This is a genomic window from Olegusella sp. (genome assembly GCF_057238325.1).
The window spans coordinates 57,672-106,692 of sequence record NZ_DBHHGF010000008.1 but is presented as its reverse complement, the minus strand read 5'-3'; the positions used below and the strand labels follow the sequence as shown (position 1 = coordinate 106,692).

The 49,021-nt window shown below is 45.5% G+C and carries 32 protein-coding genes and 1 pseudogene (1 of these 33 running past the window's edge); 26 read left to right on the top strand and 7 right to left on the bottom strand.

The genetic code is table 11. From position 1 onward, the window contains the following. The first annotated feature begins 353 nt into the window (after positions 1–353). From ACO5JD_RS06980 to ACO5JD_RS06950, 7 genes are all read left to right on the top strand, one after another. A complete protein-coding gene (locus tag ACO5JD_RS06980) occupies positions 354–554 on the top strand; it encodes a type II toxin-antitoxin system RelB/DinJ family antitoxin (RefSeq protein WP_035438205.1) in 201 nt (66 codons plus the stop codon). A 400-nt stretch (positions 555–954) separates the two neighbouring features. Continuing rightward, positions 955–1,272 carry an Asp-tRNA(Asn)/Glu-tRNA(Gln) amidotransferase subunit GatC gene (gatC, locus tag ACO5JD_RS06975; protein WP_484988698.1) on the top strand — a complete coding sequence of 106 codons (318 nt, stop codon included), beginning with the start codon at positions 955–957 and terminating at the stop codon, positions 1,270–1,272. 70 nt (positions 1,273–1,342) lie between these two features. After that, on the top strand, positions 1,343–2,857 hold the full coding sequence (gene gatA / locus ACO5JD_RS06970) for an Asp-tRNA(Asn)/Glu-tRNA(Gln) amidotransferase subunit GatA (protein WP_484988696.1): 1,515 nt from the start codon (positions 1,343–1,345) through the stop codon (positions 2,855–2,857). Between the two features lie 71 nt (positions 2,858–2,928). Beyond that, positions 2,929–4,482 (top strand): Asp-tRNA(Asn)/Glu-tRNA(Gln) amidotransferase subunit GatB, encoded by a 1,554-nt coding sequence (gene gatB, locus ACO5JD_RS06965; RefSeq protein ID WP_484988694.1) that lies wholly within the window; start codon positions 2,929–2,931, stop codon positions 4,480–4,482. Between the two features lie 65 nt (positions 4,483–4,547). Then, entirely contained in the window at positions 4,548–5,015 is a 468-nt protein-coding gene (locus ACO5JD_RS06960; protein WP_484988692.1) for a hypothetical protein, read from the top strand. A gap of 174 nt (positions 5,016–5,189) precedes the next feature. Next, the gene (gene fucO, locus ACO5JD_RS06955) at positions 5,190–6,353 is read left to right on the top strand and encodes a lactaldehyde reductase (RefSeq protein WP_484988690.1); all 1,164 of its coding nucleotides are present in this window, start codon (positions 5,190–5,192) and stop codon (positions 6,351–6,353) included. Positions 6,354–6,892: 539 nt separating this feature from the next. Continuing rightward, positions 6,893–7,165 carry a hypothetical protein gene (locus ACO5JD_RS06950; protein WP_484988688.1) on the top strand — a complete coding sequence of 91 codons (273 nt, stop codon included), beginning with the start codon at positions 6,893–6,895 and terminating at the stop codon, positions 7,163–7,165. 180 nt (positions 7,166–7,345) lie between these two features. Here ACO5JD_RS06950 and ACO5JD_RS06945 read toward each other — a convergent pair whose 3' ends face one another. Then, positions 7,346–7,705 carry a phage holin family protein gene (locus ACO5JD_RS06945; RefSeq protein ID WP_484988686.1) on the bottom strand — a complete coding sequence of 120 codons (360 nt, stop codon included), beginning with the start codon at positions 7,703–7,705 and terminating at the stop codon, positions 7,346–7,348. 173 nt (positions 7,706–7,878) lie between these two features. On the opposite strand from ACO5JD_RS06945, the gene ACO5JD_RS06940 reads away from it, so the two are divergent. The 17 genes and pseudogenes from ACO5JD_RS06940 to ACO5JD_RS06860 all read left to right on the top strand — a co-directional run. Beyond that, positions 7,879–8,184: a YerC/YecD family TrpR-related protein gene (locus tag ACO5JD_RS06940; protein ID WP_484988684.1), complete on the top strand. Its 306-nt coding sequence runs from the start codon at positions 7,879–7,881 to the stop codon at positions 8,182–8,184. 120 nt (positions 8,185–8,304) lie between these two features. Further along, a complete protein-coding gene (locus ACO5JD_RS06935; RefSeq protein ID WP_484988682.1) occupies positions 8,305–11,532 on the top strand; it encodes a PD-(D/E)XK nuclease family protein in 3,228 nt (1,075 codons plus the stop codon). Further along, positions 11,532–15,140 carry a UvrD-helicase domain-containing protein gene (locus ACO5JD_RS06930; RefSeq protein WP_484988680.1) on the top strand — a complete coding sequence of 1,203 codons (3,609 nt, stop codon included), beginning with the start codon at positions 11,532–11,534 and terminating at the stop codon, positions 15,138–15,140. Before ACO5JD_RS06935 ends, ACO5JD_RS06930 begins: the two co-directional genes overlap by 1 nt. 168 nt (positions 15,141–15,308) lie before the next feature. Beyond that, positions 15,309–19,202, top strand: coding sequence for a DNA polymerase III subunit alpha (gene dnaE, locus ACO5JD_RS06925; RefSeq protein ID WP_484988678.1), 3,894 nt, complete (start codon positions 15,309–15,311; stop codon positions 19,200–19,202). Between the two features lie 194 nt (positions 19,203–19,396). Further along, the gene (locus ACO5JD_RS06920) at positions 19,397–19,789 is read left to right on the top strand and encodes a desulfoferrodoxin family protein (protein ID WP_035438202.1); all 393 of its coding nucleotides are present in this window, start codon (positions 19,397–19,399) and stop codon (positions 19,787–19,789) included. A gap of 19 nt (positions 19,790–19,808) precedes the next feature. Continuing rightward, on the top strand, positions 19,809–21,881 hold the full coding sequence (locus tag ACO5JD_RS06915) for a nitrilase-related carbon-nitrogen hydrolase (protein WP_484988676.1): 2,073 nt from the start codon (positions 19,809–19,811) through the stop codon (positions 21,879–21,881). 196 nt (positions 21,882–22,077) lie between these two features. Beyond that, entirely contained in the window at positions 22,078–22,752 is a 675-nt protein-coding gene (gene ruvC, locus ACO5JD_RS06910; protein ID WP_021625534.1) for a crossover junction endodeoxyribonuclease RuvC, read from the top strand. Next, positions 22,749–23,384, top strand: a complete 636-nt coding sequence (ruvA, locus tag ACO5JD_RS06905; RefSeq protein ID WP_021625533.1) for a Holliday junction branch migration protein RuvA — start codon at positions 22,749–22,751, stop codon at positions 23,382–23,384. The genes ruvC and ruvA overlap by 4 nt, the downstream gene beginning before the upstream one ends. A gap of 3 nt (positions 23,385–23,387) precedes the next feature. Further along, positions 23,388–24,476: a Holliday junction branch migration DNA helicase RuvB gene (gene ruvB / locus ACO5JD_RS06900; RefSeq protein ID WP_484988674.1), complete on the top strand. Its 1,089-nt coding sequence runs from the start codon at positions 23,388–23,390 to the stop codon at positions 24,474–24,476. Between the two features lie 78 nt (positions 24,477–24,554). Further along, positions 24,555–24,962 (top strand): hypothetical protein, encoded by a 408-nt coding sequence (locus ACO5JD_RS06895; protein WP_484988672.1) that lies wholly within the window; start codon positions 24,555–24,557, stop codon positions 24,960–24,962. Between the two features lie 89 nt (positions 24,963–25,051). Further along, on the top strand, positions 25,052–26,209 hold the full coding sequence (locus ACO5JD_RS06890) for an acyltransferase family protein (protein WP_484988670.1): 1,158 nt from the start codon (positions 25,052–25,054) through the stop codon (positions 26,207–26,209). A gap of 120 nt (positions 26,210–26,329) precedes the next feature. Next, on the top strand, positions 26,330–27,148 hold the full coding sequence (locus tag ACO5JD_RS06885; RefSeq protein ID WP_484988668.1) for an ABC transporter permease: 819 nt from the start codon (positions 26,330–26,332) through the stop codon (positions 27,146–27,148). Further along, complete coding sequence (locus ACO5JD_RS06880; RefSeq protein WP_021625528.1) at positions 27,138–27,992, top strand: ABC transporter ATP-binding protein; 855 nt, start codon at positions 27,138–27,140, stop codon at positions 27,990–27,992. The genes ACO5JD_RS06885 and ACO5JD_RS06880 overlap by 11 nt, the downstream gene beginning before the upstream one ends. Positions 27,993–28,164: 172 nt before the next feature. Beyond that, positions 28,165–28,605 carry a MarR family winged helix-turn-helix transcriptional regulator gene (locus tag ACO5JD_RS06875; protein WP_484988666.1) on the top strand — a complete coding sequence of 147 codons (441 nt, stop codon included), beginning with the start codon at positions 28,165–28,167 and terminating at the stop codon, positions 28,603–28,605. Between the two features lie 32 nt (positions 28,606–28,637). Beyond that, a complete protein-coding gene (locus ACO5JD_RS06870) occupies positions 28,638–29,483 on the top strand; it encodes a DegV family protein (protein WP_021625524.1) in 846 nt (281 codons plus the stop codon). A 392-nt stretch (positions 29,484–29,875) separates the two neighbouring features. Next, on the top strand, positions 29,876–30,253 hold the full coding sequence (locus ACO5JD_RS06865) for a hypothetical protein (protein ID WP_484988664.1): 378 nt from the start codon (positions 29,876–29,878) through the stop codon (positions 30,251–30,253). Positions 30,254–30,814: 561 nt separating this feature from the next. Next, a pseudogene (locus ACO5JD_RS06860) lies at positions 30,815–31,030 on the top strand (class II aldolase/adducin family protein); the annotation flags it as partial. A gap of 367 nt (positions 31,031–31,397) precedes the next feature. Here ACO5JD_RS06860 and ACO5JD_RS06855 read toward each other — a convergent pair. The 3 genes from ACO5JD_RS06855 to ACO5JD_RS06845 form a co-directional block, all read right to left on the bottom strand. Further along, a complete protein-coding gene (locus ACO5JD_RS06855; protein WP_484988662.1) occupies positions 31,398–33,053 on the bottom strand; it encodes a DUF6020 family protein in 1,656 nt (551 codons plus the stop codon). A 269-nt stretch (positions 33,054–33,322) separates the two neighbouring features. Next, positions 33,323–36,448 carry a glycosyltransferase family 2 protein gene (locus ACO5JD_RS06850; protein ID WP_484988660.1) on the bottom strand — a complete coding sequence of 1,042 codons (3,126 nt, stop codon included), beginning with the start codon at positions 36,446–36,448 and terminating at the stop codon, positions 33,323–33,325. Between the two features lie 45 nt (positions 36,449–36,493). Beyond that, positions 36,494–37,714: a nucleotide sugar dehydrogenase gene (locus ACO5JD_RS06845; RefSeq protein ID WP_484988658.1), complete on the bottom strand. Its 1,221-nt coding sequence runs from the start codon at positions 37,712–37,714 to the stop codon at positions 36,494–36,496. A 143-nt stretch (positions 37,715–37,857) separates the two neighbouring features. Here ACO5JD_RS06845 and ACO5JD_RS06840 point away from each other — a divergent pair, with 143 nt between their 5' ends. Beyond that, positions 37,858–39,711 carry a DUF6020 family protein gene (locus tag ACO5JD_RS06840; protein ID WP_484988656.1) on the top strand — a complete coding sequence of 618 codons (1,854 nt, stop codon included), beginning with the start codon at positions 37,858–37,860 and terminating at the stop codon, positions 39,709–39,711. A gap of 68 nt (positions 39,712–39,779) precedes the next feature. Here the strand turns inward: ACO5JD_RS06840 and ACO5JD_RS06835 are convergent, their stop codons facing one another. Together ACO5JD_RS06835 and ACO5JD_RS06830 are read right to left on the bottom strand one after the other, a co-directional pair. Then, the gene (locus ACO5JD_RS06835; RefSeq protein ID WP_484988654.1) at positions 39,780–40,961 is read right to left on the bottom strand and encodes an acyltransferase family protein; all 1,182 of its coding nucleotides are present in this window, start codon (positions 40,959–40,961) and stop codon (positions 39,780–39,782) included. Positions 40,962–41,027: 66 nt separating this feature from the next. Further along, on the bottom strand, positions 41,028–45,119 hold the full coding sequence (locus ACO5JD_RS06830; RefSeq protein ID WP_484988652.1) for a glycosyltransferase: 4,092 nt from the start codon (positions 45,117–45,119) through the stop codon (positions 41,028–41,030). Between the two features lie 304 nt (positions 45,120–45,423). Here ACO5JD_RS06830 and ACO5JD_RS06825 point away from each other — a divergent pair, with 304 nt between their 5' ends. Further along, positions 45,424–47,703, top strand: coding sequence for a glycosyltransferase (locus ACO5JD_RS06825; RefSeq protein WP_484988650.1), 2,280 nt, complete (start codon positions 45,424–45,426; stop codon positions 47,701–47,703). A 9-nt stretch (positions 47,704–47,712) separates the two neighbouring features. Here the strand turns inward: ACO5JD_RS06825 and ACO5JD_RS06820 are convergent, their stop codons facing one another. Next, positions 47,713–49,021, bottom strand: the 3' portion of a protein-coding gene (locus ACO5JD_RS06820) for a glycosyltransferase (protein WP_484988648.1). 842 nt of this gene lie beyond the right edge of the window; only the last 1,309 of its 2,151 coding nucleotides appear in the window; the start codon falls outside the window, past its right edge; it ends in the stop codon at positions 47,713–47,715.

Here is a 49,021-nt window from a genome sequence, read left to right as displayed (position 1 = left end):
CCCTAAGCTGGGACTTCAACAAAACAGGGTCTAGTTAAACTTCGGAATCATGGAGCCGTTTGGTACGCTTTTGAACCGCCTGCCATAAATGCCATGCATCGGGTTCAAGAAGCGCCCTTTACTCGTAGCAAGACCGCCAGCTTGAATATGCATGTTGCGCTGCTCGTTATTACGCTGCTTATAAAAGGCGCACGCGCCCGCATACCAGCCACGCCTGCAGACATGCCTCTCGGCGGCAAAGTTTGCTAAAGCAAAAAATTTTTACTTGCGCTAATTCATCTATCTGCTATTCTTTGTCTTGGGTAAAACAAAAACATACCAAGTCATACCATAAACGTAGCAAAGAGGCCCTCGTGAAAGAGAAGATGACACCTATCGTCGCCAAGGTTATGCCTGACGAGAAGGATCGCTTTTTCGAGGTCACGGAGAGTATCGGCACTACACCCTCTAATGCTATTCGGATGTTTATATCGGCTTTTAACCGCGCTGGGACTTTCCCGTTTGAAATCTTGGCAGCGGAGTCTCGAGATAGGGGAATGGGCAATGCGAGCTAGTGCGCGTTGGTGCCTACTCAGAGTTGCAATCACCCTTTCTAAACTGTTGCCCTGCCCACTGACTTCACGCATGCGTAGTATCCAAACGAGCTACTGCATGCATCATATGTGGAGCGAATTGCGTTAAATGCGAGTTGCAATAAGTGTGGACTGCGCTAGACATAAGTCGCGTCAAGTGTGAGTTGCGTTAAGTGCGGACCGTGCCAAGCATAGACCATGTCGAGCGTAAGTTTTCCAAATGTAAGTTGTGCTAAATATCGGCTTCTTAAAGATTTGCTTGTCAAAATTTTGACAAGCAGTGCCTGCGTTTTCGGAACTTTTCTGTGACTAAGATTAGCTGCAAAACAGTAGGATTAGAGACGCAATAAACCAGTACCATCGTAAAAGCCACAGGAGACTTATGCCACTCAGCCAAGAAGAGGTTGCTAGCCTCGCAACATATGCGCATATTGCCCTCAGCACGGATGAGCTTGAGGAAATGACGGATTATCTCAATGAAACGCTGGAGCTGCTTGAGCCTCTGCGTCAGATGGATTTGGACGGAGTAGAGCCAAGCTTTTATCCGTCAAATAGGGCGCCCAACGTATTACGCCAAGACGGGCAAGCAGATCCAGCAGATCGAGGACTCAGCCGTGAAGCAGCGGTGGTAAACGCGGGTGCTACGCGCGATGGGGCATTCCGCGTCCCTTCAATTTTGGGTTCGGAGGAAGACGTATGAGTAGCGCAAGCCCCTTAAGTTGGGGGAGGGCGTATGAGCTGCATAAACCCCTCAAACCAGAGGAGAGTGCATGAGTTGCACAACCCCTCTTCCTCTCAATATCGACCAGCTTAGTGCGACTGAGATTGCGCACGCGGTGCGCGCAAAGGAGCTTTCAGCGACAGAAGTAGCAAAGGCGAGCCTAGCTGCAATAGAGGCACACGATGGCAAGGTTCAAGCATTTCTTGAACTAAGTGCTGAGCTTGCTCTGGAGGCTGCGCATGAGACAGATAGGCGCATTGCTGCAGGTGAAGACCCCGGTTTGCTTGCCGGCGTACCGCTTGCGCTCAAGGACAATTTGCAACTGCTGGGAACACATACTACTTGTGCATCTCTTATGCTCAAGGACTATCAGTCGGTTTATACCGCAAGCTGTGTAGCACAACTTTTAGCAGAGGGTGCAACGCCTGTCGGCAAGACAAATATGGATGAGTTTGCCTTTGGTTCGTCAAGCGAGTCTTCGGCGTATCATCCCAGCTACAACCCTTGGGACTTACAGCGGGTGCCGGGTGGTAGTTCAGGTGGCAGTGCAGCAGCAGTTGCAGCTGGAGAGGTGCCGCTAGCGTTGGGTTCGGATACGGGCGGATCGATTCGCCAGCCTGCGAGTTTTTGTGGGGTAGTTGGCTTCAAGCCTTCTTATGGCAGCGTTAGTCGTTACGGCGTGGTTGCCTTTGGCAGTTCGCTCGAACAGGTGGGACCCCTTGCGCGTACAGTTGCTGATGTGGCGCTCACGATGGATGCCCTAGTGCATGCAGGTCGTGACCCATTTGATGCAACTAGCTGCACTGTCAAATCAAGTTTTTGTGCGGCACTTGACCAGCCTCTTGAAGGGCTGTGTATAGGTATTGTGCCAGAGTTGATGGAGCTCGAGGGCTTGAGCGCCGAGTGCCGACAGGCGGTTCTGCTTGCACAAAAACAGCTGGAAGATCAAGGTGCCCACATCGTGCCTGTAGACCTTCCGCATATCTCTGCTGCAATTGCTGCTTATTACGTTATCGGTCCTTGCGAAGCTTTTTCTAATCTCGCACGCTTTGACGGTGTGCGCTATGGCTATCAAGAAGCAGATCAAAAGCTGTTTGCCCGTCAGACGGCGCTTTCGCGGGCTCATGGTTTTGGTAAAGAAGCAAGGCGTCGCCAGCTTCTTGGCGCTTATCTCCTTACAAGTGGCGTTTACGATCAGTATTACTATCCTGCACAGCAGCTACGTACGCTTATTAGTCAGGATTACGAGCGGGCATTTGAGCGTTGTGATGCTTTGCTTTTGCCGACGGTGCCGCGCACGGCTTTCCGTTTGGGTGAGTTGGAAAAGCCTATCGAAATGTATGCAGCTGACCTCTTTACAGTTTCGAGCAATATCGTGGGCAACGGTAGTATTTCTGTTCCGATGGGGTTGGGGGCGGATTCGGATATGCCTGTGTCTGTTCAGTTTCAGGGGCCTGTTTTTGCAGACCAGCGCCTGATGAACCTTGCCCAAGCAATCGAGCGCAGTACCAATTGGGCGGGGACCGTCGCTCCACAATTTGCAGGCAAAGGCGGTGAGCTGTGATGAAAACGCTCGAAACGCTCGCGCAGTTTGCGTATGCCATCCGATGTCCAAGGTCAAGGTGGTGAGCTGTGATGAAAACGCTTACTGAGGTATTGCAGGATTGGGAGGCGGTTATTGGACTTGAGATCCATACCGAGCTCACGACACTTGAGACCAAGATGTTTTGTGATTGCAAGCTCTCGCATAGTGATGCGCCCAATACGCATGTTTGTCCTGTTTGTCTAGGTTTACCTGGAGCTTTACCAGTCCCCAATCAGCAGGCAATCGAGGCGATTGTGATGGCGGGACTTGCATGTAACTGTGACATTCAACGTCGCTCACAGTTTTATCGCAAGCATTACTTTTATCCCGATATGGCCAAGAATTACCAGATTACTCAGGGTTCTGTGGCCATTTGCATGCATGGTCACCTAGATTTGGAGATACCAACAGATGCAGCAGCTGAGCGGAGCCTAGATGCGCGCGCCTATGTGTTACCCGTCCACATCCAACGCATACACATGGAAGAAGATGCAGCAAAGATGATCCATGTGGGTGGGGAAGAAGGCCGCATTAGCTCGGCAAGCGAAAGCTTGATTGACTACAACCGCTGTGGCACACCACTGATTGAACTTGTAACAGAACCTGATCTTCGCACTCCTGCCGAAGCTCGTCTTTTTATGGAAAAGCTTCGTCAGATTTTTCTAACGCTAGGAATCTCTGACTGCTCGCTAGAGTCGGGCTCCATGCGTTGTGATGGCAACGTGTCCCTGCGTCGTCGTGGTAGTTCTGAGTTGGGTGTCAAATGTGAGATGAAAAATCTCAACTCATTCAAGGCTCTACACGATGCTCTTGCCTACGAGATTTGTCGGCAAGCAGAACAGCTTGAGCAGGGATTACCTGTGGTGCAGGAGACGCGTCATTGGGAGCCTAGTCAGCACTGCACTGTAACGATGCGCGTGAAGGAAACTAATGACGACTATTGCTTTTTCCCTGATCCAGACCTCGCGCCACTTGATTTGAGCGATGAGTTTATCGAGCATTGCCGCCTACGGATCCCCGAGTTGCCTGATACCAAAATCGCGCGTTATTGTGCTAGCTGGGGACTTCGCCACAGAGAAGCAAACATGTTGGCGGCAGACCCCATTTGGACACATTTCTTTGAGCAAGCCGCACAAGGGCAGTCGCCTCAGACGGTGCAGCAGCTTGCAAAAGTCCTGCTTAACGATGTGGCAGGCTGGTTTAAGGCAACAGGGCACAGTCTTGATGATGGGTCGCTTACTCCCGAGCAGCTGGTTGAACTTTGCCACCTGTTGGATAGCCACCAACTTGCAAGCAATCATATTTCAGCCCTGTTGGATTTGCTTGTTCAGCAGGATGGTCAATTGGAAGAGTTGCTTGATCAAGCAGGTCTTCGACAGATTTCTGATACTGCTGCACTTCAAAAAATCGTTGCGGCAGTACTTGCCCGTAGCAGCGATCAACAACGTCAATATCAGATGGGCAATACAAAGGTTCTTGGCTATCTTGTGGGTCAGTGTATGAAAGAAAGTCATGGCTCTGGCAACCCTAAGCTTTTTAAGGACCTTCTTGTTCGCGCGCTCGGAACGTTCGAAACGCCTGTGGGCGCCTCAAGTGCAGAGTGAGAACATTTCTTACGCAAATCTGAGTTAGGATAGAGAGGATTTGGTCAAGGAGCAGGAGAAGGCACATGGCAGGAGACGCATACGAGGGTCTCGGCGCGCGACTGTGGCGACTGAAACCGGTTTGGGCGGTATATGCCGTCTTGATTGGGTTGGTTATTCTTGGCTATGTGCTGCCAAAAGGCGGAATGCCGCATGCGTGGTGGTACATCTTTTTCTTGATTCCTTTTAGTACGTTGTATAGTGTGCCTTTTGGCTTGGGTGCGGGAATCGCAGCACAGACATTGGTGTGGTATACCGCTGATTACGGACATCGTTTAGTGGGATTTTGTACTGCAGTGGTAGCAGTTGCGATGGCGGCGTGTTGGGGCCCAAGCATCGTTAAAAATTTTGACATTATGTATCTTGCTGCCTTTATATGGCCAGTATTGTCATCGGCTCTTGCCATGCTGTTGGGCATGCATTTTGTGCGCGAACGCGAATACGAAGAGGCGGCGATGTATGATGACTATGATGAGAAAGAAGACGAAGAGTAGATATTTGCGCTGGTAGATATAGGTATTACTGCGCCGATATTCTGCTTAGATTTCTGCTTAGTTTCATTTTTCTATCTGAAGGACTCAGAAAGCCCGCATCGGTTGCATAGTTTGACTCGTCGTCGCAGCTGCGGCGTGGGGGATACGTAAAAACTTTTGTTGTGGGAGGAATGTATGGCAGTCAATCGTTTTGTTCTCAATACCATCTCGTATCATGGTGCAGGCGCCATCAAGGAAATTCCTGGTGAGCTGGCTCGTCGTGGTTACAAGAAGGTCTTTGTCTGTTCTGATGCCGACTTGGTGAAGTTTGGCGTAACCACCAAGGTGACAGACTTGCTCGATGAGGCAGGTATTGCTTGGAGCCTGTACTCCGATATCAAGCCTAACCCCACCATCAAAAATGTGCAGGATGGTGTTGCGGCGTTTAAGGCGGCAGAAGCCGACAGTATTGTGACCATTGGCGGAGGCTCTTCGATGGATACGGCCAAGGCCATTGGTATCATCATTGAGAATCCTGGGTTTGCCGATGTTGTTTCGCTGGAAGGCGTATCTCCTACCAACAAACATGCAGTCTTTACTATTGCGGTGCCCACTACTGCCGGTACCGCAGCTGAGGTCACCATTAACTATGTCATTACTGACCCCGATAAGGTGCGCAAGTTTGTCTGCGTTGACACCAATGATATTCCCGAGGTTGCTGTTGTTGACCCTGAGATGATGGCTTCTATGCCTGTTGGCTTGACTGCTGCTACAGGTATGGATGCGCTGACCCATGCTATTGAGGGTTATACTACCCGCGCTGCTTGGGAGCTCTCTGACATGTTCCACTACAAAGCAATCCAGCTGATTTCCGCCAATCTTCGCGATGCCGTAGCTGAGGCAAAGAGTGGTAAGCCTGCAAGTGGCCGTGAGGGCATGGCTCTGGCTCAGTATATTGCTGGCATGGGCTTTTCCAACGTTGGCCTTGGCATCGACCATGCTATGGCACATACCCTCTCTGCTCACTACGACACGCCGCATGGTGTTGCTTGCGCAATGCTGCTGCCGATTGCTATGGAGTTTAACAAGAGTGTTGTGACCAAGCGCTTAGCCGAGGTTGCCGTTGCTATGGGTGTTGATACGACAGGCATGAGTGATGAGGTGGCAGCCGACGCTGCTATTGCTGCAGTTAAACAGCTTTCTGCAGATGTACACATCGCTCCTACCTGCCAAGGTCTGGTTGAGGAGGATCTCGATCAGCTGGCAGACGATGCCCTGAAGGATGCTTGCTATCCTGGCAATCCTCGTGAGGCAACGCATGAGCAGGTAGTTGAACTCTTCCGCAAGATAATGGCGTAATAGTAACAAAGGCGTCTTAGAGTTCTGTATGTAACGGTTGCTTTTCTTTATGTGGCATATGGGAAATCCCATGTTTAACGGTTTCCTATATGCCGCTTTTTAGTGCCTCTTTTTAACGTTCTTTTTGTTGAAAAAATACTCTCTGGCACAGTCTTCCGTTTGACAGAATTTCTCTCGATTATTTTTTCGAGAAATAGCTAATCTCTAAAAAGTTAAAATTTTTAGCCCAGTGGAGCCAAATTTATTCGCATTCCGAACAAAAATGCGTCCACAGGGCTAAAAGATTTAACTAAGCAGAGCAGATCGCTGTATAGCAAGGCTGCCGTAGGACAGGACTACTGTCGGACAAAGCCACTGTAGGACTAGACGTAACGGAGTAAACCCTCTTATCGTTCAAAATAAGCCACTTACGTAATAATTTTGAAACAAAAACTTTGAGTAGGAGTATACCTATGTTCACATAGAGAGCAGTACAAAAATAAAAAGAGCAGTGCGTATATTTTCTTATGCCTCTTTGTATACATGTCGTAGGAGCAAGTATGAACAAGACGTTAGATACAAAAGATTGGCTTCTGATAGGTAAACGCCTTGTCTGGGTATGGATAGCGGCCAGTCTTGTCTTTGAGACACTTTGCTGGGCTCTAAAGCTGCCTTATACAATACTTTGTGCCGTTGGCGCTAGTATAAATGTGGTCTTTGCGGTCGCCGAAATATATGTTGAGAGTCATACGGGACGCCGTTGGGCCCTTGTGATGTGGATCCTACTTGCAGTGCTTCTTTTGGCTATAGCAGGCTATCAATTTTTATCATAGATGCGCGGTGGCGCAGTGGTTAACACACCAATCGGTTGCAACAATAGCGGTTATATACGTTGTCCTCCATATCTTAGATTTAAGGTATGGAGGACAAAAGAGTTATAGGACAACATCTATCTTGTAAGCAGTATTTATCGCTGCCAAAGCAAGCGCAGAAAACTGTAGGGGGATAGTACTTTATCCTGCGACGACGGCACCCAAGATAGATGACACAATTGAAATAATAATGGCGCCTATAAAAGCTGATCCAAAGCCGGAAATAGCAATTCCTGTACCAAAGACCTCACGAGCGAGATAAGCCGCCAACTCTAGCATCAACGCATTGATGACTAAGCTAAAAAGTCCCAGCGTCAACACCGTAATAGGCAAAGATAAAAACTGCATCACGGGCTTAACCAGAGCATTGACCAGCGCCAGTGCGAGCGCTGTCATAATAGCCGCGCCCCAGTTGCCGCCTACCGGATTGATACCTGGTACCAAATAAATTGCAGCCATTGTTGCGATGGTTGTCACAAACCAAGTTCCAATGAAACTCATGATGCTACCTTTCAAACTCGCGATATGCCTGCAGGCATAGCCCGTCGGGGCTGTTGCTACCGTTGCCCCAAACTGTTATGAGGATAGTATTCCCCATTTTGCGCACCAAACATACCAACAATGAGGTACTTTAGGATACTAAAGCCAACTACGACCCTTCGGAGGCGATACTGATGGCCGAACGTAGCGAGCAAAATATCCAGCTGTGGCAACACCAGCTTTATTCTGCGTTTTGTCAGCTGAGTTCGCCTGAAGAAACACAGGCATTTCTTTCGGATCTTTTGAGCCCACGCGAGATAGAAGAATTTGCACGTAGACTCGATGTGGCACGTATGCTGCGTGCAGGTTCGTCATACATTGAAGTTTCGCAGACAACTGGAGCAAGTTCTACCACTGTTAGCCGCGTATCAAAATGTCTTAATGGCAAGACAGGGGGATACCGTTTGGTGCTTGAACGACTTGATGAAGCAAAGCAGTAGTTTTGCTGTCCTGCAGGCGCGCTACCATAAACATGAGCAAATTTATATGAGTAGATTTTTCGCACCTAGTTTGGCCAATTAAGCCGCGGTGATATGTGTAGTACTGGTTTTGGAGGCAGCATGGCGTTGTGCATCGTTTCGACGGAAGAGCGGCAGTTGGTTGGTAGTGCGGCTCTTGATGTCTTGCGTCAGGGACTTGCGCATACGGGTAGGGTGGTGCTGCTGTGTCCTAGCTTTAATCAGGCGCTTCAGGCACAAAAAAACCTCTCCAAACGGGGTATTTGCTTGGGTGCTGACTGTACAACAGCGTCAGCATGGGTAGCAGAGCGCTGGGAAGTTTGGGGTGATGGACGTCATATTATTGACCCCATGAAGCGCAAGCTTTTTGCGCGTCGCGTGCTCCAGCATCATAGTGACGGTGAACCCTTGGCAGGCACGGTGAATTTACTTGCCGACTTTGCAGCAGCAAATATTGCGTGGCTACAACAAGGCCAGACAATATCTCAGCTTACCCAAGCAGAACATGACTTTGTTGCGCTGGTGGGGGAGTACCGCGAGCTTATTCATAGAGCCAACCTCATTGAAGAGAGTGAGGCTATGGCTGTGTTGCCCACCTTGCTTGCGCAGCACAAGGTGACCATGCCTGTGTTTGTCGTAACGGGAATGACGAGCATGACTCGTGCCCTGCGAAAGCTGCTCTGCGATGTGGCAACACTGACATCTGTGAATTGCATAATTTACCAAAGCAAAAGTCCTGCTTGTGATGTATTACGCCAGTTGATAGAGCAACTGCAACAAGAAGCACAGACAAGCAAAACACCCCTCAGTCTCATTGTTGCAGATACACCAGATAGTATTCATCCTCTTGGAAAAGGACGACCTGTTGAGGAGATCCGCGCCATTGAGCTCGATGTCCTTTCGCGTTCTATATTTGTTGCAGAAGCAAAGCAGTTGCAGCCGACGGGTGCGGTGGAATTGTTGCTTCCTGCAGGACCGCTGGCTGAGCCAGAAGCACTGGTTCGTTGTATCAAAAAGCTCGCGCAGGCGAGCTGCAAGGATATTGTTGTATGCACTTCGGATGTCAGCCGTGCAAGTCGAGAGCTTTCACAAAAGCTGCTGGCGCGTGGATTTACCCTGCGTACCGAGCAAAAAATCGCATTTGCAGATATGCAAGCAGGTCGGGCTTTCCTTGCATACTTTGCAAGCATTTTGCAGTTAAACGCTCTGGCACAAAACTGGCCTGCGTCTGAAAAAACAGCAGAGGGCACTCAAGTTGCGTTGGGGAATATGGATTGGTGGCCACCGCGCGGACTATCTGATTTTTTGATGTCAGGGCTTTCGCAAGTGCCTGCAGAATCCGCTCGTCGTCTTGATCGCAGCTGGCGGAGCAATCGATTGCTGACGCCAGCCCAGGTCTTGGCAGACCTTCAGTCAGAAAAGAAAAGCTCGCGTGCAATAGCGCTTGCAACTCGTGAATTGCTGGGAGGTCGTACCAAAGTCGCTGCAGCGCGCCTGTTGGAAGGTATCGAGACCACTATCAAAGCCACAACAACCTCCAACCGCGCTTTCAAAAAAAGCATGGTCGAGCAAAAAGCCGTTGTATCTGCATTGATGTCAGCTGCAACGTGCCTAGAAGAGCTGGGTATTGTAACGGCGCAAGCCAAGTCAGCCGCAATTTCTTTGGACGAGTATGGGAGTCTGCTTCAACAACTACTTTTGTCAAATCAAGTCATTTTACGTTGGGATGAGGAGGGCGTAACAGAGCAGGACATCGGTGCGCAAGACAAAAGCCCTTCCTCTCTCGTACGCATTTTATCTCCGACCTCGGCTGCTCGTCTTGCATCATCTTCTACCGATGCCTTGGTACTTTGCGGACTTACTTCTGCCGAAACAAGCATTTCGCGAGATTCTTCCCTTGCAGCTTCACTGGCAGAACGCTTGCATATAGAGGAAGCACCGGATCCCATTGCCCAAGTGCGTGCACAATTTGCTGCATTGTTAGAACTGCCACGCAAGCAGCTGGTGCTTGAACGATGCTTAAAAACAGCAGATGGCAAGGATGCATATTCTGCCGTTATGTTGGTAGAACTGCTTGCCTGTTATGGGGTTGAAGGGTCCGATAAGCCGGAGAAATTCCTCAAGTCTGCAAAGAAAGCCTTTGGTAATAAGCTCGTAGAAGAGCGTTCCGAGACTGAGATAGAGCAAAACTCCGCTTGGTCGGGCGAAAATCCCCATCAGATAGCAATTGATACGCCAGCTCCTGCGGGTAAGATTTCGCCCGAGCTCACACCCTTTGTAATTGTTCCAAATGAGGGACGAACGCTGAGTCCTAACGAGCTGCCGCTATTATCGGCATCGCAGATTGAAACCTACCTCGAGTGTCCTTATAAGTGGTTTAGCCTTCGAAGGTTACGTCTATCTGATGCGGATGCAGGTTTTGGACCTGCGGAAATGGGAACTTTTGCCCATCGAGTACTTGAGCTGACACACGGGCGGCTCTCTGAGGAAGGAGCCAGCGTCCATACGACAGCGGGTCTACAGCGTGCCCATGAATTGCTTGACGAAGTTTGTGTTGAACATTATCGCCATCAATACCTACTGCGTGGCGGTAATACGGTTGAGCAGCAGGCATTGATTCCACATGGACCGCGTGAACGCGCCCAACTTGATCGCCTGAGTGAGGACCTTCATTCGTTACTTGACTATGAATCAAGCTTGTTTTTGGGTTATGAGCCCAAGCAATTTGAGTGGAGCTTTGGACGCGGCGATGAGGTTATCGAGTATGCCGGGGCACGCTTGGTAGGTACCATTGATCGTGTGGATGTGGACGCGCATGGACTGGCAGTGGTTATTGACTATAAACACAAAGGGGTAAACGGTTTTACCAAAGAATATGATGCTTTTGGTAAAAAACCCCACGAGCTTGGGCATGCGCTCAAAGAGCTTAGGCGCGTGCAATCGCTGATATATGCGCAGGTAGTACGTCGTGCTCATCCTGAGCTGCGTGTGGTTGGGGCAGTATATCTCTGTACCCGCGATGACCATGCTTTGGCAGGCGCTGTGGACGCCAATCAAGCAGAACGCATCTATGGGCAAGACCTCTCAAAAGCCCGTGCAGATGCTGTGTGCGTGGATCCTGCCGACGACTTTGGTCGTAGCGAGCAGGCAAAAGTGGCAGGCACCAACTGGGATGGAGATGCGGGTCTTGACGGGCTGCTTGATGCCTGTGAGGAGGCCATTGCACCACGTATTGCAGAGCTTCGTGCAGGAGTAATTGATGCAAACCCACTTGATGAAATTTCGTGTCAATGGTGTCCCGTGCTGAATTGTGAAAAGAGGCGCTCATAATGGCTGAATTGGAGTTTCTTGCAGGGCTCAATGAGGGCCAACGCGCCATTGCTCAAACGCTTGACCGTCCGCTTTTTGTTGAGGCAGGAGCTGGCTCAGGCAAGACGTTTACGCTGACCCAGCGCATTGCTTGGGCACTCAGTCCTGGCTCTGGTGTGTGTGGCAAACCATATTTAGATAGTCTCGATCAGGTACTTGTAATTACTTTTACCGAGGCCGCTGCACGAGAAATTCGTGAGCGCGTGCGCAAAACTCTACGAGCTGCTGGAGCTACTGATCCACATATGCGTGAGGCAGCGCTTGCAGTTGATGGTGCCTGGATTTCGACCATTCATGGCATGTGTTCGCGTATTTTGCATCAGCATGCGCTGGATTTGGGAATTGATCCAAACTTTAGCCAATGCACGGAAAACCAGGCTGACGAACTCAAAGGCATCGCACTCGAAGAGGTTGTGGGAGGTGCATATCGCCAAGGCGCGTTTTCTGAGCTTTTCTCTTTTTATGGCTATGGGCGCATGTTTGACGGAGGCCGTGCAAGTGGGGTTCTCGATCTTGTGACCAGTATGATTGCCGCCGCTCGTCGTTGCCCCCATGGTTTTGATGATCTAGTGCTTGTGGGTGGAGATGGTGCCGAAACAATATACCGCTCAGTGGCACATCTGCTCATAGCTTTTGAAGAGTTGGGGTCTCGTAAGCTCACACCAAAGGCGGCAGAAACAGTTCAGACATCGCTTGGGGCCCTGCGGGGACTTGTACTAGATGGCCCCAAGCGTTCAACACTTGGCGAAATCGAAGCTGCGTTAGCGAGTGTTTCGGTGCCACGGTCAAGCAAAACAATTGCTGATATTCAGCCGGATGTTGTTTCTGCTTTGGCACTTGCTCGGGCAGAGTTTGCCTTTGTTCAGGTTGGCAGATTTGGCAGTGCAATTTTGCAGTTAGCGCGTCAGGTGGATGAGCGCTATGCAAAGCTCAAATACGAGCAGTCTCTGCTGGATAATGACGATCTTATTCATATGGCTTTGCAAGCAGTACGCAAGCGCCCCGAAGTGGCGGCTGACTATGCACAGCGTTTTCGTCTAGTCATGGTGGATGAGTTCCAGGATACCGATGAAGCTCAATTGGAGCTTATCGGCATGCTTGCTGGTAAAGATGCTGAACACCTGTGTACGGTAGGTGATGCTCAACAGTCGATTTATCGTTTTCGCGGGGCAGATGTTGAGGTATTTCGCAAACATGGGGCCGCACTCTCGACAGATGCGCATGTGCGACTGCAGACAAACTATCGCAGCCATGCAGATATTCTTGCTCTTGTAGAGCGTATTTGCGGAGGTGTGCCTACGATAGATGGCACGCTTGCAGGTGGTGTCCTGGGTGGCTATATGCACCTCGATGCTTGGGATGGGCGAGACGATGCGTATACGGCGCAATCTCTTCCGCGTGTAGCCATCGAAGCAGTTACAGGCCCTGGTCAATCAGGACGAACAACAAAATTTCAGGCAGCAACTCTTGCTGCTCAGATTGCAGATCGACTAGCACAGTATGCAGCGGCAGGTACAAATGCAGGAGATATGGCTCTGCTTTTGGGAACAACCTCTCATGCGGCAAACTATATCGACGCCCTGCGAGCTCGTGGACTTGAGTGTGTGGTGACTGGCGGATCTACCTTTAGCTCGACTTCCGAGGTTCAGGTTATGTGCGCACTGCTCTACACCTTGGCAAATCCTGGGGATACTCAGTCGGGCCTATTTCCACTGCTTTCCAGTGAAGTATTTGTCCTTGATGCAGATGATTTCTGCATGCTGGGCACACGCTCTCAAGAAAAACTAGATGCTCCTACAAAGCGGCAGATTGACCGTGGCCTTGAGGATATGAAGTTTTTCGGAGACGTAAAAGCTTCCGAACGTCTCAAGGCAGCTCATGCGGTGCTTAGCCAAGCGCTTGCGGATTTAGCGCACAAGCCAGTTGCTGATGTCTGTCTACAGGTGGTGCGTGATTCTGGCTGGCTTGCTCGTCTTTCTCACCAAGGCGCTGAAGGTATGGCGCGCGCTGCTAATGTTTTAGCTGCCGTACGATATATTCGCGATCTTACCGAGGAGTTGGGACTGGGACCTGCTCGGGCTGCAGCGGAATTTAATCGCTGGCTAAGTCTTGCAAAGATTCCTCCTGCGTCTTTTGCAGGGGGAGAGGCAGGTGCCATTCAAGTAATGACCATTCATGCATCCAAGGGTCTTGAGTTTCCTATTGTGGCAGTAGCCGAATGCTGGTCAAACCCTCGTGGCGATACGGGCATTCTTGCAGGTAGTTTGAGCGTTGCTGGTATGTCAGCAAATACTGTTTCTCAAAATGTACAAGCCTGCGTGATTTGTCCCAAAGATTGCTCAAGTTTAGTCGCAAAGGTGCGAATGGATGAGGGCAGCAGTTGGAAAGGCTCAGAAAGTGCGACGATTGCAGAGACCTATTTAGCACTCAAGCAGCTTGAAGACAAGCAGAGCAAAGAAGAAAAAGCGCGTTTGCTCTACGTTGCATTGACTCGTGCACAGGAAGCAGTTGTCCTAGGAATAAGTTGTGCTTCTAGCAAAGCAGGTATAAGTTCGACGCTTGCAGCTGGAAGTATGCAGGCGCTTGTTGGTGCTGACATGCCTGCTATAGGTGAGCAGAGCCTTGACTTTGGGGGGAGTGCTGATGCACTGCTTCGCGTAGTGGAGGTCTGCCAGCAAAAGGTTCCCAAGGGCGATCCTGTTGTGCTTGAACTGTCATCTGCAGGTAATCTAGCGGGTTTTGACACAGAGCTTACAGGTCCCGTCCCGGAGGATTTACTGGTGCTTGGAACGGACGGCATTGACGCAGACATGCAAGACAGTATCACGTCAGACAGTGATTTTGTGCTCTATCAACGCGAGACCGAAACCGCAGTGCAGCTGAGTACATGGCGTCCCCGTCAAGGAGTTTTTAGCTTTTCGTCAATGAAGGCTGCGCTAGATGATGAAGTTCTACAGCACAAAGATAAAGCTCCAAAAAAGCCCCAAGCGCCACAGCTCAGTGAGGAAGATGAGGCTGGAGAATATGCCGATGCCGATCGTGCGACCAATCTAGGTTCTGCTTTCCATGAGCTTGCTCAGACTATGATCGAAACAGGACACGTTCCTTCAGATGAGCAAATAGAGCATATGTCTATCTATTGGCATCTGTCGAGCCGCGCTGAATTGCGTCTGCAGACAGCATTACAGCGCTGGATTCACTCAGATATTCGTGTTGAGGCGTTGCAGTACAAAAATCTCCAAGCGGAGTTGCCCTTCTTTGCGCCAGCGCCCAAGGGTACCGAGCGTTTTGGTGACTACATTGAAGGTGCAATTGACTTGCTTTGTACCAACCCTGGTTCTACAGAAGCACTGCTTGTTGACTATAAAACAGGCGATAAAAACCTTACGCCTGCTGAGATTTATGAGTATCACAAAACCCAAGCACGCCTCTATGCTCGTGTGCTTCTAAATCAAGGTTTTACTGCGGTTACCTGTGCTTTTGTCTGTGTCGAACTTGATGCGGGCGAGCTTTTGGGAGACAACAAGATGGGTCAGCCATATGTTGTACGCTACGATTTTCATGTATAGAGAAGTGATTGTTAGCTCTCAGTGATGTCCATTTGCTGCGTTAGAATTGATAGCGGAAAACAAAGACAATAGGAAATGCGGATAGGATATGTGCCTCGTGGTATGCGTAGGCACAGGGAGTCTTTTTGGTAAGTCCCGCCCATCCCGCGCACAAGGGAGAGTACACGTATGGCCTTTGTACACTTGCATAGCCACTCTGACTTTTCGGTACTCGATGGAGCTACGCGCATACCCGATATGGTCAAACGTGCAGTTGACCTAGGGATGCCTGCCGTGTCTCTGACCGATCACGGTTATATGTTTGGTGTGCCCAACCTTGACCTTGAATGTCGCAAATACAACGACGCTGCTGCGGATATGAAGCAATGGAAACACGATGTTGAGTGTTTCAAAAAATCTTGGGAGCTCGTCGAACCCGAACCCGATGCACCAGATGCTGCACCTCATGATCGTGTGCATGCGCAATGGGAAAGCGATGTTGCTATCTGGGAGTCTACGGGTGGCGATCTTAGCGCGGTTGAAGCAAACCGTCCTACGCTTGTGGTCAAGCCCATCTTTGGTTGCGAGGCCTACTTCATTACGGATGATCAAATTGAGCACAAGCCCAATCAAAAGCGATATCACCTTATTTTGCTGGCAAAAAATGAGACGGGCTACGTCAATCTGATGAAGATGATGTCCCAAGCTGCCAATGAGATGATGTATTACAAGCCTCGTACCACCTTGGGTATGCTCGAAAAATATCACGAGGGCATCATCTGTCAGTCTGCCTGTGTACAAGGCATCATTCCTCAAAATATTATCGATGGAAATATTGATGAGGCAGAGCATTGGGCTCGCGAATATCAACGCATATTTGGTGATGACTTCTATATTGAGATTCAAGACCATGGCCTTAATTTCCGCGGTGGATGGACCGACCGCACGCTTGACGAGCGTCTCGTCGCACTGGCGCAAAAGCTGGGTATCAAGGCAGTTGCTACCAACGACTTCCACTACCTTACCCGCGAGGACGCGCCAACTCAGGACATTATTAGCTGCATTGGGACCGCTAGTCATATTGATGATCCTGGTCGTCTGCATATGGAGGGTAGCGAGTTTTACATGAAGAGCGAAGAAGAGATGCGCGCTCTCTTCTCGTGGATTCCTGAAGCCTGTGACAATACGCTTGAGATTGCAGAAAAGTGTCAGTTTGAACTTGACTGGTCAAGTATGTACTTGCCTAAGTTCCCTGGTTTGGCAGAGGGGGAGACCTCTGAGGAACGTTTCCACGCTGAATGTGAAAAAGGTCTTGAGCAACACTATGGGCCCGACTGGCGTACCCGTGAGATCAATGGCATTAATATCCAAGAGCGTTTTGAGTACGAGTACAAAATCATTTGCGATAAGGGCTTTGCTGACTACTTTCTTATTGTGCAGGAATATGTCATGTGGGCCAAAAACAATGGTATTGGCGTAGGTCCTGGTCGAGGTAGTGCAGCTGGCGCTATTGTTGCTTATGCAATGAACATCACCGCTTTTGACCCGCTAGAAAACGGCCTGATGTTCGAGAGATTTTTGTCACCTCAGCGCTCCGAAATGCCCGATATCGATATGGACTTCGACGATGAGCGGCGTCTGGAAGTCATCCAGCATGTTCGTGAACTTTATGGACCTGAGCGTGTTTGCCACGTTATTACCTACTCAACTATCAAAGCCAAGCAAGCAATCAACGATGCCGCTCGTGTGCTGGGATTTCCTGTGTGGCAAGGTCAGCGGCTGTCCAAGATGCTTTCCAACGACCCCAAGCTTGCCTTGCAAAATGCGCTTGAAAAAAATGAAAAGAAACCCGATCAATTTTCACCCGACTTTGCCGAGGCTTACGAGAAGGATGCCGATGCGCATCGCATTATTGATGCAGCTCTCTCTATTGAAGGCCTCACCCGAGGTGAAGGCGTGCATGCTTGCGCCGTTTTGATTGCACCGACGCCCGTTAACGATCATGTGCCTACCAAACTCGATACCAAGGGTGGCGTTGAGATTACCCAGTACGAGGGTCACTCGGTTGCCGACATGGGTCTGCTCAAGATGGACTTCTTGGGCCTGCGCACATTGACCGTTATTTCAAAAACTCTCGCCAATATTCGTGCGAGTTATCCCCATGCCTCTGATATCGAGCGTATGCCCAAACTTGTGCGTTCCTGCATCAAGCCTGGTGCTACCTGTGTGGATATCGATGTGGACAAGATTCCTTTTACCGACCCCAAGATTTATGAGCTACTGGGCTCGGGTGCTACGGCAGGAGTATTCCAAGTAGAGTCTGCGGGTATGACAGCCACCATCAAAAATATGCAGCCCAAAGAATACAAGCAAATCGTTGCATTGATTGCTCTATATCGTCCTGGTCCTCTAGGTGCTGGTATGGTTACCAGCTATATCAACCGTATGAATGGTCGCGAACCTATCGTCTTTTACGACGATCGTCTTTCGGAGATTTTGGACGAAACCTACGGCACAATCGTGTATCAAGAGCAGGTCATGCAGATTTCGGTCAAGATGTCGGGCTTCTCCGCTGGTGAGTCCGACTCTCGCATCCGCAAACCTGTGGCAAAAAAGAAAATTAAGCTGCTCACAAGTACCGAATTCCATTGGGACAACGGTAAAGATGAGACGACCTACGACCATTGGATGAATGGTGCTGTCGAAAACGGCTACGAACGTGCGACCGCTCAGCGTATTTGGGATGACGTTCTTGAGTTTGCTTCCTATGCCTTCAATAAATCCCATTCTGCAGGTTATGCCATTCTCGTTATGCAAACAGCCTGGCTCAAGGCGTATTTCCCGCGTGAGTTTATGGCATCGGTGCTCACCAGCTACATGGGCAAGACGGACAAGATTGTTCACTACGTTACTGCCTGTCGTCACGAGGGTATTCAGATTTTGCCACCCGATATTAATGAGTCGGGTCGTGACTTTACGGCAACTCCTGCAGGTGTTCGCTTTGGCTTTGCAGGCATCCGTGGTGTTGGTGAAGGCGTAGCCGAGCTCATCATGGCCGAGCGTGAGAAGGGCGGACCTTTCAAGCATCTCAACGATTTTGTTGATCGTGTTGATGGTTCATCGGCAAACCGTCGTGTTGTTGAAGCACTTATCAAGAGTGGTGCCTTTGATTCTACGGGTTATCCGCGTCGCCAGCTGATGATTATGGTTGACAAAAACAACCCTGAAAATATCCTTGATGCTGCTGCTCGTCGCCAAAAGGATAGAGCTGCTGGCCAGAGCAGTCTTTTTGATATGTTTGGCGATGTAGAAGGCTCTGGTTTCACCGATGAAGTGCCTAAGCCCGATGGGGTGGAGTGGGAGCGTAGCGACAAGCTTCACAACGAGCATGAGGTGCTGGGACTTTACGTCTCGGATCACCCTCTGCGCCCGTATGAGTATGCACTTTCCAAAGCGCGCGACTACACCATCGGCGAACTCAACGAGACCGAAGAAGTACCTGATCCCATGACAGGTGGCATGATTGAGCGCCACAAAGTTGCAGAGGACAAGCAAATTCGCCTTGCTGGTATGGTGACCTCTGTGCAAAAGAAGACCACCAAAAACGGTGATCCCATGGCGATTGTGACCTTGGAAGATATGGAAGGCGAAATTACGTTGGTTGTCTTCCCCAAGCTTTACAAGAAATCGGCTGCCATTCTTGCGGGTGAAGCTGATGCTGAGATAGGTGGCTCTGCGAACGATGTCTTTGTCAAAATCTCGGGTAAGCTTGAGCGCTCAGATCGTGGCGATCAAATTATCTGCAGCTCTATCGAAGGGCTAGAGCTAAGCGCGTCATCAAACCGCCCCAAGGTTATTGAGCTGCGCATGACGCCGAGCGTCCTGAGCTACGACCGTATGCAAAGATTGCATGACATTTTGTCTCGCTATGTGGGCCTTGATCGCGTGGAACTGCTTGTTCAAGAAAGTTCGGGCCACACATTGCGCATGGAGCTGCCTACTACGGTGGATGCACGCAGCATGATGCTGATGGCAGAACTTAAGGATCTCGTTGATCCCGAAGGAAGCATTGCTTTTGCCTAAGCGCGCCGTGCGGCACACGTGATGTCGAAGCAAAATCTGCACACCCCCTCGCGACGCGTGCCAGAGTGATACACGCTGATGGATGTGTGACTCGTTGGACTTGCGTTAATTTGCGAATGGCAGTGTTATTTATTGGGGATGTGCCACAATGGATATACGACGCGATGAGGCGCCGTAAGGAGAGAGGAAAAGTTATGGCCGAGCCTACTTTTTATCGTTGCAATAAATGTGGCACCATGGTCGCTTTGCTCAAGAAGGGTAGCTGCGATCCTTCTTGCTGTGGCGAGCCCATGGAGATTCTCGTAGCTGGTTCTGTTGACGCTGCTGTTGAGAAGCACGTTCCTGTGATTACCGAGGCCGAAGATGGCAAGCACATCCTCGTAAAGGTTGGCGTTGTTGAGCATCCTTCCATTGAGGAGCACTACATCGAGTGGATTGCCTTGGCCGCTGAGGATAAACTCTTTGTTCGTTATCTCAAGCCTGGCGACAAGCCTGAGGCTAAGTTTGGCAAGTGCTGCTCTAAGGGTGCTACAGTTTATGCTTATTGCAACCTTCATGGTTTGTGGAAAGCTGAAGTTGAGCTCTAAGCTCAGATAGGTGTTACGCGTGAAGATTGGTATCGCGCAGCTTAGCGCCCGTGCGGGAGATTTCTCTCGCACGGGCGAGCGCATTATCGCATATAGCGAGCAGGCCGCCCGACAGGGCGCAGAGCTGCTCATTTTCCCCCTGTCTACGCTCGCGGGTATTTGTCCTGTACCCTATGTAGACCAGGAGGGTCTGCTTATCGATTTGTCAGATATGTTGTCAAGTCTTGTCGATAAGCTAGCCTGCCCCTGCCTCTTACCCTTGGCTTCGCTTTCGGCTCATGAGCCTGTAGAAGAGATCTTCTTAATTGCAAATGGCGAGGTCATACCCCTGCGCCTGACAAATTTGACACGCTCTATGGGCGGTAATGTCATGGCAGCTATGACCGATGGTGTAGAGCTTTTGAGCAGCGAAAGTAGTATTCCTACCTTTGATATGGCGGGTATCAAATTTGCACTGGCAATGACTGACGACAAGCTCGACGAGCTGGTGAGTTTGGATTACGGCGTCAACGCTGTCATCTATTTTTCCTCTCAGACCTATGCGGCAAATGACAGCGATTCGGTGTTGGCAGCGGGATTACCTGATAATCGTTATACCCAAGATGCGCGGGACATGGAATCTTGGCTTATAGCACTGGGATCGCTTGGTAGCTTTGATGATGCTGTTTGTACAGGTGGCAGCTTTGTATTAGCTCCCGATGGGCAAGCGGTAGCGATAGCTCCTTCATGTGAAGAAGCGCTGTTAGTAGCTGAGATTGGCCTACAGCCTAGAGACCCTGAGCAAGATGTTCCCAAGCCTGTTCCCTATGATCGTAGTTCTTTTCGTTGGCAGGCGTTTTCTCTTGCTTTGAAAGATTTTACTGCAGCACAAGGCATGCAAGATGTTGTGCTCACCCTTGATGGCACACTGAGTTCTGCTGTTTTGGCTACTCTTGCTAGCGATGCGTTGGGTCCCATGCATGTGCATGCTCTGCTTGCAACACCGCTGGAAGGTACGCCTGCCTTGCGTAGTGGTGGCAGGGGAGGATCTCTTGCCCGTCCGCGTTCGGCAGCACAAAGAGTACTTGCAATGCGTCAACTCGCTGCAAATTTGCATATCAATCTGCATGAACGTAATCCTCGTCTTGTCCAAGCAAGTGCGGTTTCGCTGCAGGATTCTGCAGGAATTGACGAGCGTCTTGCTGCCATTGCTACCGAGCGCGATGTGATTGTGACAGAAGCTCGCCAGCTTGCACGTCGGCTCCATGCTCTACTACTATCTTCCCGTGACAAAACGTGGCTTGCCCTTGAGGCAGATGGTCTGAGTGCTGCGGCAGATTTACTTCCTTTGGGTGATCTTTATCGCACAGATGTGCTAGAGATGGCACGCACGCGCAATGCAAGCTCACCTGTCTTCCCTGATTTATCGCTCGCTCCTTGTGACCTACCCGAACTGCTTGATAGCGATACATTCGATGATGTGGCAACTGATCCCGAGGATCAATTGCGGCAGCTTGATTTGATCTTAAGCATGTATATCGAGTGGGAACGTACACCATCTGATATTCAGCGCTCACAAGGGATGTCTGCACTTATAGAAGCGGCGGTGACTGCTTTTCATGCGCATGCTTTGGCAAGAAGCAATGCAGGTGTGGTATTGCGTGCGAGTACACGCAGTCTTGCCGATGCTCATAGGCCTTTTGGCTTGTCTTGGCACGATAGAGCAGACCGTAAAGAACTGTTGCCGGGTAGCAAAGATCTCTCTCTTTTGGCACAGGAGTTGGCAGCTGCGTTTGAGGCAGGTCTACAGGATGTCGATGCAAACAATCCCTTTGTAGATGCGCTCTCAGATCTGCTTGATGGTGCACAAATTTCGGTGTTTGACCCTCAAAAACAAGCAGAGCAAAACGTTGATATCAGCTTTGGATCGGTCGATATTTCAAAAAAGCCTGAAAGCAGTCGGCAAAATATTGCCAATCTTATGGACTATATGAAAGGCTTTGGCTTGGTAAATCCCGATAACGTCGATGGACATATCGTCGCCGATGCTGAGGGTCATATGGGTTTTGGTGGCTTTGCAGGAAATGGTTTTAGCCCATTTTCCGAAAACTAAACGTCCACAAACCGTCCTATTAGGTGTGCTGTTTGTAAGTATGGTTTAGCTTCGCGCATGTTCAGATGCACCTGAGGGATGAAGTGTGCTTGCTATCTCGGTGAGTGACTCGGTCTTGCGTATGCCCTGATTTGGGATATGATAGAACGAGTGTTCTTATTTGTGTGGGCAGGCGAGCAAAAGGGCGGTGCAAAACATGATTGTGCTTGGCATTGACCCAGGTCTTGCCCATACTGGTTGGGGTGTGATTGAGGTTCGTGGCAATACTTGTCGTGCCAGAGCCTATGGTTGCGTGACTACGCATCCTACAGAGTCCATTGATCATCGTCTGGGTAGCATATTTAATGAGATTAGTGATGTGATTAGCCAGTACCATCCCAGTCAGCTTGCTATCGAAAAGATTTTCTTCGGCGAAAATGAGCGTTCTGCTATTGCGACAGCTCAGGCTCGAGGAGCAGCAATTGTTGCCTGTTCTCGAGCAGGCCTTGAGGTGGGTGAGTACACTCCCATGCAGATAAAGCAAGCTGTAGTAGGCACAGGAAGTGCCGACAAGTATCAGGTTATTTTTATGGTGCGCAATATTTTGGCACTTGACCATGATCCGCATCCCGACCATGCGGCAGATGCACTTGCTGCAGCAGTTTGTCATGTCCTGTTGGTACGTACCCAGCGTGCAACGCGTCGCATGGCGGCAGCTGACGCTCTTCGTGAAGCAGAGATTGCCAGTCGCAAGCAGGCGGCAGCAGAGGCGCGTGAGGTTACAGCGGCTGCAACTGCTTCTCGCGCTCAGATGGGGCAGCTGCCCAGCAGCAGGACAAGTCGTATTTCCACTCGAGACGGCGTACGTACACCGAGGAAGGCTAGCTCATGATTGTTCAGCTCACGGGTACCCTCATAGAGGTTTTGCCAACACACGCAATTCTTGATGTGGCAGGTGTCGGTTATGAGCTGGGCATTTCGGCTAATACTGCCGCAGCACTCCCTGCAGTAGGCGAAGCTGGCGTTACGTTGTTGACACGCATGGTGGTGCGTGAGGATGCGATGGAACTCTATGGTTTTGCCAATCGCCAGGAGCGTTCGCTCTTTGACCGCTTAGTGGCGATTTCGGGTGTGGGTCCCAAACTCGCTCTTTCGGTGCTTTCAACCTTTACTCCTGCGACCCTTGCAACGGTTGTTGCAACTCAGGATGCCAATCGTGCAGCTACAGTGCCTGGTGTGGGCAAAAAGAAGGCTCAGAGACTACTGGTAGAGTTACAGGATGTTTTTGCCAAAGATGCAGAGCTTCGTAGCTTGGTTGGACTTGAATCTGCAACTACAAACAATCAGGTATCAATTCCTTCGGCCTTGCGCGATGTCAAAACCGAAGCAAGTGAGGCTTTGCTTTCCATGGGCTTTACGCCTCAGGAGACCGAGTTGGCGCTGGATGGTTGCGATGATGCCGCTGCATCTTCGGTGGAAGCAGCGCTTGCATATGCTCTCAAGCGCTTGGGGAGGGGAGTGTAGGCCATGGCAGTATGGGAAGCAGATGCAGATGATCTCTTTGCGGACGATGCTCAAGGCAACGCTGCTCCTTTTGGCATGGGAAGTATGGGTGCTTCGCGTGGTGTGAGTACCGAGCTTACTGCTGAAGATCTTGATGTCGAGCATAGTTTGCGCCCACAGACTCTGGAAGAATATCTTGGTCAGGAGCGCGTGCGCACCAACCTCCGTGTGCTTATCCAAGCAGCGCGCGATCGCAATGAACCGCTTGATCACGTGATTTTTTCGGGCCCTCCAGGCCTGGGCAAGACAACTCTTGCTGGTGTTGTTGCAAATGAGATGGGAGCAAAACTACGCACTACTTCTGGCCCTGCTATTGCACGTACAGGTGATCTTGCTGCTATTCTTACCAATCTCGAACCCGGAGATGTGCTCTTTGTTGACGAGATTCATCGCTTAAACCGTCAGGTAGAAGAAGTGCTCTATCCCGCGATGGAGGACTTTTGTCTAGATATTGTGATTGGCAAAGGGCCTGCTGCCCGCTCGATTCGCCTTGACCTGCCCAAATTTACGCTCATTGGTGCTACAACGCGCACTGGTCTTTTGACAGGACCTTTGCGCGATCGCTTTGGTATCAGTTACCGCCTCGATTATTACAACGTTGATGAACTGGCCTCGATTGTCTCGCGCTCGGCACATATCTTGGGAGTTGAGATTGACGAGCAGGGCGCTCGCGAGATTGCAAGTCGTAGTCGTGGGACACCGCGTCTTGCGAATCGTCTACTCAAACGTGTGCGTGACTATGCTCAGGTACGTGCTGGTGGAGATATAGACTGGAAAGTCGCAGCAGAGGCCTTATCCTTCTTTGAGATAGATGAGCTTGGTCTTGACTGGATGGATACCAAGATTCTTGAGGCTCTTACAAAAACATTCCGAGGACGTCCTGTGGGACTTACTACTATTGCTTCGGCAGTTGGCGAGGATCCTTCCACACTCGAAGACGTTTACGAACCTTATCTGTTGCAGAGAGGCTTAATTATCCGTACACCTCAGGGACGTCAAGCTACAGCTGTTGCCTTTGAACACCTCGGAGTCGCCTTGCCTTCACAACGCTAGAATGGTGCTGTTTACCTATGCTTGTTGAGTTCAAAATGTTTTCGATGAGCTACTGATTAGTCGTTGCGAGGAGTATTCATGCTGCAGAGAGATTATCTGCTGGAACTTATTTCGCAGTTTGTTGAGTCTATCTCAAAGGCGCTGAGGATAGCTCAATCTGTCAAAGAGCCGCGTATGGCCCTAGATGCTGCGGCCTCAGTTGAGCAGGACGTTGCAAGTCTGTTGGATATGGATCCTGCGGTTGCAATGAATCTCAGCCCTGATTCTCTTGTGACCATGATGGTGCTTTCTGGTTTGGGCGAGTCTTTGGCTGAGTATGTTGCCTTTGCGCTGATGCGTGCAGCTGATATTTACGAGCGCACTGGTGATAGTGATACTGCTGAATTCCGTCGTGCTCAGGCTCACGCTGTTGCTGAGAGTTTTGGTGCTGACTTCAATACGGTGCCGGAGGAATTTACGGCTTTGGTAGCGGAGCTTGATCAGTGAGCAGTCGAACTTCTATAGAAGTCCATTCCCAACAGAAGAGAACTCAGCTGTTCCCTCATTTTTTGGGGGAAGCAGCGCGTACGTTAACAATGCGTGCCAATACGCGCCTTTTGTCTATTGAGGCCCTCCGTGTAATAGCTATTCTCTGTATTGCCATCTTCCATAGTTTTTTGCCTTGGTTTGAATCCATGGTGGATTGGGATGGCTTTTTGGCAGGTACCGCACTTGCGCCAAATGGTCGCGCTTCCTTACAGGCACTCGTGTTTATGGGCAGCATCAATCAGCTTGGCGCTTGGGGCAATCACGTCTTTATTATGATCTCGGGTTTCTTTTTGCTACCACGAGCTGCGGAAACCTCGGTGTTACCAGGGTATTGGCACATGCAAGTACGCGTTACCGCCCGAAGAATTGCCATCATTTTAACTACGGTTGTCCTGTATGGACTTATCGCACTGATTGCACATCATTTTGCACCCGAAATTACCAATGCAGAGCTTGATGACTGGTATTGGATCAGTTTTGGCATCCAATTTGTTTGGGTGTATTTAGCGTTAGTGGTGTTGTGTCCTTTTATTGGTTGGTTGTGGTGGCGTGTCCGCAAGCAAAACCAACTGCTTGCCGCTCTGCTTATTGTGGTCTATGCCTTGAACTTCTATATTGCATTTTTTTCTCAGGGTACAGGTGAACCTGGTGTGCTTGATTGGCGCAAGCTAATGAGCGCTGTGAGCTATGGGATGAGTTTTTTGGTGGGTGGCTGGATTGCCCAACATGTACGTCCTGGTAGTTGTTGTTATGGCTGCCATGCTTTTGTGCTTGCACTTATTGGGATGATAGTTGCTGAATTTATTGCAGGAAGTCTTGGGGGTATAGATTCTGTCAACTCGCTGTCTTATCGTTCTACTTCAATATTTGCCTTTGCAATGGCGGTATCTGCATTGCTCTGCGCACTTGCACAGCCAGCAGATAGTGCTACGAGGTATCCGCGTCTCGCTTATGTTCTTGCCTTCGCGAGTGCAGGAACTCTGGGCTTTTATGTACTACAAGCCTTTTTTTCGACTGGTTGGCACACTGCTGCCGATACAATTCTTATGTGGGCCTTGGGATTTGGTCTTGCACCATTCATTGTGATAGGTAGTTTGTTTAGTTTGCTCTTTTATTTAGCTATCATTTTGCTTGATGCATGTATAGATCAAGTTGTTGTGCGTCGTGTAAGCAAGCTCTTTGTAGGCCACAAACCAGCTGAATAGAGTCTTCTGCGCTGTTTTTGGTCTGGCAATACGATGCAGATAGGCGTCAATGAAGCATTCGCTGTGCATTACTGTTATATGATAGACCGCTGATATTGTCGTCTTGAAGGGGAGGCGGGCGTGCTCGTTCTCATAAAGACATTTTTGCAGATGTTCCATGACAATTGGACTTGGCGCAAGCAGACTTGGGAGCTCGCAAAGATTGATTTGGTCAAGACCTACCGTGGTGCTGCTCTTGGCTGGATTTGGCTTTTTGTAAAGCCTGCCGTCTATATTGGCGTGTATTACTTCACATTTGCAGTAGGTATGCGTACGGCAGCGCCAATTAATGGCATGCCTTTCCTTCTGTGGATGGCGGTGGGTATTTTTCCATGGTTCTTTATGGGCGATATGATTGGCGGGGGAGGTAGTGATGTTTATCACCGATATTCCTTCTTGGTTAATCGTATTCGTTTTCCGCTGTCGGTTATTTCAACCTTCTTTACGCTTTCAAAGATGCTTGTTCTTGTAGGTACAATGCTTTTCACGATTTTGATGTGCCTCATTCTCAAGATTAAGCTGACCATTCATCTCATTCAGCTTCCGCTGGTATTTGCGCTCATGATGTATTTCTGGACGATGTGGTCTATCTGGCTTTCTCCACTCTCAGCTATCTCACGTGACTTTTCTAAGTTAATTGGCACCCTAAGTACACCATTCTTCTGGTTGTCTGGGGTTCTTTTTGACCTTAAGGCGCTTCCACATGTTGGTCGCATCATTATGTACTTTAATCCAGTTGCATGGGGTTGTGTGGCAATGCGTGATTGTTTTATTTTCCATAAATGGATTTGGCATAGTCATCATGAGTTTATTTGCTATCTCTTTATCTGCGTAGTAGTTACTGTGCTTGCGATGCACAGCTATGCTCGCCTACACAAGGAGGTACCCGATGTCCTCTAGGCCAAAGACTGGAGCAAAACTTTCTGTTAAAGCGCGTGCTATGCGAGCTGCTACTACGGAGAATGAACGAGTAAGTTGGGCAGGTGAGGGTGAAGCAAAGGTTATTCGAGATAATGATAAGAATAATCCCATAGCTGTACGATTTAGCAATGTATATAAGACCTATTACTTGTACAAGAATGACAAACAGCGCTTACTCGGTACCTTTACCAACAAGATTGATCACAAGGTTATCAATGCTACCGATAATCTTTCATTTACTATCAATCGTGGAGATTCTCTCGCGCTGCTTGGCTTAAATGGTGCTGGCAAATCTACTGCACTCAAGATGATTACGGGTGTGTGTTATCCCACCCGAGGCACTATTGAGGTTCATGGCCGCATCTCTGCTTTGCTTGAGTTATCAGCTGGTTTTGATGGCAATCTTACTGGTCGTGAGAACCTAGAAATGCGCTGTCAACTGTGGGGTTTTACCCGCGATGAGACAGAAGCACTTATCCCGCAGATGCATGAGTTCTCTGAGCTCGGTGATTATATGGAACAGCCCATTCGTACCTACTCCAGTGGTATGAAAGCGCGCTTAGGCTTTGCCTTTGCCTCTTCAATTAACCCTGATATTCTTGTAATTGACGAGGCACTTTCGGTGGGAGACAAGCGCTTCCGCAAGAAGTGCGAAGAGCGTGTCAAAGACATTATGGCAAAGGACAATCTGACGGTTCTTTTTGTAACCCACTCACCTGAGCAAGCCTTGCAATTCTGTACTCGTGGCATTGTGTTGCAGCACGGATCTTCGGTATTTGAAGGCGATATCGAAGGTGCTTGCCAGTACTACGATGAGCACTAAGTAGGTTTTTGCTCAGCGATCCAGAATGTTTTAAAAAATACAACGGTTTCGAAATTGAAGCCGTTGTATTTTTTTAGAATCCCATACGAAAGAGGTCTATATTGACTAAAATGTTGACTGCTCAACAAATTGTTGATGAGTCAACAAATCTAAGCATATTTAGGAGTGTTGAATGGCAGAAACAGATCGATTTGAAGCATTTGCCGGTATTATCTTCCAGCTTAACAAGGAAATACAGCGGCTGAAAAAAACCGAGATGGAACGTTTTGGTTTGCGTGGTACAGATGCTCTGCTCCTAGTATGTCTCAGCAAGCATTCCCAAGGAATAGCTGCAGCAGATATCGCACGCTCTATTGGAGTAGACCGTGCCCTAGTTTCGCGTTCTATCAATGCGCTTCAAAATACGGGATATGTGGAAGTAAGTACAGTTCAAGGCTCTACGAGCTATAGGAACCCTGTTCTACTTACGCCGAAGGGGTACAAGCTTTGGGGTGAAGTGAATAGGATTATCAATCGTCTTGTTGGCCAGGCTGCAAAAGACCTTGCAGCTGATGAAGTCACGGTTATGTATCGCGCACTCGGAAAAGTTTTAGAAAATCTCAAAGAGCTCTAGAAACTATAGATAAACAGACTGAGGAGAATTTAATGGCAATACGTATTATTTGCGATTCTGCAGCAGATGTTTCAGATATCCATCATGAGCAGCTAACCGTTATGCCTATCTCAGTTGCCTTTGGCAATGAAATATATCTTGATAATGTTGACCTGAGCAATCAACGTTTTTATGAAATGCTCTTAGAAACAGATACCACACCAACCACTGGTCAAGTTACTCCTTATGCTTTTGACCAAGAGTTTTCAGCTGCTGTGGAGAGAGACGAAAAGGTAGTTGCGATTACCGTTTCATCCCGTTTATCTGGTACCTATGCGAGCGCTGAAAGTGCTGCACAACCCTATGGTGACAATGTCCGTGTTATTGATAGCCTGAGTGCATCGCTTGGTACGCGTGTACTTGTTGAATATGCACTGCGTTGTGTTGACCAAGGGATTAAGTTTGATCAGCTAGTTGAAGATCTGCAGGTGCGTGTCCAGCATGTTCGGGTACTTGCACTTCTAAATACGCTTGAATACTTGCGTCGTGGTGGTCGTTTGCCAGCAGCAGCTGCAGCTTTAGGCAATTTGCTTTCTATCAAACCAGTAATTACAGCCGAAGATGGGGTAATTAGCTTAGTGGGAAAGGCTCGTGGCTCAAAAGCTGCAAATAATCTACTTACCAAAATGATTGAAAAATGCGGCGGCATTAATTTTGATATGCCTGTTGCGGTTGGTTATACAGGACTTGAGAGCAGCATGCTCAAGAAATATGTTGAGGACAATTCTCATTTATGGGAAGGTAAAGTGGATGAGCTCGCATACCACTCTATGGGAGGCGCTATCGGTACGCATGCCGGCCCTGGTGCCATTGCCGTAGCTTTCTTTGCGAATAGTTAGGAAGATATAATAAATACAGCACTGGTCTTTGACATAAAAAGAAAACTAATAGATAAAAACTAAAAAGTCTGGAATTTTATGACAACCCTATTTCACTTGCTACTGCAAAATACAACACAGGTCCTTGCGGTTATCTCAACACTATTTGGTATAGCTGCAACAATTTTCTCCCTATCATCTTTTTTTAGACAGAATCGAGAAAAGGAAAGAGAGCAAGCTTATAATATTGCTGCTTGGTGGGTGCGAGTCGATAAAAAACTCCACTAATATCCGATCGGATAGATTATTCGAATCCCATACATGATGGGGAACGTTACCTAGTTGGTATTAGATTAATTAACTGCTTAGATTCTCCTGTCTATGACGTAATAGTTACTGGCATTGCCTATAAAATGAAAAATGGAAAAAGGACAGACGACAAAATAAAAACTACTCTTAAGCTCCCCCTATTAACTCCAGGTGATTTTATTTCATTTGCTATTGATAAGGAAAAAAGTCAGAAAAAGAGCAAAGTGCCATGGTCTTATCCAGAAGAGTCATCAGCGCTAGATGTGAAAATACGACCTGTGCTAAATGATCCAAATTGGCGAATTACGAGTGTCTATTTTACAGATGCTGCTGGCAAAAAGTGGTGCAGAGGTGAAGACGCGGACAGTTCCAACAGAGAAAAAAATAACATAAAAGATGAAAATAATCCCTCCAACTTTTCAAGTCTTAATAAAACTACCTATGATTACATTTCGTGCACGGAACAGAGCGTATATTCTTGATAAAATCCGCATTATCAGCAATAGATACGGCAAACAATGGGAAATTTAGAAGTTCGAAGACAAGCTTACCGGATTCGGTATTTCACTCAGCTGGAAGCAGCGCAACATGCCTTTCGGGACAAAGAGTGTCATGTCTTCCTACATGGATAAAGACATTGATGAGATTATCAGAGGTGGTAGCGCTGAAAAGGCGTTTTTGTCTCTTAGACGGAAAACGAAGCGGAGTGGTTCAAGAACATCCTATATACTTCACTTTCGTTGTGATTGATGACACAGTGCTCCCTGTTGTCGCTGAGCGGTAGAACTTGGGATATCTGCTGTCGATGCTGATGAGGTAAGCAGTATGGTCAAGCGGTTGAAAGAGGTCTATAGATTCTAGTTAAGACGCGCCTACGCGGATGGATGAAGCATTAGGATGTTAGAAGCCAAATCTGTTAGTTGACCTCTGGTTGAGTTTGTGATGCATTGGGATGATGCCCGCATCAGTTAAAGGTGCGGGCATTCTTATTAAAAAGCTAGGGCTTTAACGTGAATCCTATTGCCTAACCAGGTTGTTTAGTACGCAATCATGGACCTTTTAGTTGGGGTAAAAATGCAGAACAAGCCGTCTATCATGCTAAGGTAATGGAAGAAGCTGCGCTTATGGCCTTGCGTACTGAAACTCTTTATCAAACTTCTCCCAAGAAGTGCGGAGGCGCTTGTGCTCCTCAGTATTTACTTGACAAGCATTATTTACGCAAACATGGTCCCAACGCTTATTATGGCCAACAAAGATAAGCCGTTAGTTCTTTATTGGATTAATTACTGACTTAATAAGTATTCTTAGATGACTCTTTTCATCTCTAGAATCATAAAGAGAGGGAGTAGCCTCGCGTTTTTTACCACTTTTTCTTTTATATATAAAAATCACTACTTCATACAGAAGTGTTTCTTTTTTGCCTGATTTGGATAGATGATATTGCATGGATGTTGTTTGAGTCCGGAGATTGTTGTTAACCTTTAAGGGTCAGGGTCGAGTTGCCACAGCCGAGTCAAGCGATAATCGCTGGTACGGCAGCATGTTACTTTCCCTTTTTACTGGTATATTAGGTTTTAGTATAAGGAAAAACATATGGTAAATGAGGTTTCAAAGCACTCGATTGCATCATCTATTACGGGCGAGATATACTGCATATGAAAAATAGAAGAATGAACTCAATACAAGAGATAGGCTATATCGAAATGCTCCGTTGACTGGTGAAAGGCAGCACATTATAAAAATGCCTACTGGTAATGAGAATGGAACTAGTCGTGATACTTTGACTCTTCTTGCTGTAGCAACTAAAGCTATTAATATTATCCAAATATAAGTGGCAGACGAATAAAATGGTCTCGAAAGCGGGATAGACCTCAATAGATGCGCCCATTGAATAATTGTGGCTCTCCAAGATTGAGTATCTTTGGAATGAGTAATAACGATATCACCATGGTAGTTAATGGCATTCTCACTTGGGCTTTCAATGGAAAAACCTGCATTATAAAATTCAAGTTTTTCAGGAAAATAATACCCATAGGTTTGATTAAAAGTAGCTGAAAGATAGATTCCAGGATGTTTTAGTAGCTGTGCTGTCCAGTTTCTAAAGTATTCCCGTAGCTGTTCCTTAGAAGGATGAAAGACAATTGCATTTTTTACTGGATCAGCAAAGTCATGATTGTATAATGCGCCAAGTTTATCTAGATTACCACTGAAAAAATTATTTAAAGAGGCGCGCTCTTCAGTCGTTAGATCTTTATTGAATTTACTTACATATCTTGCAGTCTGCTGAGCTGGAAGAGAAAATACTTCACGAATAGAGGCTGCTTGGATATTAAACCTCTTAACTACAATACGTGTAGTGACGGTTGCCAATAGAAACCCGCATAATAAGGTAGCAACGATTTTTCCCCAATGTAAATTCCATTTTTTTCGAGATAATAAAACAATGAGAACGACGAATAAGCAGATAAATTTACCGTCGTTTCGAAACAGGCAAAGGGCGTAAGTTGTAAAAAGAACTAATAAAATAGTCCTTTTATTAAAAATAGCGCTTTGGTTTAATAAAAAGTAAGTAAGCCACATAAAAGCAACACAATAATACGTATCTTTTACTTCCGTGACTGCGTACATAGGAATTACTGGAAGAAATGAAAATAACATTAAACAGAGCGCTCTTATCCAATAAGGTGTGCGCCATTTTTTCATGAGAGAAAAGCCAAAAGCGAGCGTAGCTAAGCAAATGATAAATTGAGGAATAACGTAAAGTGCGATACCAAGATTATCTGATCCAAGATATTTACCAATATCCATGCAAAACCCCATGAGCATTACACTCACGGGCGGGAAATGAGTTGTCCATACAGATGTACCGTAGTAATAGTTGAGAGAAGTTAAGGCATCAATATGCAGGACTCCTGGAAACACAGCAGTTAGGTAAGGAAGCCAGAAGATTAGCAAGATACAGCTGCAGGTAACAAAGGGATATTTGTCAAAAATAAGAGCAAAAGCCTTTCTATTATGTATATTTTTTTCTTGAGGAGCATCAAAGCAAGAATCAAGCCAAGTAAATAAATCTGTAAAAGCAAGCTTAAAGCCTATTAGTGCAGATAGAGAAAAAAATCCTGCAGCAATACCTCCTTTAGCAAGGAATTCCAACCCATTATTATTGAGGTAATTTAATCCCATAAGGCTAATAATGGCAGCAATCAAACCAGTAATAGATGTTGCTAATGGATGACCAAAGCTTAAACCTCTCTGGTGAATATAATAAATAACGATCACCATGACGCAAACGGGTAAACTAGCTTTAATTGAGCTAAAATATCCAGAAATATACATCAATATAGATGACAATGAGCTATTATCAAACGTTTCTAAATAGGTAGGGTTATATGCTATAAATGCAAACGTTATCAGTAAGGAGTAGATAAGAGACCTTACTTTCGAAGCTGCTCGGAAGCAGTTTTGTTTCAGCTCAGTATTCAATTAGCACCGCCCCATGTTTGTTTAGCTTGGATATTTTTCATACAATTAAGAATATTTTTTGGTTGTGTTTAATGCTTTATCAACCTTAGGTTATATCCGAGTGATAGTAATTTTGTTCCCAGCTTAAAGGTGGAAGTAGAACGAATCCTTTCAAGTTGAGAATTAGTAGCATCGAATTGCTTTCTAATTTTTTTTGATATGCCTCTAATTTCATTAATAGAATCGGTTTTTTCGCGGTTCTTTTCGAGAAGAAGACCGATACGGCGGGAAGTATACAAACTGGCATCATTGTCGCAGATGTACCTATAGCTCTCGTAGTCATCCGGATGATAAAAATACGAAGCAGGTTTATCAACGATTCCTAGATTCTTGAACCATTTATTTTTTAGCAAATTAAAAAGCATCCCGTATGTCTCGCCGTAAAGTGTATTAAGATTCCAAAGTGAGAAATGTAGTGCATAGTTTATGAAGTCTTGCTCATAACGCTCCCAGACCTCCCATTCCTGTAATTTTTCACGCAATGCAATTAAGGCGTTATAGAAGCAATACCAGCTCTTTTCACGCGTAACAGATAAGGAGTCACTTGCCCGACGGTGATGTGCAAGCACGGTATTAATCGTGGATATACGCTCCGCGCGAATGATAGCTGAAAAAACAAAAAGTAAATCATTTGTTGTACGCTGCTCTTGGAATTTAATACCATTAGCACGGATGAAATCCGCTCGAAAAAGCTTATCCCAAGGCCATCCAATAAAGGCTCGAAATACATCGTAATAAATATCCTTACTATTAAAAGGACATTCAGCTGGCAGGAGCTCGGTGCGAATGTTACCCTTTGTCTTGCGATATACATGTGTGTCTTCAAAGTAATCATTGCTGTTAAATACAACAACATCACTCTGTTGAGAATATGCAGTTTCATAAGCAGTGCGAATTAAATCTGGTTCGTAGATGTCATCACAGTCAAGAAACATCAGATATTCGCCGTGAGCGTATGCCATGCCAACATTACGCGCGGCACCTGCACCAGTATTTTTCTGCGTAATGACGGTAAACTGCTCAAATCTATCGGCATACTCAGCCAGAATTTTTGACGTTGAGTCTGTCGATCCATCATCAACGCAGATAAGTTCTGCTGAATTATTGAGTTGATGTACCAAGCAGTTAAGAGTTTCATGGAGATATCGCTCAGCGTTATAGATGGGCATAATGATTGAAATACGAATTTTTTTAGCAAATGCTTTAGGGTTATCGATAAGTTCCGCTAAAAATTTCCAGCGAACTTCCCCACTCAATTGACGACTAATCTTGCCTTGGACAAATGGTTTTGCAAACTCATCGTATATACGTTTGGCATATTCAGTTTTTGCTGCAAGCGGTATTTGCAGATAGGTAGAATAAGCGTTATCGAGCTTTTTATACCAGTAAATAGTTTCATAACGTTCATATAAATTAGGCTTAGAATGGAGCCAGTTGTAAATATACTCATATTCTTGAGCTATTGCGTGTATCTTGTCTGAGCTGGTAAATGAAGATGCTGAATTATCGCAACGGCTCATATAAAAAGGCGTCTTGATGAATTGAGCATGAGTCGCGCGGACAAGTATCTGAAAGCAAAAAGCGTCATCCTGGAGGATATCTTCAGAAGATCTGCTGTACTGAATGTGCCACCTTTTGAGAAAATTCATGGAATAGATACTCGAGCAAGTGCCCATGGCAAAGGAAAAAGTTCTGTCATCTGTACTGGTATTTACTATACTTCCATAGTAAGAATTATCATCACTTAAATGCCTAAGCCGCAAGCACTCAGTGCCGTTCATATCTGTGGTAAAACGATAAAAATTACCTTTTATAAAATCCAAAGATTTTCGATTGGCAATTGAATAAAACCTCTCATACATTTCCGGCAAAACATAGTCAATAGATTTGAGAATGCTTAGATATTTTCCTCGCGCGTTCTGTATACAAAGATTTATCGAGTCGCCCAAACTAGTATCTAGCTTGCTAAACAAACGAAAGCGTTTATCGATAGCGGCGTATTCATTGTAGATTGCCAAAGATTGTTCTGAAGCATCATTATTGATACAAAGAAATTCTAGGTCCTCAAGAGATTGAGTTGTCAGACTGTGCAGGGATTGGTTTAAATATTCTTCTTGATTATGGATTGGAACTACGATAGATACTTTGGGATGAGTGGATTCTGCATGGAAAAAAGGCATAGCTTCATGCGAAATCTGTTTGGGAGAATTTCCATCGGTGATATTTTGCTGGGCTATTTTGAGAAGTTTGAAAGTTGGGTTCCAGAGAGTGCCTGGTAACGTTTTGATATAGGACGCTAGTATAGTTCTAACTTCACGAAATGAACTTTCTTCAATGGTGTTATGTTGTACGCATTCAATGCAGTCACCAATTGAATTACAAAGAGCTACTGCTGTAATGTCATCTGCAACGTTGCGTTGAGATAGTTTATTGCGAAGTGCCTCAATTGCTTTAAGTTGCTCTTTAACAGTATGAAGGACATTATTACTTTCAAGTGTTTTGCAATCCGCAATAGTGTGTAAAAGAAGGCAGTCGCGAGAAATTGCTGCACGCGGTTTGCAAGCAACTAGATTCCAATGGAAGAACTGCTCGATTTGTGTTGGATTACAACCAAAATCAATACGATGTTCCCGCAGAAATGCTCTGCGATATAATCCCGTCCAAACAGAGTTATTGAGTCGATATAAAAGACTTTCCACGTCTAAGTTGAGTAGATGGTTAAAATCATTTGGGTGTAAGTTCTCAAGAGTGAAGCTCTCTATGTTTAAAATTTGCTTTTTATTGCGAACATACGGTGCAGTAACAAAATGTAAGTAGTCAAGGTCGTAACGCTGTACTTTGTTATAGAGCGCTTCGTAGGCGAAATTGAGGATTTGATCGCCTGGCATAAGAAAGTGGATGTACTCTCCTGTTGCTGTCTCAAGTCCAGTGTTATAGAGTACACCCTCCTCTTTAGTGTTAAGGTCAATAACCTTGACGCGCGGGTCGTTATCTATAGCAGTTTTGAGCGCACTGCATATTTTAGTATCATGCGCTCCATTCATGCAGATGAGTTCGATATCCTTGAGCGATTGCGTGAGCGCACTAGATAGTGTGTCTTCAAGATACTCAGAGTATTGTTTGATGGGGACAACTATTGAAATTTTAGGCGACATGTAGCTTCCATATATTCGAACTAACAGAGCCAAAAGCGCAATGCATTAATCACGGCAGAATAAATCTCTTGTATAGACTTTTGAAGAAACGCTGCTAAGGTCATCGTTCCAGCGATTTGCAACGATGATATCAGCGTTCTCCTTAAAGTAATTAAGGTTATGAGTGACCTCGCTTTCAAAGAAATCTGGAGCATCAAGAGTTGGCTCATAAACAAGACACTGGAAACCCTTTGCTTTTATGCGTTTCATAATGCCCTGGATGCTTGAGGCACGGAAATTATCTGATCCAGACTTCATAGTCAGGCGGTAGATGCCTACAAGAGGATGTTTGACTCCATGTTCCTTGAGTAAGCGGCAGCAATCAATTATTTCTTCGGCAACAAAATCTTTTCGTGTGCGATTAGATTGCACAATAGCGCTAATGAGGTTTTGAGGTACATCCTGATAATTTGCCAAGAGCTGTTTTGTGTCTTTAGGCAGACAATACCCTCCATAGCCAAAGCTGGGATTGTTGTAGAAATCACCGACACGTGGCTCAAGGCAAACACCACGGACCACTGAAGCGGTGTCAAGTCCTCGTACCTCACAGTAGGTATCAAGCTCGTTGAAATAAGCAACACGAAGAGCAAGATAGGTATTTGCAAAAAGCTTTACTGCTTCTGCCTCAGTTGCGTGCATTACAAGTGTGGGCACATCTGTATCTTCAGCACCTTCTGCAAGCAAGGAAGCAAAACGCTCTGCTTCAGCACGCATATCCTCAAAAGGAGTTCCAACAATAATACGGCTAGGATGCAGATTGTCATAAAGAGCATGACCTTCGCGCAAAAACTCAGGGCTAAAAAGAAATTTGCCCTTTGGATAGCGTGCACAAATTGATTTGGTATAGCCAACTGGTACGGTGGACTTTACAACCATTGTCGCTTTGGGATTGATCTCGAGCACAAGTTCAATAACCTGTTCAACAAAGTGGGTGTCAAAAAAATTTTTGCGTGCGTCATAGTTGGTGGGTGTAGCGATTACTACAAGGTCAGCATTGGCATACGCTGTTGCGGCGCTAGTTGTTGCAGTCAGATTGAGCTTGCGTTTACCCTCGGAGGCTTCTTTCAAAAAGCGTTCAATTTCTGTATCAGCAATGGGACTCTGCCAGTTATTGAGTTTCTCAACCTTTTTGGGGATAACATCGACAGCTGTTACTTGGTTATGTTGGGCAAGAAGAATGGCCAAAGAGAGACCAACATATCCAGTACCGCCAACCGCGATATTCATGTTTTTACCTCCTAAGTTTTAGGCAAAGTATTACATATACTCTTATTGTAGACGTGGTCACTCAATATATGTGTCTATAAGACCGATAAGTTTATGAGTGGGCGAATGAGTGTTTGAATAGTCATAAATGGTTGAGGTGTTGAATGATTCAAGACTTTAGTTATAGATATAACAAATCAACAATGAATGCGGTAAGCTTGCTCCTAGCACTAGTATCTGTCCTTGCTCTTTCATCTACAGGCATTGTCTCTAAATCGACCTCTATTACTCATATTGTTGTTGATTCGGTTGATGGCACCGCTCTTCCTATAGGGATGTTATCGATAGCAATACTCGCTTTGCATCGAAAGATTTTTAGGGTCGTTCAACAATGTGGTAAAGCAATTACACATACACTCGCACTAATTTTTGCTTTATGTACCCTTATAGGTATGAGCTTTTCTCAAATGGGTAATAGCTCATTTATTTTGCAGAATATCAAACAATCCTTTGTTGCCTTGCTTGTATTACTTGGGTATTTTTATCTCTTCGATGTAGTTATTTGTTTTGCTTTTAATGGGCTTGAGAATAATCAAATTGGAATTAAGTATGTCACTAACGATAAGATGCACTTCGTTGATCACTCCCTATTTTTCTTTTTTATCGTTTTGATTCTTGCATGGTCACCCTTTTTACTTGCTTTCTTTCCAGGTTCGATTCCTTATGATGGCTATGTTGAAATAAATCAAGCATTTGGAATTAGCCCTCTATCCAATCATCATCCGTATCTCATGACTTTGCTAATAGGGGCCCTCATCTCACTAGGCAATCTTGTTAGCAATAATGTTGGGCTTTTCGTATGCGTTACGTTCTTTACGGTAATGGAGGCTCTCTGTTATTCGGCAGTTTGTCAGATTATTCAGAGTTGGTCACGGCATGCGGGTATTGGAGCCTTGCTATTTTTTGCAGTGCTACCTGTTTGGGGTGGGTATGCTCAGGCTGTTATGAAAGATGGACCATTTTGTGCTACATGGACTCTTTTCTTTGCGACGAGTATCCAGCTTTATATAGAGAGCAAAGATACTAGTTCTGAAAATACGTTCAGGAGATCGCCTCTTTTTTATACATTAATTCTTCTTGCATTGGGACTGGCAGTTAGTTTTTCTCGCAATAATGGTATCTACTTTTGTATCCCACAGCTATTCGTACTTATCTTGCTAGCGGGAAAGAAGACTCCGCACTTACGTCAGTATCTTTGTAACTCTGCAATAATTATGTTTGTAATTTTTAAACTTGTTAGCGGACCTCTTATGAATGCTTTAGGCGTTGTACCAGGATCTGTTAAAGAAGTTCTTTCAGTGCCATTTCAACAGACTGCACGTTTCGTGAAACTCCGACCAGATGAAGTCAGCAAAGAAGAGTTTGCCGTTATTAATCAAGTGCTGCCTGCTTCTGCATTAGGATGTAGGTACAATCCAGACAATGCAGACTTTATCAAAGATATGTTCAAGGCAGAAAGTACAAAAAAGGATTTGTTAAAGTACTTTAAAGTTTGGTTTGCAATGGGGTTGCGTCATCCGAGGGTTTATATTGATGCAACTTTAGCTAATACATATGGTTATTTCTATCCCTTTGAAGCGCATGAGGTATTGTCATCCTACCCCTTCTATATCAAGGGGGAACCCCTTGCAACGGGTGCATTTGATTTTCATTATGAGCTTCCGCAACTAGGCCGAAATATCATGAAGAGTTATACGGATATATGGAAAGTTTACCCACTTCTTTCGCTATGCGTAAATCCAGCAAGCTATACATGGGCTCTTTTATTTTTTTGGGGTTTCATGTTGTATACCAAGCGCGGACATTCTGTATGGCTCCTTCTGGGAGCTGCACTGAATGTGGCACTATGCTTGGTAAGCCCTGTGAATGGTTTGTTGCGTTATGCACTGCCATTGATGGCTTCGATGCCTGTCATTGCATCTTTTTCCATTTGCCATTGTTTTAGAAATAATCAATAATTGCGGATATCATATAAATGACTTGACAGTCAATATAATGGTGCCTACTTGTGGGAAGTAGGATTATCTCACCTAATTCGGGAGAAAGATTTATTGTGTTTAGTTTTTGTGGCAAAGATTCCGAATAGATTGCCCAGTGCTCCACAAACGGTAAGGCTTACAAGAAAGATAATAGTGGCAGTACAAAGGATGAAGCAGAGAGTCCAAAATCCTGACATTCCATGTAATAAATGGGATTTAATAAAAGGAATAATTCCATAGGTATTAAGCATATCAATAACAAAGTTATGAATGACATATATGGGGAACGTGAGCGATGCTACAGCGCAAATAATGGATTCAAGTCTTGGATGGGCATTTTGTTGTATTGAAGATGTGCACAATATAAAGATGCAGAGGGTAACTAATAGACCGAAAGGTGAATACCAAAAGATCGCCACAGTATGATCGAGTCCCTGCATATAGGCATGATGCTGGAATATGGCACGTATATTGTTGACGCAAACTATCCCTGTTAGCGCAACTAATGCAATAAGAAGTTGATGAGAGGCTAAGCGAAGCTTTATATTGTTCCACCTGCGGTAAAAAATATCCCCCCAGAGAACTATGATAGCTCCTGGAATCATTGCATTAAGACTATGGTGCGAAAAAGCAAAAGTCTGGTTATTTGTTAAAGTATTTATCGTCAATCCAATAAAGGAAAGCGCAAGAAACACATTCTCTCGTTTGTCAGATTTTCTGAGATAAAGTGCAAAAGAATTAAGTGCAGGAGAGATTAAAAGAAGTAAGAAATAAGCTATAAGAAACCAGAGATGTCCGCTACGTTTAACGGGAACAAGCAACTTAGCTAAACTATATACCAAAGCTTTATAGTCGCTGAGTGGATGACTAAGAGATTTTAAGATGGGTGTTCCAGATATAAAAAAGTCATAAAAGAAAAAAATAAAAAGACAAAAGACACATACGGGGATACCTATTTTCTTAGCAAAGTGACTCAAAGAACGTTGATAGTTAAAGTCCTCTCGAAAAAGAAAACATCCGGTAATAAACCAAAAAATTGCTACTCCATCAGCAACTAGGCAAGTGATAAAAATTTGAGAGTTATATGCCACTCCGTGTTTTAAGGGGCCCGGATTAATATGACATGCGATTACACAAAGACAACCAACAATGCGCATTAATTCAATTGCTGGATCACGTTTTCGCTTATAGTTCTGAGGTTGAACTTCATATCCCTTGATATGTTTCATAAAACTGTCCTATTCCAGACATAGTAAAATACGCCTAGTTATTGAGTAAATTATGGGTGGGGAAAGCTAGGACAGCCCTAGCTTTCTTAGGATAAGTTTTGGATTGCGTAGCGCCCTTCTTGCCCTTCTCAAAAATCGCTTCAACCTCAAACCTAACTTAATAATTTTATTGTTTTTTATCTGGGAGAGCCTATCCTGCAATCTATTTGCAGCCCTGAGATTTGAGGCTGCCAATCTGTTTAAAGTATTTATCTCATCATTCTGAGTCTTGATAGTTTCTTTGAGTTCACAATAGGTTGTGATATCTTTTTCAAAAAGATAGAGCTCAAGTTCAGGCATGAACCATCGTTCGTTTTGTTCAAGACTAGAGAGCTTTGAGAATTGCGCCCTAGCATGCTGCAACATGTATTCGCGCAATTCACATGCAACAGCCCATCCACTATCCTCTGGAGAGTGAGCTGAAATTTCGGCACTCATGGCAAGAAATATCTTAAAATAACTGTAGCAATTGAAAAACTTAGGTTTACTTGACATTGTCGATCCTGAGCGGACTCGGCGCTTGTAGAGTGAATCATGCATACAATTCGCTCGTCTTGCATGTAAGAGAGACTTGAACGTATAAAAATTATCCTCATAAATGATTCCAGGAAGAAACCAAAGATTATTATTAATAAAATGCTCTCTACGTGTCATCTGCATACAGGGAGAAACCCAGTAGTCCCCGTCATTCCATAATTCTTTTAGTAATGTAGGTCCATTAAGGACATCTGAGTGTAGATAATGCCTTTGATAGTTTCCCTCAAAGTGTTGGTATGTTTCAATGTCATCGGTGGAATGTGCGAAGCTTATACCCTCAAAGAAGAGGACATCGAGCTTTTCAAGCTCCATTTTTTTGTACAGTCTTTCAAGTGCATATATATCAAGTACATCGTCGCTATCAATGAAGTAAATATATTTTCCTACTGAATATCCTACACCTGTATTTCGAGCGACGCTCTGACCTTGGTTTTCTTGATGTAGCAGTATTATTCGTGGATCGTTTTCAGCAAATTTTTTGATTAATTCGGATGAGGAGTCGATGCTTCCATCGTCCACACAAATGATTTCAATGTCGTTTTTACTTTGATTTACAAGAGAATCAAGACATTCTGAAAGGTATTTTTCGGAGTTATATATGGGAATTACAACGCTAATTGATGGTTGAATCGTGCTTTTTCGGGGAATTACTATGATTTCTGCCCGTTCCGTAGATGAGGATATTTTTTCAAATCCAGCTCGTAATCCTTGGAAGAAGTTGTAATCTGCTTCCTCTTCATACGATTCACAAGCTAAATCGAAAATACCTGTGTTGCGCACAGCATCAGAACTAAGTGCATGTACCGCGATACTTCGCGCATCGTTGCTGGTCAATGAATCAAAGTCGCTACGAATAGTATGTGCAGCTAACGCACGGGCACTCGAGAGAACGAGTGGGTTGTTGTATGTCTTAGATGCAAATACACCATTTGCTCCAAGAAGATCTATCCATGGTTTAGCAAGTTCAGATGCATAGGGATTTATATGATTTTCGTTGCGTTCTTTTGAAGTACTTGCCTGGACTATTACTGCAGTATCACAGACAGAGATCTTTGATGCTTGCAACAGAGCGATTGAGCACAGAAGAGCATCGTTTCTAAACGATGTATTAGTCTCAAATTGATAGGGAAGAGACTTCAAAAAGCCTGTTCTATAAACTTTGCCTAACACAGTTGGTGAGCTAACTTGTAGTAATTGCTTTGGTGCTGTAGTTGAATTGAACGGGTAAATGCTGCTGTAAATTACTTCGTTGTATCCGAATGACTCTTGTGCCAGCTTTTTTGAATCCAAGTTATAACATGTTTGTTTATTGAGTAGGATGTCAGGAGATTGCGTTTCAATAATTTCTCCTAAAAGCTCAAGGCATGATGGCTGTAGAAATGTGTAGTTGTTGATAAACAGGATAAAGGCACCCTGAGATTTGTTTATTGCGGTATTGCGCAATGATTCTCCACCATCGCTGATAACCTGGAATCGGGAATCCTCATGTGCATATTTGGCCAAAATTGTACCAGTATTGCCCAGTGAGTTTTGATCAAAGCATAGAACTTCAAAACTAGAAAAAGTTTGAGCGAGTAAGCTATCTATGCATGTGCGAAGGGTTTTTTCTCCATTGTGAACTTCCAGCACTATAGAGAATAGTGGTGAATTCTTAGGGTTTGAGGACTCAAATTTCTGAGATATTGTCTTGTGGTGTGCAGCATAGGATTCTGGGCTCTCCAGAACTTGCTCAATAAATCTGCGATATCTACCAGTAAGATAGTCAAATTTGAAAGACCCGGACTCTAGTCCTTGGGTAAATTCAGCTTGGACTTCTTTTAAGAAATCAATTCTCAGGCTGTCAGCGAGACGCTTATCATTCCAATCGTATACAGTGGCCGTGCGTGACCAGATATCTGCTCTATAAGTCTTCTTAAGGGTAGGTCGCGCATTTATATAGGCATGGACAGATTTCATTTCATTGCAGATACACAATACTTTGCCTGAAGAATGTACACTGCTATTGTCATTATCAATACGGTAATGCAGCCATCCCCTTTTTAGTAAGATTATAGATTTGGCTGCCATAATAACTTTTAACAAAAAAGCTGTATCTTGATAGGAAGCACCAGGAGTTTCTAGAAAATCAATTCCATTTCTTGCGAGAAAATCTTTCCTATAAATGCCACTCCAGATTCCTGATGCACCATCTAAAATCTTTTTCTTCTCGTCTACGGTAAGAACTTTGTTATAAGGTAAACCAGCATAACGTTCAAACAGAGTATCATGCTGGATAGGCTTGGTTTGAAAACGACGCCAATTTGCTTTGACAACGTCCGCATCCCTCTTCTCAGCGACTGCAAAAAGATTGGCATACATGGTTGGGGAGGCAAAATCATCTGTTTCAACGATTCCTATATATTCGCCTTGAGCATGCTTAAGCCCCAAATTCATTTGGTGGCCATAGCTTTTTTTATCTGAAACTATGACAGTTATGCGAGGATCGTTTTTTTCGAATTCTCTTAGTATTTCTAGCGTGCCGTCAGTTGAACCTGCATCTACGCAAATGATTTCAATATTGCGAAGAGTTTGATTACAGACACTTTGTATACATTCACGAATATATGGTCTCACGTTGAGTGAGGGCATAATAACGCTTATTGCTATGGGTTTCCAATTTAGCACTTTTTGTACTTCAGACCAGCTGTCTGTCTTATAAAAAAACTTTTTCGGTTTGTCTGCTACATCTAATTCTTTAAAAGCTCTTGATAGCGCTGGGACTATTTTCTGGTACGTCGAGATGTCAACGCTATTTTTATACCAGTTTGTAAACGTGACGCAATAGTTAATGAAGTCCTGTTCAAAGCGATCATAAAGTTTTTTTTCTTGGAGAAAATCTCTTACCTTAATGAGAGCATCAAAAAAGCAGTGCCAACTTTTTTCTCGTGTAACAACTAGAGATCCTTCGTGTACCCTCTGATGAATTAAGACATCGTTGATATAGTCAATTTTCTTGGCAAGTAGGGTGGCTCCCACCACAAAAAATAGGTCGTTTGTTGTGCGCTGTTCTTGGAAATACAACGAGGAATCTTTAATAAATTGAGCTCTGAATAGCTTGTCCCAAGGCCACCAAATAAAAGCTTCAAAAAAGTCCTTCTTTATATCGGTTGCTTGGAAGTAATTATTAGCTGGTATCAACTCAGATTTGATACTCCATGGAGTATCAATAGTTTCTTTTGTCTCGTGAATGAATTTGTTACACCTACATATGGCAACATCAAGTTGCTCAAAATCAGAAATAGTAAGTAGTTTTTCTAACATGGTTAGTTCAAAGACGTCATCACTATCCAAAAAACTGAGATACTCTCCAGTAGCAATTTTCATTCCTTTGTTTCTTGCAGCACCTGCACCAGCATTTTTTTGTTCTATTACTTTAATGCGCGAATCATTTTTTGCATATCTGTTTAGGATAGTAAGACTTGAGTCAGTACTGCCATCGTCTACACAAATTACTTCAATATCACTTAGGGTCTGAGATAGAACACTTTTCAAGCATTCGTCAAGATATTTTTCTGCATTGAATATTGGAATAATTACGGACACTTTTGGCATACTGAATAGCTCTCTTCTCTATTTATGTTTATGTTTCCTTATTATCTCTTATAGCAAATGTAGAAAGCAAACCTTCTTCTGCGTTTTATTGCGGAGCATTCCATTGCATGGTGCTTGTGTTGGTATTCAAATTTTACTTGTGGGGAACGAGTACCTGTATGCACATATGAATCCATTAATACTTTTTCAGCTTTCTTAGTTAATCTACCATATGGTGGTGAACTGCATAATTTTTAAGGTGATAATACTGATTTGATTCACCTATTAGGCGCTGATATTTCCAAGGAGATAAATAATGGCTTTCATTTCTGTTGTCCTATCAGTGTTAAACGATGCGCCTTTCTTGAATCAGTGCCTTGACAGCTTTCTTACCCAGACATCTGATGATTTTCAGCTTATCTGCATTGATTGGGGGAGCAATGATGCATCACAGATCATTCTTGCTGAATATGCCCAACATGATGAGCGCATGACAGTTATCAATCGGTCTGGTAGCAGCCAAGATGAGATGTATAATTATGTCGTTCAATATGCAACAGGAGATTACATCTATTTTTGTGATGCGGGCGATTATGTTGAACGTATCTTTATAGAACGTTTAAAAGATCAGGTAAATACCTATCAAGTAGACGTGCTGTTTTTTGATGCACAAACGTTTGAATCCCATACCAATACAGTAATTCCGAGGACTCAAATGTGGCCTCAGTTTTATAGCAATAAAACAGTATTCTCTTACAGGGACGCTCCTCAGCATATTATGACAATCTCTTCAACTGATATTTGGACTAAACTGTTTAGCTTGAGCTTCCTGAAAGAGAAAAAATTAAGCTTTTCACCATTTGATAAGACTACTGAAATTGTTTTTATTGCACTTGCTTTATGTGAGGCGAGTCAATTCCTAAGCCTCAATGAAAAGTTAGTACATCATCGCACGAAGAAAGGGAATCTTCGACATATCAAACACTCACCAACAGATGTTCTTACTGCGGTAACACAATTGTATACTGAGCTGTGCAATCGAGAACGTTATGAAGAACTAGAATTTTCGTTTGCAAATTTTGCTGTTAGAACACTCGCGCAATGTTTACATGGAATGTCCGATGCTCAAGAGCGCTTTGTGCTTTGCAGTCATATTGCACACTCTGAACTGATACAAACGAAGGTATTAGCTTTTAAACGAGAAAGCTATGAGAGTTGCGGAGATTATGACTGTGTTTGTGGATGTGAGTCAGCGTATGAGTATCACTCTAGGATACAAAATCTGAAACAAGGTTCTACGGAACCCTATGTCCTTCAAGAACGTACTCCAACGTTATGTGTGCCAAAAGTAACTGTTATTGTACCTGCCTTTAACGTGAGTCTCTGGATTGGACAATGCCTTGATAGTATACTTCGTCAAACTCTACAAGAGATAGAAATAATTATTGTTGATGATGGGTCTACAGATGCCACTCTCGATGTGGCATTGAACTATGCCCAACACGATACACGTATAACGGTGATGTCACAGCATAAACCAGGTCACTCCTGTGCCAGTTCAAGAAATGCGGCGTTGAGCTGGGATCACCAATGGGGCGATTATCTTTATTTTCTGGATGCTGATGACTGGATTGAGCCAAATGCACTTCAGACTCTTTGGGAGAGAGCGGAAAAAGATCAGCTAGATGAAGTTATTTTTGATGGCGCTGCATTTCTCGATGATACAAAAATACCGAGTAAACAAGCAGAGCGTGAGTTTGCCAAGTATTCCAAGTATTACCGTCGCTACCAAGATTATACGGGTGTGTGGGATGGAAAAGATCTCCTTTGTGTCTTTCACGCGGCTGAGGAATATCGCGTAAATGTTGCCTTACAATTTTTTAATAAATCCTATTTTGATACGTCTCATCTACGCTTTAACCAATCGGCTGCACATGAAGATAATACATTTACCTTTCAGGCACTCTGGCACGCTAAGCGAGTTGGATATATACCACAAGCATTCTATCGTCGGCGTGTTCGCAGTGATTCTCTCATGACGTCTGCCAAACAATTCAAACATGCGCATGGTTATTTTCTTGCCTATCAAGAAGTTCTTGCGGAATTATGGCGTTATCCGTCTGATGTGGCTGAGCAGACACGAACCGCAACTATGATTGCAACACAATTGCTCCGTAATGCGCGCAATGATTATCACAAGCTTTCTTTTGCGGAAAAATATGCATTTTGGGCGTTAAACCCGATCGATCAGAGGAATTTTGAAGTGTTGGTGCGTGAGCTAGATACCTTCCGCACACATATGGAAGATGCTGAAGCATCAAGAGAGAGGGCACTCGTGGCAAAACGTGCTGCGGAGGCGATGGCATGTACGCATAAACATGCCGCATCCTCTGCCGCTGCGGATCTTAAGAAAGAGATGCAAGCGCACAGGAAGGCTGAGTCAGCACTGAGAGACGCCCTTGAGAAAAACAGGCGGCTTAAAAAACGCCTAGATGCTCTGCTTTCCTCCAAATCGTATCGTATAGGTTCAGCCCTTGTGACGCCTGCAAAGAAGATACGTGAAGCGTTTAAGCCAAGGAAAAATAGCAGCAAGTAGTAGGCTTGACTAGTGCTTGAGTAAGTTGCGTAGTATTGGACCAAGAGGCGTTTTGAGTATGAATCTACTAAAGCCCCGCAGTCCTTTTCGCTTGAGCTCTTGCCGAAGCTTTGTGTTTTGTACACGTTCTGCATAATAACGTTCTCGATAGTCATTGCGCTGATTACGTATGGTGACATAGCGCTCTAGACCCATCTGCTTATGGTAGAGCGGCTCATTGTGCTTCAGGAGGTAGAGTAGTTCCTCGGGACTGCGTGCTATAAACTCATGTTGGTCTTCAAGATGAGGAAGAAGAGCTGCGATATAGCTGTCTTTAATGTAGCGCGCTTTATACTTGAATGAGACAAAGTCATCATCTCGGAGATCTTCGATGAGGACACCAGCAGCAAAATGTTCAAAAGATTTTTCTGCTGCCTCATATGCACCCTGCTCTATGAGAAGAGTCTTCATACGGACAAGAGCATCCGCGCGAAGATTTTCAGCTTTGATTTGCTCGCGAGCGATACGTACTGCACCCATTGCACGATCGCGCTTGAGAGTGCGTATACATTTTAGGGGGCTACATTCGAGGGTATGAGCTGTTAGTAGTGTACGCAACATGAGCTCTGAGGGGTCATAGTCAAAGGGGTATTTTTCCAGATGGTCAAAGACCTGCGAAAGTAAGGTTGTTTTGATGCAAAAGTTTCCAAAGTTTGTAGGCATGAGTTCAAAGAGCTGGGGGTAGATCGTCTCAATCGGGCTCACCCCAATAGGGCATTCAAGAGTATTGAGTGAATCCACAAGCAAAATATCTGCTGAGCTTTGATGGGTAACGGCAATTAACTGTTCTGCACTATTCTTTTGCAGGGTGGCATTGCTCGCTACTACATATACTTTGTCAGTGCGTATATGAGCAAAGACTTCGTGAGCATTACCATTGAGATAGCTGATACGCTTGTCAAAGCTGGCAACATGCTGGGAAAATATACCAGAATAATCCCAGCTTCCCCCTTCATCCCATGCAATGATATCGATAGATGCAGAGCTGTTTTGGGTATTGAGTAGACGTAAAATGCCTGAGATAAACGCATAGTTATTATGCGCATTTACCAGTAGAGTAAGCTCAGGGCTTTTAACGCGCTCAAGCTTTTTTAGTTTTTTGTCGTAGAGCCCCATTACTTCGCGATAAAAAATTTTGCGTGTTTCTTCTATTTCAGGATTTTCGAGCACCGCTTCAGGCTTCAGTCGACTGAAAATCTTTCTTACTCGTTCGAAGAGTTGAGGGTCGGTTTTTTGAAGCTGCATACCATTAAAAATGCTAACGGTAAGGCGTAGTACA

Bases quoted from the DNA above. Each gene is read 5' to 3' on its own strand.
- dnaE (WP_484988678.1), top strand. From the start codon at position 15,309: ATGGCCTTTGTACACTTGCATAGCCACTCTGACTTTTCGGTACTCGAT.
- ruvC (WP_021625534.1), top strand. From the start codon at position 22,078: ATGATTGTGCTTGGCATTGACCCAGGTCTTGCCCATACTGGTTGGGGT.
- ACO5JD_RS06865 (WP_484988664.1), top strand. From the start codon at position 29,876: ATGAAAAATGGAAAAAGGACAGACGACAAAATAAAAACTACTCTTAAG.
- ruvB (WP_484988674.1), top strand. From the start codon at position 23,388: ATGGCAGTATGGGAAGCAGATGCAGATGATCTCTTTGCGGACGATGCT.
- ACO5JD_RS06940 (WP_484988684.1), top strand. From the start codon at position 7,879: ATGGCCGAACGTAGCGAGCAAAATATCCAGCTGTGGCAACACCAGCTT.
- gatB (WP_484988694.1), top strand. From the start codon at position 2,929: ATGAAAACGCTTACTGAGGTATTGCAGGATTGGGAGGCGGTTATTGGA.
- ruvA (WP_021625533.1), top strand. From the start codon at position 22,749: ATGATTGTTCAGCTCACGGGTACCCTCATAGAGGTTTTGCCAACACAC.
- ACO5JD_RS06960 (WP_484988692.1), top strand. From the start codon at position 4,548: ATGGCAGGAGACGCATACGAGGGTCTCGGCGCGCGACTGTGGCGACTG.
- ACO5JD_RS06870 (WP_021625524.1), top strand. From the start codon at position 28,638: ATGGCAATACGTATTATTTGCGATTCTGCAGCAGATGTTTCAGATATC.
- ACO5JD_RS06845 (WP_484988658.1), bottom strand. From the start codon at position 37,714: ATGAATATCGCGGTTGGCGGTACTGGATATGTTGGTCTCTCTTTGGCC.
- fucO (WP_484988690.1), top strand. From the start codon at position 5,190: ATGGCAGTCAATCGTTTTGTTCTCAATACCATCTCGTATCATGGTGCA.
- ACO5JD_RS06945 (WP_484988686.1), bottom strand. From the start codon at position 7,705: ATGAGTTTCATTGGAACTTGGTTTGTGACAACCATCGCAACAATGGCT.
- ACO5JD_RS06840 (WP_484988656.1), top strand. From the start codon at position 37,858: ATGATTCAAGACTTTAGTTATAGATATAACAAATCAACAATGAATGCG.
- ACO5JD_RS06930 (WP_484988680.1), top strand. From the start codon at position 11,532: ATGGCTGAATTGGAGTTTCTTGCAGGGCTCAATGAGGGCCAACGCGCC.
- ACO5JD_RS06880 (WP_021625528.1), top strand. From the start codon at position 27,138: ATGTCCTCTAGGCCAAAGACTGGAGCAAAACTTTCTGTTAAAGCGCGT.
- ACO5JD_RS06890 (WP_484988670.1), top strand. From the start codon at position 25,052: ATGCGTGCCAATACGCGCCTTTTGTCTATTGAGGCCCTCCGTGTAATA.
- ACO5JD_RS06835 (WP_484988654.1), bottom strand. From the start codon at position 40,961: ATGAAACATATCAAGGGATATGAAGTTCAACCTCAGAACTATAAGCGA.
- ACO5JD_RS06935 (WP_484988682.1), top strand. From the start codon at position 8,305: ATGGCGTTGTGCATCGTTTCGACGGAAGAGCGGCAGTTGGTTGGTAGT.
- ACO5JD_RS06875 (WP_484988666.1), top strand. From the start codon at position 28,165: ATGGCAGAAACAGATCGATTTGAAGCATTTGCCGGTATTATCTTCCAG.
- ACO5JD_RS06895 (WP_484988672.1), top strand. From the start codon at position 24,555: ATGCTGCAGAGAGATTATCTGCTGGAACTTATTTCGCAGTTTGTTGAG.
- gatC (WP_484988698.1), top strand. From the start codon at position 955: ATGCCACTCAGCCAAGAAGAGGTTGCTAGCCTCGCAACATATGCGCAT.
- ACO5JD_RS06825 (WP_484988650.1), top strand. From the start codon at position 45,424: ATGGCTTTCATTTCTGTTGTCCTATCAGTGTTAAACGATGCGCCTTTC.
- ACO5JD_RS06855 (WP_484988662.1), bottom strand. From the start codon at position 33,053: ATGGTGATCGTTATTTATTATATTCACCAGAGAGGTTTAAGCTTTGGT.
- ACO5JD_RS06920 (WP_035438202.1), top strand. From the start codon at position 19,397: ATGGCCGAGCCTACTTTTTATCGTTGCAATAAATGTGGCACCATGGTC.
- ACO5JD_RS06850 (WP_484988660.1), bottom strand. From the start codon at position 36,448: ATGTCGCCTAAAATTTCAATAGTTGTCCCCATCAAACAATACTCTGAG.
- gatA (WP_484988696.1), top strand. From the start codon at position 1,343: ATGAGTTGCACAACCCCTCTTCCTCTCAATATCGACCAGCTTAGTGCG.
- ACO5JD_RS06950 (WP_484988688.1), top strand. From the start codon at position 6,893: ATGAACAAGACGTTAGATACAAAAGATTGGCTTCTGATAGGTAAACGC.